This is a genomic window from Paenibacillus pinistramenti, assembly GCF_005869875.1.
Lineage (GTDB): Bacteria > Bacillota > Bacilli > Paenibacillales > Paenibacillaceae > Fontibacillus > Fontibacillus pinistramenti.
On sequence record NZ_VAWG01000024.1, the window covers coordinates 1 to 44494 of the forward strand.

The 44494-nt window shown below is 50.6% G+C and carries 43 protein-coding genes, 5 tRNA genes, 2 rRNA genes, 1 pseudogene and 1 riboswitch; of the genes and pseudogenes, 15 read left to right on the top strand and 36 right to left on the bottom strand.

Features of this window, described 5'->3' with window-relative positions; genetic code table 11:
• Positions 1 to 646 precede the first annotated feature (646 nt).
• Entirely contained in the window at positions 647 to 1396 is a 750-nt protein-coding gene (gene gpmA, locus FCN15_RS17720; protein WP_138496309.1) for a 2,3-diphosphoglycerate-dependent phosphoglycerate mutase, read from the bottom strand.
• A gap of 210 nt (positions 1397 to 1606) precedes the next feature.
• On the opposite strand from gpmA, the gene FCN15_RS17725 reads away from it, so the two are divergent.
• Positions 1607 to 2281, top strand: a complete 675-nt coding sequence (locus tag FCN15_RS17725; protein WP_138496310.1) for a tetratricopeptide repeat protein — start codon at positions 1607 to 1609, stop codon at positions 2279 to 2281.
• Positions 2282 to 2353: 72 nt separating this feature from the next.
• On the opposite strand, the gene FCN15_RS17730 is transcribed toward FCN15_RS17725, so the two are convergent.
• A complete protein-coding gene (locus FCN15_RS17730; protein ID WP_238996739.1) occupies positions 2354 to 2803 on the bottom strand; it encodes a GNAT family N-acetyltransferase in 450 nt (149 codons plus the stop codon).
• Positions 2804 to 2876: 73 nt separating this feature from the next.
• Complete coding sequence (gene rpiA, locus FCN15_RS17735) at positions 2877 to 3551, bottom strand: ribose 5-phosphate isomerase A (protein ID WP_138496311.1); 675 nt, start codon at positions 3549 to 3551, stop codon at positions 2877 to 2879.
• Positions 3552 to 3645: 94 nt separating this feature from the next.
• Between rpiA and FCN15_RS17740 the strand changes: the two genes are divergently transcribed.
• On the top strand, positions 3646 to 3846 hold the full coding sequence (locus FCN15_RS17740; RefSeq protein WP_138496312.1) for a hypothetical protein: 201 nt from the start codon (positions 3646 to 3648) through the stop codon (positions 3844 to 3846).
• A 121-nt stretch (positions 3847 to 3967) separates the two neighbouring features.
• On the opposite strand, the gene FCN15_RS17745 is transcribed toward FCN15_RS17740, so the two are convergent.
• The 3 genes from FCN15_RS17745 to FCN15_RS17755 all read right to left on the bottom strand — a co-directional run bounded on the left by FCN15_RS17745 (position 3968) and on the right by FCN15_RS17755 (position 8893).
• The gene (locus tag FCN15_RS17745; RefSeq protein ID WP_138496313.1) at positions 3968 to 5215 is read right to left on the bottom strand and encodes a bacillibactin exporter BcbE; all 1248 of its coding nucleotides are present in this window, start codon (positions 5213 to 5215) and stop codon (positions 3968 to 3970) included.
• Between the two features lie 84 nt (positions 5216 to 5299).
• Complete coding sequence (gene helD / locus FCN15_RS17750) at positions 5300 to 7660, bottom strand: RNA polymerase recycling motor HelD (protein WP_238996740.1); 2361 nt, start codon at positions 7658 to 7660, stop codon at positions 5300 to 5302.
• Positions 7661 to 7870: 210 nt separating this feature from the next.
• Positions 7871 to 8893, bottom strand: coding sequence for an FUSC family protein (locus FCN15_RS17755; RefSeq protein WP_138496315.1), 1023 nt, complete (start codon positions 8891 to 8893; stop codon positions 7871 to 7873).
• Positions 8894 to 9056: 163 nt separating this feature from the next.
• On the opposite strand from FCN15_RS17755, the gene FCN15_RS17760 reads away from it, so the two are divergent.
• Positions 9057 to 9653: a hypothetical protein gene (locus FCN15_RS17760; protein ID WP_138496316.1), complete on the top strand. Its 597-nt coding sequence runs from the start codon at positions 9057 to 9059 to the stop codon at positions 9651 to 9653.
• 70 nt (positions 9654 to 9723) lie between these two features.
• Here the strand turns inward: FCN15_RS17760 and FCN15_RS17765 are convergent, their stop codons facing one another.
• Positions 9724 to 11277, bottom strand: a complete 1554-nt coding sequence (locus tag FCN15_RS17765; protein WP_138496317.1) for a gluconokinase — start codon at positions 11275 to 11277, stop codon at positions 9724 to 9726.
• Positions 11278 to 11436: 159 nt separating this feature from the next.
• The gene (locus FCN15_RS17770) at positions 11437 to 12528 is read right to left on the bottom strand and encodes an AI-2E family transporter (RefSeq protein WP_138496318.1); all 1092 of its coding nucleotides are present in this window, start codon (positions 12526 to 12528) and stop codon (positions 11437 to 11439) included.
• A 458-nt stretch (positions 12529 to 12986) separates the two neighbouring features.
• Here FCN15_RS17770 and FCN15_RS17775 point away from each other — a divergent pair, with 458 nt between their 5' ends.
• A complete protein-coding gene (locus FCN15_RS17775; RefSeq protein ID WP_138496319.1) occupies positions 12987 to 14066 on the top strand; it encodes a bifunctional 3-deoxy-7-phosphoheptulonate synthase/chorismate mutase in 1080 nt (359 codons plus the stop codon).
• Between the two features lie 129 nt (positions 14067 to 14195).
• Here the strand turns inward: FCN15_RS17775 and FCN15_RS17780 are convergent, their stop codons facing one another.
• The 6 genes from FCN15_RS17780 to FCN15_RS17805 form a co-directional block, all read right to left on the bottom strand.
• A complete protein-coding gene (locus FCN15_RS17780) occupies positions 14196 to 15065 on the bottom strand; it encodes an aminoglycoside 6-adenylyltransferase (RefSeq protein ID WP_138496320.1) in 870 nt (289 codons plus the stop codon).
• 71 nt (positions 15066 to 15136) lie between these two features.
• Positions 15137 to 16216 carry a lactonase family protein gene (locus FCN15_RS17785; protein WP_138496321.1) on the bottom strand — a complete coding sequence of 360 codons (1080 nt, stop codon included), beginning with the start codon at positions 16214 to 16216 and terminating at the stop codon, positions 15137 to 15139.
• Positions 16217 to 16316: 100 nt separating this feature from the next.
• A complete protein-coding gene (locus tag FCN15_RS17790) occupies positions 16317 to 17321 on the bottom strand; it encodes a Gfo/Idh/MocA family protein (protein WP_338044386.1) in 1005 nt (334 codons plus the stop codon).
• Positions 17322 to 17418: 97 nt separating this feature from the next.
• On the bottom strand, positions 17419 to 18282 hold the full coding sequence (locus FCN15_RS17795) for a DUF817 domain-containing protein (protein WP_138496323.1): 864 nt from the start codon (positions 18280 to 18282) through the stop codon (positions 17419 to 17421).
• A gap of 27 nt (positions 18283 to 18309) precedes the next feature.
• Positions 18310 to 18525, bottom strand: a complete 216-nt coding sequence (locus FCN15_RS17800; protein ID WP_138496324.1) for a helix-turn-helix domain-containing protein — start codon at positions 18523 to 18525, stop codon at positions 18310 to 18312.
• A 10-nt stretch (positions 18526 to 18535) separates the two neighbouring features.
• Positions 18536 to 19015, bottom strand: a complete 480-nt coding sequence (locus FCN15_RS17805; protein ID WP_138496325.1) for a DUF2975 domain-containing protein — start codon at positions 19013 to 19015, stop codon at positions 18536 to 18538.
• 230 nt (positions 19016 to 19245) lie between these two features.
• On the opposite strand from FCN15_RS17805, the gene FCN15_RS17810 reads away from it, so the two are divergent.
• Together FCN15_RS17810 and FCN15_RS17815 are read left to right on the top strand one after the other, a co-directional pair.
• A complete protein-coding gene (locus FCN15_RS17810) occupies positions 19246 to 19809 on the top strand; it encodes a PadR family transcriptional regulator (RefSeq protein WP_138496326.1) in 564 nt (187 codons plus the stop codon).
• Positions 19802 to 20794 (top strand): BtrH N-terminal domain-containing protein, encoded by a 993-nt coding sequence (locus FCN15_RS17815; RefSeq protein WP_138496327.1) that lies wholly within the window; start codon positions 19802 to 19804, stop codon positions 20792 to 20794. Before FCN15_RS17810 ends, FCN15_RS17815 begins: the two co-directional genes overlap by 8 nt.
• Before the next feature lie 77 nt (positions 20795 to 20871).
• On the opposite strand, the gene xylB is transcribed toward FCN15_RS17815, so the two are convergent.
• Together xylB and xylA are read right to left on the bottom strand one after the other, a co-directional pair.
• Complete coding sequence (xylB, locus tag FCN15_RS17820; RefSeq protein WP_138496328.1) at positions 20872 to 22368, bottom strand: xylulokinase; 1497 nt, start codon at positions 22366 to 22368, stop codon at positions 20872 to 20874.
• Positions 22369 to 22415: 47 nt separating this feature from the next.
• Positions 22416 to 23732 carry a xylose isomerase gene (gene xylA, locus FCN15_RS17825; protein WP_138496329.1) on the bottom strand — a complete coding sequence of 439 codons (1317 nt, stop codon included), beginning with the start codon at positions 23730 to 23732 and terminating at the stop codon, positions 22416 to 22418.
• A gap of 236 nt (positions 23733 to 23968) precedes the next feature.
• On the opposite strand from xylA, the gene FCN15_RS17830 reads away from it, so the two are divergent.
• A complete protein-coding gene (locus FCN15_RS17830; RefSeq protein WP_238996741.1) occupies positions 23969 to 25156 on the top strand; it encodes an ROK family protein in 1188 nt (395 codons plus the stop codon).
• An 88-nt stretch (positions 25157 to 25244) separates the two neighbouring features.
• Positions 25245 to 25571 (top strand): LytTR family transcriptional regulator, encoded by a 327-nt coding sequence (locus FCN15_RS17835; RefSeq protein ID WP_138496331.1) that lies wholly within the window; start codon positions 25245 to 25247, stop codon positions 25569 to 25571.
• A gap of 134 nt (positions 25572 to 25705) precedes the next feature.
• Here FCN15_RS17835 and FCN15_RS17840 read toward each other — a convergent pair whose 3' ends face one another.
• Entirely contained in the window at positions 25706 to 26701 is a 996-nt protein-coding gene (locus tag FCN15_RS17840) for an aldose 1-epimerase (RefSeq protein ID WP_138496332.1), read from the bottom strand.
• Positions 26702 to 26814: 113 nt separating this feature from the next.
• On the opposite strand from FCN15_RS17840, the gene FCN15_RS17845 reads away from it, so the two are divergent.
• Complete coding sequence (locus FCN15_RS17845; protein ID WP_162515398.1) at positions 26815 to 27723, top strand: C40 family peptidase; 909 nt, start codon at positions 26815 to 26817, stop codon at positions 27721 to 27723.
• A gap of 24 nt (positions 27724 to 27747) precedes the next feature.
• On the opposite strand, the gene FCN15_RS17850 is transcribed toward FCN15_RS17845, so the two are convergent.
• Together FCN15_RS17850 and FCN15_RS17855 are read right to left on the bottom strand one after the other, a co-directional pair.
• The gene (locus FCN15_RS17850; protein WP_138496350.1) at positions 27748 to 29001 is read right to left on the bottom strand and encodes an MFS transporter; all 1254 of its coding nucleotides are present in this window, start codon (positions 28999 to 29001) and stop codon (positions 27748 to 27750) included.
• A gap of 72 nt (positions 29002 to 29073) precedes the next feature.
• Positions 29074 to 29703: an SGNH/GDSL hydrolase family protein gene (locus FCN15_RS17855; RefSeq protein ID WP_138496334.1), complete on the bottom strand. Its 630-nt coding sequence runs from the start codon at positions 29701 to 29703 to the stop codon at positions 29074 to 29076.
• 154 nt (positions 29704 to 29857) lie between these two features.
• Here FCN15_RS17855 and FCN15_RS17860 point away from each other — a divergent pair, with 154 nt between their 5' ends.
• A complete protein-coding gene (locus FCN15_RS17860; protein WP_138496335.1) occupies positions 29858 to 30769 on the top strand; it encodes a J domain-containing protein in 912 nt (303 codons plus the stop codon).
• Between the two features lie 149 nt (positions 30770 to 30918).
• Here FCN15_RS17860 and FCN15_RS17865 read toward each other — a convergent pair whose 3' ends face one another.
• Together FCN15_RS17865 and FCN15_RS17870 are read right to left on the bottom strand one after the other, a co-directional pair.
• A complete protein-coding gene (locus FCN15_RS17865) occupies positions 30919 to 32439 on the bottom strand; it encodes a DHA2 family efflux MFS transporter permease subunit (RefSeq protein WP_138496336.1) in 1521 nt (506 codons plus the stop codon).
• A 6-nt stretch (positions 32440 to 32445) separates the two neighbouring features.
• Positions 32446 to 32895 carry a MarR family winged helix-turn-helix transcriptional regulator gene (locus FCN15_RS17870; protein WP_138496337.1) on the bottom strand — a complete coding sequence of 150 codons (450 nt, stop codon included), beginning with the start codon at positions 32893 to 32895 and terminating at the stop codon, positions 32446 to 32448.
• Between the two features lie 189 nt (positions 32896 to 33084).
• Between FCN15_RS17870 and FCN15_RS17875 the strand changes: the two genes are divergently transcribed.
• Both FCN15_RS17875 and FCN15_RS17880 read left to right on the top strand, forming a co-directional pair.
• Entirely contained in the window at positions 33085 to 33396 is a 312-nt protein-coding gene (locus tag FCN15_RS17875) for an ArsR/SmtB family transcription factor (protein WP_138496338.1), read from the top strand.
• A 94-nt stretch (positions 33397 to 33490) separates the two neighbouring features.
• Positions 33491 to 33637, top strand: a riboswitch (FMN riboswitch).
• 114 nt (positions 33638 to 33751) lie between these two features.
• Positions 33752 to 34696, top strand: a complete 945-nt coding sequence (locus tag FCN15_RS17880; protein ID WP_138496339.1) for a DMT family transporter — start codon at positions 33752 to 33754, stop codon at positions 34694 to 34696.
• Positions 34697 to 36025: 1329 nt separating this feature from the next.
• Here the strand turns inward: FCN15_RS17880 and FCN15_RS17885 are convergent.
• The 8 genes and pseudogenes from FCN15_RS17885 to FCN15_RS19550 all read right to left on the bottom strand — a co-directional run bounded on the left by FCN15_RS17885 (position 36026) and on the right by FCN15_RS19550 (position 42022).
• The gene (locus tag FCN15_RS17885) at positions 36026 to 36289 is read right to left on the bottom strand and encodes a hypothetical protein (protein ID WP_138496340.1); all 264 of its coding nucleotides are present in this window, start codon (positions 36287 to 36289) and stop codon (positions 36026 to 36028) included.
• A 13-nt stretch (positions 36290 to 36302) separates the two neighbouring features.
• Positions 36303 to 37325 carry a major capsid protein gene (locus tag FCN15_RS17890; RefSeq protein WP_138496341.1) on the bottom strand — a complete coding sequence of 341 codons (1023 nt, stop codon included), beginning with the start codon at positions 37323 to 37325 and terminating at the stop codon, positions 36303 to 36305.
• 25 nt (positions 37326 to 37350) lie between these two features.
• Positions 37351 to 37674: a hypothetical protein gene (locus FCN15_RS17895; protein WP_138496342.1), complete on the bottom strand. Its 324-nt coding sequence runs from the start codon at positions 37672 to 37674 to the stop codon at positions 37351 to 37353.
• Between the two features lie 16 nt (positions 37675 to 37690).
• Entirely contained in the window at positions 37691 to 38305 is a 615-nt protein-coding gene (locus FCN15_RS17900; RefSeq protein ID WP_138496343.1) for a phage scaffolding protein, read from the bottom strand.
• Between the two features lie 124 nt (positions 38306 to 38429).
• A complete protein-coding gene (locus FCN15_RS19230; RefSeq protein ID WP_162515399.1) occupies positions 38430 to 38591 on the bottom strand; it encodes a hypothetical protein in 162 nt (53 codons plus the stop codon).
• On the bottom strand, positions 38588 to 40408 hold the full coding sequence (locus FCN15_RS17905) for a minor capsid protein (protein ID WP_138496344.1): 1821 nt from the start codon (positions 40406 to 40408) through the stop codon (positions 38588 to 38590). The genes FCN15_RS19230 and FCN15_RS17905 overlap by 4 nt, the downstream gene beginning before the upstream one ends.
• Positions 40405 to 40596, bottom strand: coding sequence for a hypothetical protein (locus FCN15_RS17910; RefSeq protein WP_162515400.1), 192 nt, complete (start codon positions 40594 to 40596; stop codon positions 40405 to 40407). The genes FCN15_RS17905 and FCN15_RS17910 overlap by 4 nt, the downstream gene beginning before the upstream one ends.
• A pseudogene (locus tag FCN15_RS19550) lies at positions 40580 to 42022 on the bottom strand (phage portal protein). Before FCN15_RS19550 ends, FCN15_RS17910 begins: the two are co-directional and overlap by 17 nt.
• A 363-nt stretch (positions 42023 to 42385) precedes the next feature.
• Here FCN15_RS19550 and FCN15_RS17920 point away from each other — a divergent pair.
• From FCN15_RS17920 to FCN15_RS17930, 3 genes are read left to right on the top strand one after another with little or no spacing between them, the layout of a single operon-like run.
• The gene (locus tag FCN15_RS17920) at positions 42386 to 42673 is read left to right on the top strand and encodes a tyrosine-type recombinase/integrase (protein WP_238996742.1); all 288 of its coding nucleotides are present in this window, start codon (positions 42386 to 42388) and stop codon (positions 42671 to 42673) included.
• A 12-nt stretch (positions 42674 to 42685) separates the two neighbouring features.
• Positions 42686 to 43156, top strand: a complete 471-nt coding sequence (locus FCN15_RS17925) for a site-specific integrase (protein WP_138496347.1) — start codon at positions 42686 to 42688, stop codon at positions 43154 to 43156.
• On the top strand, positions 43143 to 43412 hold the full coding sequence (locus tag FCN15_RS17930; RefSeq protein WP_162515402.1) for a tyrosine-type recombinase/integrase: 270 nt from the start codon (positions 43143 to 43145) through the stop codon (positions 43410 to 43412). Before FCN15_RS17925 ends, FCN15_RS17930 begins: the two co-directional genes overlap by 14 nt.
• 93 nt (positions 43413 to 43505) lie before the next feature.
• Here FCN15_RS17930 and FCN15_RS17935 read toward each other — a convergent pair.
• From FCN15_RS17935 to FCN15_RS17965, 7 genes are all read right to left on the bottom strand, one after another.
• A tRNA-Gly gene (locus FCN15_RS17935) sits at positions 43506 to 43579 on the bottom strand.
• A gap of 10 nt (positions 43580 to 43589) precedes the next feature.
• Positions 43590 to 43666: transfer RNA gene (locus FCN15_RS17940), tRNA-Pro, on the bottom strand.
• A 10-nt stretch (positions 43667 to 43676) separates the two neighbouring features.
• Positions 43677 to 43760 (bottom strand) — tRNA-Leu (locus FCN15_RS17945).
• Positions 43761 to 43792: 32 nt separating this feature from the next.
• Positions 43793 to 43869 (bottom strand) — tRNA-Asp (locus FCN15_RS17950).
• Positions 43870 to 43880: 11 nt separating this feature from the next.
• Positions 43881 to 43955: transfer RNA gene (locus tag FCN15_RS17955), tRNA-Glu, on the bottom strand.
• Between the two features lie 30 nt (positions 43956 to 43985).
• Positions 43986 to 44102 (bottom strand): 5S ribosomal RNA (gene rrf / locus FCN15_RS17960).
• Positions 44103 to 44390: 288 nt separating this feature from the next.
• Positions 44391 to 44494 (bottom strand): 23S ribosomal RNA (locus tag FCN15_RS17965); the annotation flags it as partial.

Genomic DNA, 44494 nt, shown 5'->3' on the forward strand with positions numbered 1-44494 from the left:
CCAGCGTTCGTCCTGAGCCAGGATCAAACTCTCCATAAAAGTAAAGTTTGTAGCTCATTTTGAATCTGACGAGTTGTTACTCGTTGTTTATTTCTCACTCGTTGTTCAGTTTTCAAAGATCAAACTTAATTTTGCTCTTCTGCTTTTGTTCTTCACCGCGTTTCAGCGGCGACTTAATTAATATAACATGAATCGTTCATCAGAAGCAAGTTGTAAGTTTTTCCAGCCAGCTTTCTTGACGCTTTACAATATGGTTTCACCCAATATCGCTTCATTCAATATAGCGTTAATCAACTTTTTTTAATGGCCGGACTATTAATTTACTCTCTATATAACTTTTCTGCAAGCTGTAATATTTTCCATTTGGCTCGGTTTTGATGCTCCATGAAGCGATGACTCCAAGCAACCGCAGCACCTCCACAGCCGCCGGCTGAGCAGCACTTCTGTCTCCATCGGCAATTGTGAGGGCAATCCCGATTCCCCGCGCAGGAAGGAAAGCTTCATATAGAAGACGATAAAAGCGGGGAGCTGTGGACGATTGAAGACGTTAGAAGGATGACGGCTGCATGGCAATGTGTCTTTTTCGAAAAAAAAAGCCCTTAAGCGAATAGACCTGTCGGATACATTCACGTAAGAGCCGGGAAGCTTATTCCATAATTTTGCCGGGATCGGCCACCTTGCGTATTTTCTGAACGGTGCGTTCCTTGCTGCCGAGGTAATATTTTTCGATTGGCGAAAGGTCTTCGTCCAGCTTGTAGACAAGCGGCGTTCCCGTCGGAATATTCAAATCCAGAATTTCTTTGTTGCCGATGTTCTCCAGATATTTAATCAGTGCCCGGAGACTGTTGCCGTGGGCAGTAATAATGACTTTCTTGCCGTTCTTGATCTGCGGGGCAATCTCGCGGTGCCAGTAATCCTCAACCCGGACAACGGTTTCCTTCAGACTCTCGGTAAGAGGAATGTATTTATCGTCCACATCTTTGTACCGGATGTCATTGCGCGAATACCGTTCATCGTCTTTGGTTAAGGAAGGCGGGAGCACATCATAGCTTCTGCGCCACAGCATGACCTGATCCTCCCCGTATTTGACAGCCGTATCCGCTTTGCTGAGTCCCTGCAGTGCGCCGTAGTGGCGTTCGTTGAGCTGCCAGGTTTTTTGAACTGGAATCCAGAGCAAATCCATTTCCTCCAGCGCAAAAAATAAGGTTTTGATCGCTCTCTTCAAGTAGGAGGTATAAGCAACATCAAAGGTCAGCTGCTCACGCTGCATCAGCTTGCCAGCTTCATGCGCTTCATGAATTCCTTTGTCCGAAAGATCTACATCCGTCCAGCCTGTAAACAAATTCTTCTGGTTATACACGCTCTCACCATGTCTAAGCAGTACCAACGTATACATGTGTTTAGGGAGCACTCCTTTCCTGTTTTATCTTCCGCTATGCGGGTGTCCGGTATTCAGTCAAACGGCAAATCAACTCATTTTTCTGCTGGATCACCTCTACCTATTACCCGTTTCCGTCACTGCTGCTTCCCCCCGAGGAAAAACCGGCAGGGTGAAGAACTATGGTATAATAACGGTAAATGTCCCCATTTGGAGGAACGGTGCCGTATGACTAAATTTTTTATTTTTCTGATCCTGCTTCGGCTGGTTGGCAATCCCATTCTTGCGATATTGATCTTTCTAATCCTTGTATATGTGCTGGACCGCCGCTACGTCGGAATGCTCCCGAGCCTTACCAAGCCGTTCAAGCGGCGGCGGAGTATTGCTAAGCTCCGTCTGCAAATCGCTGCCAGTCCCTATGATGTGTCCTCCAAACGCGAGCTGGCCCGGCTCCTGATTGAGCGCAGGCAGTATGGCGAGGCCAGTCGTCTGTTGGAAGAGAGCTTGTCATTCTCGGAGGAATCGGCGGAATTTTGGGCGGATTACGGGCAGGCTGCAATCGGACTTGGACGGCTTGAGGAGGGCGAGCAGCGGATACTTAAAGCCTTTGAGCTGAATGAACGTGTCCAGTACGGTCAGCCTTATTTGAAGCTGGCGGAGGCCTACAGAAGCGTTAGTCCGGCTAAAGCGCTCCAATATGCCGAGCATTTCCGGCAGATTCAGTCCTCCTCCATCGAAGCTTATTATCTGCTTGGCAGGCTGTATCAGTCGTTAGGCAGAAAGGACGAGGCCCGCGCCGCTTATGAGGAAGCACTGCTCATTTACAGGCAGCTTCCGAAGTACAAGAAACGGCAGGAGCGCGGAGATGCGCTGCGCAGCTACTTGAAGAAAATGTTTCTTTAATCAGGATTATATTTAAAAGAAAAAAGGCAGTACCATAAGTCTTAAAGACTTGGTACTGCCTTTCTAATCTGCTTAAAATTCATCTTCGCTCTCCACTGCGTGATAGACGCAGAGGAAACGTTCCCCGCCGGCTTGATCGACGCCCTTACTGGTCACCGTGAAACCGATATTCCGGTAGAAATCAGCTGCCTCTTCATCCACTTCTGCAGAAATGGTATCCGGCGACTGTTCCATCAAAGCTTCCAGAATAAGGCCGCGGCCAAAGCCTTGATTGCGCAATTCCGGATAAACACAAATATGATGAATGGTCATCGTGCCTGCTGACATATCCATCTGAAACCCGATCAGCCCAATCGTTTCTCCTTCTTCCTGATACAAGTGGAGCAGATACTGGGCTTGTTCAGGGCCGTACAGTTCTTTGGCGGCCGCCAAAGCCTCCTCGTCCTCATGTACAGCCAAAGCGAGCAGCTCGTTTACCTCGGAACCCTCAAGTTGAAGTCCTTGCTTGGCATCAATCAGCAAAAACAATCCCTCCTGTTTTTAACTGTAAAGGCATGCTGCAAAACGGCTGTTTCAGCAGCCTTCGCCCCTGCGGTTACTTTGTGCGTACAGACACCGTTCCATCTTCGTTGCCCAGAACAACCGTCTTGGCAATTCCCACAAACAAACCGTGGTCTACAACACCGGTAGTGGCTTTAAGTTCATCAGCCAGCTTCCCGGTCTCTTCTATTCTACCAAAAGCGGCGTCAATTATATAATTGCCGTTATCCGTAATGTAGATACTTCCTTCATTCTGGCGGAAATCCATCGGAACTTCATAACGTCTGCGCAGGAGATCCAGCGTCCATTCGCTCGCAAACGGCACGACCTCGATAGGCAGCTTGAAGGTTCCTAGCACGTTCACATCCTTGCTGGAATCGGCAACGACAATCAGTTTATCACTTTTGAGTGCAACCATCTTCTCGCGCAGCAGAGCACCGCCGCCGCCTTTGATCAGATCCATTTGCGGATTCACCTCATCGGCTCCATCAATGGTTAAATCAATATGAGGAATGTCTGCAGCTTCGTACAAAGGAATGTTTAATTCCTTCGCCAGCTTCTCCGAAGCCTTTGAGGTCGCAATCGCCCGAATCTCAAGCCCCTCCTGCTTCACTCGCTCTCCGATCCGCTGGATCGCCCAGTAAGCGGTAGAGCCTGTTCCGAGTCCAACCGTCATCCCCGGTTCCACCCATTCAACTGCGCGGTAACCCGCCGCTTGTTTTCCATTCATAACTAAACCCTCCGCTTGCACTGCAGGACAAATGTTGATTTTTCCCGCTGCTTGTTATAATAATTTCATGACATTAAATTACTTGAGGTGAACGATGAGAACTGAACAGCAGATCAAATCCAAAATGAATGAACTTACGGTGCAGAAGAAACGCCTTGCAGACCGGATTGCCGGCCTTCAGCCCGGCCAGGAGCACCAGCGTGCCGCCCTGTCCCAGCAGCTCGAACGGCTGGACGATATGATCCTGATGCTGGAATGGGTTCTGAACGCACCGACCGGAAGTTACCATATGTAGCTTGGTCCTCTATAAACTTGCCTGTATTATCATACCAAATGCCGGGCAGGCGCAAAACTCTTTTTTTGCCTGGACAAGAAAAACAGCTGCCTGATTCCAGTGACAGCTGTTTCGCTTGAAGTTAACCGGAAGGAGCGGGCCGCGGAACGGTCCTTCCGTCCTCTTTTTGCTCAGGATTGGGTCTTACAGCAAACAAAATAAGCACAACAGCAATGAGGGATATGCCTGCTATCACAAAAAACATCACCCGGTGGCTGGTGTTGATGAGCAGCGAAACAGCCGGAGGACCAAGCGACACCCCGATAAACCGCATGCTGTTATACAGCGAAGTCACTGTACCTCTGATCTCCTGCTTGATGCCTTCCGTAATCAGCGAATCCGCGCACGGGAGCACGACTCCAATTCCCGAACCGCAGATAACCAGACACCCAATGACAAAATATATATTGTTAAACAGGCCGATTCCGAACAAAGAACCTGTGGACAAGACCATGCCGATGACCCCTGTCCATTTCATGGCCGTTTTGTTCCTGCCGATTTTTTTCCCGGTGATATAGGAAGATAAGCAAAGCACCGCCAGCGGTATAGCAAGCACAAGCCCTTTAATAACGCCGTGCAGGCCATGCTTCACCTCAAGCTGCTCGGACAAATAAGACAAGACGCCGAACAGCAGAAACATGCAAATCCCGCCAATGGCAAATATGGAGTAGAGCCACCGCCCTTCCTGTTTCAGGACATCTTTGACAGCATGAAGCGTCTCCGCCAGCTTCTCCGGCTTCTCCTCCTTATCCGGTGATTTAACTAGGAATAGAACTAAAAGCAGGGCAGCAAGGCACAGTACCGGAATGGATACAAACGGCAGATACCAGATAACCATGCCCAGCGCGGCGCCAAGAATCGGACTGAGAACCTTACCGAAGGTATTCGACGTTTCAATAAGCCCGAGCCCTTTGCTGACCTGCTTCTCATCATCAAACAAATCCCCCACAAAAGGGATGACAATCGGAAAAGCCCCTGCCGCACCGATTCCCTGAATAAAACGTCCCGCCAAAATAATCCAGTAGACCAGATTGCCGCCGCCCTCGCCAAACCAGGCCGCAGCGCCGCAGACGGCGCCTCCGGCTCCAGTCACGATGAGACTGGGCACGATCACCTTTTTCCGTCCTATACGGTCCGAAAGATACCCTGCAATCGGGATCAGCACAATCGCGACGACCCCATATACAGTAATCAGCATACTGGACTGCAGGGAGCTGATGCCGAGCTCCTGGGATATTTCCGGAAGAATCGGGATCAGCATGGAATTACCGAGCGTCATAATGAGCGGGATCGAAGCCAGCGCGAACAAAGCCCCTTTTTTGTTGCCCATTAGATTGACCACCTTTCACTGTATGACGAACACAACGGTGATAGTGTGGGTTGCTCCGGTTCCTTTTATCCCATCCAAAAAAGGCTAAATCAGGCTGCTGTCCAGCTCGATTCTTCGGTAATCCGCAGGGCTGGCTTCTTCAACAAAAGCCGAAGGCTGCCCTAAACAGTAAAGATGCAGCAAATGCATCGCTCTGGTGCACGCTGTGTAAAACAGCTTGCGCTCCGACTCCCGCCCGTAGCGATTCGCGGACGCATCGTAAATGAGCACCGCGTCGAACTCTACGCCTTTTGCCAAATAAGCCGGAATGACGTGAATCCCCTTCTCAAAAGAAAGCGTCGTTTTCTTGATCAGCTTAAGCTCATGAAGGTCCTTTAGCTGCTCGTAAGCTTCCCGGCTCTCTTCCGCCGTTTTGCAGATGACCGCAATCGTTTCGTACTTCTGCGCTTTCAGCTCGCCAAGATCCGCCGACAGCGCTGCAATCAGCTGGTCTCTGCTGTCCGTAAGCCGGACCTCCGGCAGCTCACCCTCCCGGTTAAACGGAACGATCTGATCTCCCCCGGAAATCATCTGGCGGGTGAACTCCACAATTTGGCGCGTTGAACGGTAGCTTTGGGTCAGTGTAATCTGTTCGGTTTCTTCACTTCCATACAGCTGCGTAAGCGCTGAGGTCTGCTGCAGAATAGAGGCATGGGCGTAAATCGCCTGATTCAGATCCCCCAGCGCTGTCATGCGCGCACGCGGGAATAATCTCTTCAGGAAGAAGAGCTGAAACGGTGAATAATCCTGGGCCTCGTCAATAAAGACATGCCGGATATTGCCATTCGAGCGAAAACCGAGCAGCTGCTCCCGCAGGAATAAATAAGGAGTAGCGTCCTCGTAGGCAAGCTCGCCCCTGGATAGTCCGTCAAGGGTAAAGGAGCAAATATCTTCCCACGCAAGCGGAAGATCCCCGCCGCTCGCCTCCATCATCACATCCTTGTCCGCAAACAGCTGTCCGTACAGCCCTCTCACATCCACAAACCGGAGCGCCTTCACCCATTTGCGCAGCGGCTTTAACCGCTCGCTGACCACCATGCGTGCCAGAATCCGCTTCTCATCTTCAAAATCGCTGAAGGAACGGTTATTCTTCCGGTTCTGCCGCCGCATGCGCTGATAGGCAATCTGATAATCCTCGCTGTCCAGCAGCTGCATTTGCTCCTCGACCCAAGGGGCGTCAATTTCGCGCTTACTGAAATCGGCCAGCTCCTTCAGGAGCCATTCGCGCAGCAGATCACAGCGGTTGGCCAGCGTAATGGATGGATCAAATGCGTAGAACCGCTGGTGGATCTCCTCTTTGCCAATAATCTCCCTGCCCTGAAAGCGAAGCGGCCTAAACAGCATGCCGCCCTTCTCCAGCATTCTGCGGTATTCATTCATTGCCTGCAGATAGAGAGAAGAGGACTTGTAACGGATGCCTTCAATCCGGGCGTCATACCCGGGTTTGCTGCTGTCGCCTGACAGCACGTATTCCATCTGTCCAAACGGGTCCTCCAGCTGGAACTCGCGGCCTATCCGGCGCTCGAGATACTCCTGGAAGGTCGTTTGGAGCATATTTTCCTCGCCAAGCTCGGGCAGAACGGTTGATACATAGCTGTTAAACATCGGGTTGGGGGAGAACAGAATCACCTGATCCGCCTGGAGATGCTCACGGTATTTGTACAGCAGATAAGCAACTCTCTGCAGAGCTGCCGACGTCTTCCCGCTGCCTGCCGCCCCCTGCACAATCAGCATCCGGCTCCGGTCATTGCGGATAATGCGGTTCTGCTCTTTCTGGATCGTCGCGACAATACTCTTCATTTGGGCATCCGAGCTTCGTCCCAGCACCTCCTGCAGCAGCTCGTCGCCGATGGTGACCCCGGTGTCAAACATCAGTCTGATCCGGGCGTCCCGGATTACGTACTGGCGTTTCAGCAGCATTTCTCCATCTATCTTTCCTACCGGCGTTTTATAGGAGGCCGGGCCAGGCATGCTGTCATAATAAAGGTTGGAGATCGGTGCGCGCCAATCATAAACTAGAAAGGACTGGTCATCTTTATCCAGCAGAGAGGCAATCCCCAAATAAATCTGTTCAGCCTGCTCGCCCTCTTCGGCAAAATCAATTCTTCCAAAGTAAGGAGTCTGACGCAGCCGTTTCATCTTGGAAAGCGCCGCGAAGGAGTGCTTGTGGCTTCTTTCCCGCTCGGACAGCACTTCGGACTGCTGCCGCAGACTGGTCGAAGTTTCCCCTACATCATCCGCTTCACTAAAGTTGATGGTGACGTCCTCCCAGAAATCCCGGCGCATCTCCACTACGTCAGTACGAACGCTGCCCACTTCTCTTTCCAGAGTTTTTATGCGTTTATCGACAACCTCTACTACATAATCAACCCTGTCTTGTTCTTCCTTCCAAGATTGTTCGTTCATACTCAAGCAACTCATCTCCTCTTATCACAAAGCTACCTGTTGACAAATCACAATTTATATGCTAAAATTCTAGTAGAACGATTTTGTGATTAATCTCATTTTTGGTCTATTCTTTATTTTATCAGTTTACGGCATCATTATCAATTCCATTCTTTATTTCTAAATTTTAAAGTCCCGCCATTGGCGGGACTTTTTTGCTTCTCATTCGACCTATGCATCCGCATGTTCCGGAGAATGTCCGGCAAGCCGGTTCAACCGGTCCAGCTGATGTCCGTAGTCGTAAATGGCGGAGGATACAATGGACAGCCGCAGGGAGCTTTTTTCCCCTTCCTTGTACTGATGGAGAATCCCCCTTAGGAACTCATCATTGTCCTGCTGGAGCGCTTCTGAATCTATGGAGCCCGGTTTGAGCTTATGATCGAATTTAAGCATGATCTGTTCATGAAATTTAATCAGCTTCTCGATCTGCTGGTCAAAGGTGCGGTCTATTTCCTCTGTCCGGCCGGCCTGAAAATAATGCTCCTCAATCGCCTCAATGACTTCATAGCCCTTTCTGAGCGTATTCAGCATCTGCTTGTACACGACGAGCTGCCGGCTTACGCCGAACTTCGGCGTCTTCAGCTTCTTCTGGTCCTCCTCCATCAGCTTGTATTTGTCGCTAATTGAGCTGATATCGTTCTCCAGTGCACGCTGCTCCTCTTTAAAAATCGTTTCCTTCATCTCATCCGACACAGCGGTCCGCATCAGAAGCGACAAACGCTCAAAGGTCCGTCTAACCTGCTCCACAAACTGAACCTTCGGTTTCGGAGGGAAGATCAAAATATTGATTAAGAATGCGGAGATGATGCCGATCAAGCTCATCACAAACCGTGTTACTGCAAAATTCCATTGTCCGGACGCCTCCATCACCGCCACCACCGTCACAAGCGTCAGACCGATGGTATCTCCCATTTTCAGCTTAAGACAGATCATGATGACAAGGATGCAGACAATCCCGATCGCAAACGGCTCCGAGGAGAATACCATCCCCGCCAGCATAGCCAGCACCGCCCCGAGCGTATTGGTCTGCAGCTGGTCCATCAAATACCTCCATGAACGGTAAATGGAAGGCTGCATCGCAAAGATCGCTGCTACGGCTGCTATGACCGGCGAACCCATCTTCAGCCATATGGCCGCATATAAGGCAAGCGTAACCGCCAACCCTGTTTTGAACATTCTGGCGCCAAAATTCAAGCGTTAACCCTCCTGAGCAGCTTATTATTCTAAGATTCCCATTATCCCGCATCAGCGGTAAAGCAAATTTTATTAAAAATTAAGGTTATTTCAGGTAAATAAACCGATTTTTTGTAAACAATAAGAAAGAAGCAGTACAACATCAACTAGAAGGTGAGACAAAATGACGAAAATGAAATCAAGTACCATCACTGCCGGAGTGTTGGGCGCGGCGCTCCTAAGCTGCCTCCTGCCCGCTTCTCAAGCCGCATATGGCAAAGAAGTCGACTCCAACTCCACTGCCCTGCTGAGCACAAGCGCCGGCGAAAGCAGCAGCACAAGCACTGCAGCCGTTCCGGATGCAGGTTCCAACCCATCTGGCCAGACGCCGGAGCGTAACCACCATCCTAGAAGACATTTCTTCGGCGGCTACGCCATAAAGACAACGGCGGATATGCTTGGCATGGACAAGACCCAGCTGATTCAGGAGCTGAAAGCCGGACGTACGCTGATGCAAATCGTGAAAGAGAAAAAAGGCTGGTCGGAAAGCGAATATATCAGCAAACTGACCGACGCCTCTTCCAAGAAAATAGATCAGGCCGTTAAAGACGGCAAGCTTGATGCCGACCGGGCAGCGAAGCTGAAGGCGGCTTTTCCGGCAAAATTCAAAGAGGTCGTTAACCGCAACTGGACCCAGGAGCTGGACAAGCATGATTCCAAAACCGGCGGGCAGGACGGGATCTTCCGCCAGCACGAAGCAAAGCTTCAGGAATCAAATTAGAAATCAGGGAGCTGCTGTTCAGGCAGCTCCTTATTCTTTTTAATGCAGCCGCATTTCCGGGTATGTTCCGCTACTGCTTTGGCAGAAAGCTGCCGCTGCGCTGAAACTCCGCCATAATGGAGAACTCTGATTTTAATTTGCTGTAAAGCCGTTCGTACATGTCAAACAGCTGCAAGTAAACCTCGCTGTTCTGCAGATTCGGCTCGTGCTTTTCCGAAATCCGCACCCATTCTTTAACCTCTTCCAGGCTGTCAATGTCCTTAATCGCATATAAAGCAACGGCCGCCGCACCAAGCGCAGAGGCTTCCTCTACTTCCGGCACCAGCAGCTCCTTCCCCATCACGTCGGACAGGATTTGGCGCCAAAGCGCCGATCTGGCGAAGCCGCCGGATGCAATGATGGTTGTCGCCGGGCCCGCCAAGTCCCGCAGCGCCACTCCGATCGAGAAGATGCTGAAGATGACCCCTTCTAGCACTGCCCTGATAAAATGCTCACGCTGATGTCGGAGGCTGATTCCAAAGAACAGCCCTCTTGCGTCCGGATCCCAGATGGGAGCTCTCTCACCGGTCAGAAAAGGAATAAACAGCAGTCCTTCGGCCCCTGCCGGCACCTTCTCGGCGTATTTGATCATCAGGTCATACGGGTCCATTTCCAGCCTTTTGGCCACTTCCACCTCCGGCGAACCGAACTGGTCTCTGAGCCATCTCAGCATGATCCCGCCATTGTTGGTCGGCCCGCCCACTACCCAATGCTTGTCTGTAAGAGCGTAGCAGAACGTCCGCTGCTGCGGGTCTGTCAGCGGTTTACCGCTCATCATCCGCACAGCACCGCTCGTACCGATGGTAACAGCAACCTCACCGCTGCCCATTGCCCCTACCCCCAGATTTGCCAGAACGCCGTCGCTTGCTCCAACCACAACCGGAATATCCGTGCCAAGTCCCATATGGCTCGCGAGCGTCTTGTTCATGCCTTTCATCACATAGGTGGTGGGCACCAGTTTGGGCAGGCGGGAAGGCTCCAGCTCAAGCAGCTTCAGAGCCCCCTCATCCCAATCCAGCTTCTCCAGCTCAAATAGTCCTGTAGCCGATGCCACGGAGTAATCCATGACGTATGTATCAAACAGCCGGTATATGATATATTCTTTAATCCCTGCAAACATTGCTGCTTGATTGTAGATGTCCGGGGCTTTCTCTTTCATCCAGAGCAGCTTGCACAGCGGCGACATCGGATGAATGGGAGTTCCCGTGCGCATATAGATGTCATGGCCTCCACCCTGCTTGAGCTTCTCGGCTTGTTCCGCACTCCGGTTGTCCGTCCAGACAATGGAACGGGTGAGCGGCTGGCCTTCGCCATCCAGGGCAATAAGGGAATGCATGGCCGAGCTGAATCCAATCGCTTTGATCCGGCTCACATCCGCTTTGCATTTAAAGGTTACATGTCTTACGGCATCGACCAGCCCCTGCAGGATTTCTTCCGGATCCTGTTCCGCCCAGTCGGGATGCGGCTGATAGAGCGGGTATTCGGAGCTGTGTTTGGCAATCATCCTTCCACCAGGACCAAACAGAACCGCTTTAAGGCTTGTAGTACCGATATCCAGTCCAAGCACCATATCCTGCTCTTTCATTATCTTCAGCTCCTGTATGCGTAATAAAAATTAACGTTGCTCTTATATTAACCATTCCCTTATAAAAAGAACAAAGCCGCCTATCCCGGGAAAGGCGGCCTTCATCATCGTTCATCGTTCAGCTTCATATCTAGTTCTCAGCATAGATCTCAGCTTCAATTATTCCGGAATGCCCTTGCTGCTGTCCTCATCCTTAGAGTTGACCTTCGCTGTCTTCAGACGCTTCCCCGGATCAGAGATCGGCACCTCCAGAATGTCCAGCAGGAACATGAATACAGGCACCCCGACGATAAGCCCCCACACCCCATAGAAGTGTTCGCCTACAATCAGAACCATGAAGGTATAGAAGATCGGCAGATGCGTCTTGTTGGACATGAATTTAGGGTTCAGCACATAGGACTCCAATGCATGCAGGACAACGATCATGGCCAGCACGTAAATGATTTTTACGAAACCGCCGATTTTAAAAGCAATCGCACACAGCGGAATCAATGAGACGATAACGCCCATAACCGGAATAAACCCTAGCAGCAGAATCATAATTCCCAGTGCGAGCAGGTTCGGGAAACCAAGAATCCACAGAAACAAAGTAGATAACGTAGCATTTACCAGCGCGATCAGGAACTGTACCTCGATAACCTTCCCGAAGGAGTGTACGAATTTGCTGCCGAAATACTCGAGTTCTTCAAACAGATAAGCCGCTTTGCTCTTCCGGAAATTGGCTGTAAAATGGGTAACTTTCTCTTTCTCCAGCATAAAGAACAGGCTCAGAATAAGTGCAATGAACAGATTCAGGCTCAGCTTCCCGATGTCAGACAGCGTGTGAAGCAGAAAGTTGAACCCGCCGGAAATATAACTGGCCAAATCAATATCCTTCAAGGATTCCATTACATAGTTAACGACAACGTTGTCGGGCAGATCGATGGGCGGCTTGTTGTAAAAGGATATCACCTGGCCTACCAGATCGCTTAATTCGTTACTAAATAAAGGCAAATAATTATACAAACCGCCGGCCAGCAGGGCGACCAGGACGACATAGATGATAATAACCGCCAGTCTTCGGCTCAGCCTGAACCTTTCTCCCCCCACCTTCATCACAAATCCGTGCAGGCGGTTAATCAAGTAGGTAAGAATAAACGTCAGCAGCACCATATTCAGCATGCTTTTGAATACGTATAGGGCGAGCAGCACGAAGAGCAGCGCGATGATCCGCCTAACACCCGGTATGTAGAAAAATTGTTTAAATGTCATGCCTTCGTTTACTCCTTTTAACTTCAAAATACTGTCTCTGCCTATTTTACGCATAAAAGAGGAAATGGTCTCATTTTTTTGGCAAATCCGTTCTCCCCTAATCGTTCAGGAAAAACTTGACATCACCGCGTTAACGTCCTATAATCCGAGTTAATTACCAAATACGTTGACGGAGACAAGTACCGCAAACGGCTTTCTGTACAGGGAATGAGGTGCCATAGACTGGGAGCCCTCTGGGAGAGCATTGCCGGGAATTCACTCCCGAGTAGACCTTTGAACGGGATCTCATGCTATCGAGCTCCTCATTAGAACGGTCCGGCATCACACCGTTATTCGTGGCTTGAGCGGGAAACTTCACAAGTTGTCCAACAAGGGTGGTACCACGGCACAGCCGTCCCTTGATGGGCGGCTTTTTTTATTTTCCGTAGCACAAAATTCTATTATAGAGGAGAATCAAGATGAACGAAACGCTGGAAATGCTGCGCACCCGTCTGGACGAATTGAACATGGAATTGCTGCGTCTGCTCAATGCACGAGCTGAAGTCGCCCGCTCGATCGGCGAAATCAAAGAGAAACAGGGAGTTCCTAAATTTGATCCTGTCCGCGAACGTGAAATGCTTGAAGAACTCGTTGAGCATAATCCCGGACCTTTCACCAACACCGAAATCAAACAGCTGTTTAAGGAAATTTTCAAAGCTTCTCTAAACCTCCAGGAAGAAGATCATAAGCGCCAGCTTCTGGTCAGCCGGAAGAATAAACCGGAAGATACCGTGCTGGACATCAAGGGCACTATCATCGGCGGCCCAACCCAGGTAATGGTGGCAGGACCTTGCTCCGTCGAGTCCTATGAACAGCTCCGTACAGTGGCGGCTGCCCTGAAAGAAGCAGGCATTAAAGTAATGCGCGGCGGTGCCTTCAAGCCGAGAACCTCCCCTTATGACTTTCAGGGTCTTGGAATCGAAGGCCTCAAAATGCTGAAGGAAGTCGCGGATGAATTCGGACTTTCCACCATTAGCGAAATCGTCCATCCCGCCCATATCGACATTGCGGCCGAATATATTGATGTCATCCAGATCGGCGCCCGCAACATGCAGAATTTCGAGCTGCTTAAAGAAGCCGGCCAGGCCAAAATCCCTGTTCTGCTGAAGCGCGGGATCGCCGCGACGCTTGAAGAATTTGTGCATGCTGCGGAATACATTGCCGTGAGCGGCAACTCCAACCTGATGCTGATTGAACGCGGAATCCGTACCTATGAAAAATGGACTCGCAACACGCTCGACATCTCGGCAGTTCCGATCCTGAAACAGGAAACCCATCTGCCGGTCCTGGTTGACGTTACGCATTCCACCGGGCGCAAAGACATTCTGCTTCCATGCGCCAAGGCTGCATTGGCTGCAGGTGCGGACGGCGTAATGCTGGAGGTTCACCCTGATCCGCAGACTGCACTGTCCGATGCCGCCCAGCAGCTGGAGATTCCGCAGTTTATGTCCTTCATGAACGGCGTGCGGGAATCCGGCCTGCTGAACGAACAGAAATAATTATTATAAATAACTATTATTGAAGCCGCATTAAAGCTCCAGACCGGTGTCCCCGAGAACGTCCAAGATGACGCGGGGGCGCCTTTTTTTTGAACGCTGATTTAAGACTTCTGATAATAAGACCTCTGATTAATAACGCTGCGCGTCTGGAGGCATTGCTGCTGCATGCCGCAGATAAGCGGTAACCCGGCGGTCCTCTTCTTCCTGATACGCAAACCCCATGTGCCCCGCCACCTGCCTCGCCGTCTTCCGAAAGAGCTCTGTCATGGCAAACAAGGCCCTCCAAACCTCTTCATACTGCCCGGAAGCATAGGTCGCCATCAGCTGTTCCCAGTCCGCTTCCGTTAAATAAGCCTGCAGATATTTGCTGTTCTTCCCCGTAACTGCTTTAAACTCCGTCTGAGTTCCCGCGAGCCATTCCAGCATTCTGGTCAGCATCGGCCGGACGTAAAGATTCAAATGATCCTGAGCGTAGAGCATCTCCCGCCGCCAAAGTCCTTTGGCCACATAAGCCGATACCCACCAAAATTCGTTGCAGCAGTCAGCAAACAGCTCCGCAGTTGGAGGCTGGACACGAAAGCCTTCATCCGTAGGCGGAGGAAGCGCCGGCAGAGCATTGTCTTTATCCAGCAGGATCACGGTAAGCTTATCTTCCCGTAAATACGCATCGGTCTGATTAACGGGGATCAGCGTCAAATCCAGGCGGTTTCCGTCTGCAAACAGCATCAAATACGGAAACCGTCCGCTGCGTTCACGAGAGGTAAGGTGCATGAGCTCCGGGCATTGCAGAATAATCCGCTCGCCAAAGACGTCAACCCAGGCAGGCTCCTGAATAAAAGGCTCCACCTCGGTTACCAGATAAACGACATCATAGTCCTGAAAAAGATCCCTCCGCACGTTCGGGTTTGCCCGGGACCCGTTCAGCGCCACTGCGCGGATTCTTTCGTCCTTCCGGGCTGTGCCAAGGATCAGGTCCAGCATTTCCTTCTCATCCCTCATAAGCTTCTCCTCTCCATAACAAGAAACCCGCCTTCTTCCGAAGACGGGCGGTATACTTCTTGCTGCACTTATTACAGATAGACGGGCTGCACGCAAACCGGCTTCGACAGCGAAGTCGTAACTCCAGTTGCCGCAATCTTGCCAGTTTCTTTATCAACGCGGAATACAACCAGATTGTTGCCGTCACGATTTGCCGCAATCAAGTAATCACCGCTTGGCGTCAGAGCAAAATGACGCGGATGCCCGCCTTCAGTCGAGACATAATCGACAACACTCAGTTTGCCTGTCGCAGCATCAACTGCCATAATGACAATGCTGTCATGGCCGCGGTTCGAGCCGTAAACAAACCGTCCGTCCTTCGAAACCGCGATTTCCGCCGTACCGTTTTGTCCTTCATAGCCGGCCGGTAGCGTGGATACCGCCTGGATCTCCGTCAAGCTGCCGCTGCCGGCGTCATAACGATAAGATACAATCGTGGAGTTCAATTCGTGAATGACAAATACATAAGGCTCGCTCGGATGGAAAGCAAGGTGACGCGGTCCTGCTCCCTCGGCCGTCTTGGTATCGCCGTGGAAGGTAAGTCTGCCGGTCTCCGGATCGAATTTATAAGCGCGGACCAGGTCAAGGCCGAGATCGTTCACAAACAAATATTGTCTGTCCGGGCTGAAAAATGCCGAATGCACATGGGACACCTTATCCGGAGCTTGTCCGGCCAGCGGCTCATGCTGCTTCTCGTCCGTCAGACTGCCCAGGGTACCGTCTTCGTTCAGCTTAACGGCTCCGACCTTCCCGCCGTGATAGCTGGATACAAATGCGTAATTGAACTCATCCACGCGCTGAATGTGGCAGAGGGTGTTGTCCAGGTTGATCTCCCGGTTGAGCTCAGTCAGCCTGCCTGTAGCGCCGTCGATGGAATAGGCAGCGGCTGCGCCGGCTTTTTTCCCTTCAGGAGTAACTGTTTCTGCAATGCTGTAAAGCCTTTTGTTCTTGGCATCTACGTTAAGAAAGGTCGGATTCTTAAGTCCGGCAATTTCCTGTACCGCTGTAAGCTCGCCTGAGGCTTCGTTAAATTCGTATACGTATACGCCCGGTCCTTCCGCTTCCGCATAGGAACCGATGAATAGATATAACTTCTCGCTGGATTGTGTCACAAGATGTCCTCCTCAAAATGATATGTATATGACTTTATATATATCATATCACTTCGCTTTCCTGTTAAACAAACCGAATTAAGTTTGCCTGTGTCCCATGTCAATCAAGCTCGTCCAGAGTTACTCTTCGTCTCTCGTCGGCGGACAGCCGGCAGGCATCCAGCAGAAGGAGATTGGCCAGCGCATCGGAAGCAGCAAAGTCCGGTTCGGCGCCTTCCAGCACGCACCTTCCAAAATGGTCAATTTCCAGTACATAAGCATTCAGCGGCTCCTCCCGGCTTTCGGTCTGTTCCCCTTCCCTGTACAGAGAATAGCCCGACTGCTCTTTCCCTGAAAAAGCATGGGGAACCTCGATCCGCCCCCGGCTCCCCACAATTTCCAGGCAGCGCCTTTCCTCAGACCACAGCCCGCAGTCAAACAACAAAGAAACGCCTCCCGGAAACTCCACCAGGCCGGAAGCCGCCATGTCCACCTCTCCATAGCCTTCCGAATGCACAGCATGAACGGTAACGGCTTCAGGCTCCAAACCGGTCATCCATCTCGCCGCACTGAGGGGATATTCGGCCAGGTCATATAAAGCTCCTCCGCCAAACTCACGCTGGAACCGGATATTGCTGCTTGTATGCGAGCTGCAGCAGGTGAAGCAGGCTCTGATCAGCCGAAGCTCGCCGATTTCACCCCCGCGGATCCGGTTTCTGACCTCCTTAAGCTGAGGGTGGTAACGGTACATCAGCCCCTCCGAAAAATGCATTCCCGTTGACCGGGCCGTCTCCAGTATCCGGCGCGCCTGACCGGCATTCAGGGCAGCCGGCTTCTCGCACAGCACATGCTTGCCTGCTTGCATGGCGGCTATGCTCCATTCTGCATGCAGGTGGTTGGGCAGCGGAATATAGACCGCATCCACCTCGGGATCCTGCAGCAGCTCGTTGTAGCTTCCATAGGCTTTCTCGGCGCCTGATTGCTCTGCCAGCCGTCTGCTTTTGTCCAAATTCCTGCTTGCAACAGCCGCAACAATGCCTGTCTCGGATTCTCTGACAGCCGGAATCACCGAGTCCCGGGCGACGCTTGCCGTCCCCATGATTCCCCATTTCAGCTTTGGCCTCATCATAACCCCTCTTTCTTGAGATGGATTCGGGAGCCGATAACACTTTGAATTTTCATTTATTAGGTGTTCATTTTAATAAGTGTTCATTTATTAAGCTTTAACCTTCTTGTGCTTCTTGAAACTCCTGCTGCGGATGCGGCTGCTCCTGCTCCTGCCATCTGCCCTTGACCAGCTTCAGGGATGCAACAATTAGAAAGCTGACAATTACAAGCAGCAGCCAGGAGCTTACTTTGCCAAGATGGACAAGCCGCCAGGAGACTGACTGATCCGGATATTCCCAGGCACCGAAGAAAGTAGCGACGTTCTCCGCCACCCAGATAAAGAAGCCGATTAGGACAAAAGACAGCGCAAGCGGCATCCGGTATCGTTCCCTGCCAACCTCAAACGTCACCCATGTCCGCCAGAATACGAGCAGAACAAGCCCTGACAGCCACCAGCGGATATCGATCCAGTAGTGATGAGTGAAGAAGTTCAAGTAGATCATGCTTGCAAGCGGCACTACGACCAGGAACGGCGGCCAGCAGACCAGTTCAACCTTCAGCCTCCGCCATGCCTGGCACAGGTAACTTGCGACACTCGCATACATAAATCCGCTGTACAGCGGAACGCCAAACACCTTCGAGTATCCTTCCCCGGGATATGACCATGACCCCATATGAACCTTGAATAGTTCAAGGGCAAGGCCGATTAAGTGGAACAAGGTAATGACCTTCACTTCATCCCGCGTTTCCAGGCCGGAATACAGCATCCATCCTTGCATGGCAAGGCAGATGAGCAGCAGCCAGTCATATCTGGGCAGCCAGGGCAGGCGGACAAGCTGCGTTACGGCCAGCGAAGCAAAGATAACGACCGGAAACAGGCAGGACAAGGCCTGCTGCCAGCCAAACCGGACAAGCTGCCGGAATGCGTTCTTCCTTCCTGCGCTGCCGGTTCTGCCCGGTGATAAAGCGGCTCTCTTCATCCGGCCACATCCTCCTGCTTTATCCATCTAGGAACCTTCCTCAGCTTTATACTCCAAAATATCTCCAGGCTGACAGTCCAAAGCTTTGCAAATCGCCTCCAGCGTTGAGAAGCGGATGGCTTTGGCCTTGCCATTTTTCAAGATAGACAGGTTGGCCATCGTAATCCCTACCCGCTCCGAGAGCTCCGTTACGCTCATTTTTCGTTTAGCCAGCATTACATCCACGTTCACTATGATCGCCATGTTCTTCACCTCAGACCGTCAAGTCATTTTCTGCTTTGATATCAATCGCATTCTGGAGCAGCTGTTGAAGCACAGCAGCAAAGACGGCAATAACAATGGGCGCGAATGTGAGCACCATGCCGATTACGATCACACCTGGTGCATCATCTTTGTCGCCAATAAGGTAGAAAAATGGCATGCTGGCCAGATACAAAATACTGATCGCAACCGCACAGAACTTAATCAGCCTCAAGGCTTTAACGGATAATTCCGAGAACGCTTTGTCCTTGTCAATGAAACCGAGCAGCCGAAACGCCTGATACAGGGCAATGAAGAACGGAATTACGGATACATACATGACCACCAGTATGGGATACAGCAGGTAGGCGTATTCCCAATCGCCTGCTGATATGTCCTTGGCGATCCAAGGCAGCAGGAAGATACAGCCTGCAAGAACCGGGATGGCAAGCAGAAGAACAACAGTCTTTAGAAAAAGGGTTTCTCGCTTCATAAATATCGCACCTCACTTTTATTGTGAAATTCACTATAAGTAGTGTGGAATTCATTTTAAGCTTTAATTTATCGTTTATCAATAAAAAGTTAATGATTTATAGATCATATTTTTCGCATTAAGTCCAGATAATTGAGCAGCCAGCGAGAGTCTTGATTGTCTTTATATTACACCACTGTTATAATACATAAGTGAAATATTAACCAAAATTAACTATAAGGGGTTTCTGCATGAACGAACTTTCGAATGTTGAATTTATGCTGCTGCAAATGATTGCGGAATGCAGTCAAGCGTCAGGTTACGACATTAATAAGTTAATCGATCAACGAGGTTACCGGGAATGGGCGAATATTGGCACCACTTCGATTTACGCAGGACTGAAGAAATTGAACACAAAAGGATTAATCATGTCCGAGGATTCAGGTGAGAAGTCCGGCAAGGGGCCTATGCCGACCCGATTTGTCCTATCGGAAGCCGGTATGACAGCACTGAGGAATGAAATCATCGTCAGCCTGTCTTCTTCCCGGGAACGCGATACCCGGTTCGACCTCGGGCTTGCCGCTTTATCTTTTATCGATAAAGGGACAGCAATTGATGCTTTGCGGAGAAGGCTCGATTTTCTTGAGGAGGCTTCAAAAAATATAAAGCAAAAGTACGAATCACAAGGCCACATCCGATTGCCGCTGCATGTAAGGTCACTTTTCCTTCATCCGATGAGTCTTATCGAGAGTGAGCAAGCGTTCGTTGCAAAATTAATCAGTGAATTGTTGGAGGAGACGAATAGTCATGTCTAAAATCGTTGAAGGTTTCATTCCTTATCAAGGGGAACACTGCGAGACGACAACCATGGGCAATTTACTTCAATTTGCGGGAGTTCATCTATCGGAGCCGATGCTGTTCGGTCTGGGGCAAGGGTTGGGATTTATTTATTGGGACTCGAAGGGGATGGACTTTCCTTTTATTGGCGGGAGGGTGAAGCCGGATGAACTCGCTGCCTGCCTGGCATCCCGGCTTAACTTCATCATCAAGGCGCAGGAAACCTCTTCCGTTGAAAAAGCGCGGCAGAACGTACAGAGGTTCATCGAAAACGGAACGCCCGTAGGGCTTAAGCTGGACTCCTATTACTTGGACTATTTTACGAACAAAGTACACTTTGCCGCCCACTATGCGGTACTATACGGCATGGATGACGAATACGCCTACATGGCGGATACCAGACAGCAGGGAATTCTTGCGAAGACGAGTTTGGCCCATTTGGCTATGGCCAGAAACGCAAAAGGACCGATGAGCTCCAGGAATCGTTCCTTTACGATCGAGCCGGCCGGTTCCCTTCCCCCGCTGATCCCCGCTATACAATTATCTCTAACGAAAAATGCACATGACTATTTGAATCCGCCCATTCGCAATATTGGGAATAAAGGTATTTTAAAAATGAGCAAAGAAATGCTGAACTGGCCTTCCCGCAGCAAAAATCTGGAGCATGATCTATGCCTGACTGCGCTATTAATGGAAAGAGCCGGGACCGGCGGCGCTTTGTTTCGAAATCTGTATCGGGATTTTCTAAAGGAATGCCTGGAGCTGTTTGGAGACACAAGAATGGAACAGGCCTATTTGCTGTTTACTGAGATCGCTCCAATGTGGGTTAACGTTTCTTCTTTGATCGACCTTGCGGGAAAGACGGGAAACAAGCAGGCGTTAAACGAGGCATCCAAGCTTTTGCTCGAGATTGCGGATAAAGAACGTATAGCTATGGAATTTTTATGTAATGAATCGCCCTAAAAGACGAAATAACCCATCCGCACTATTCAGCGCGAATGGGTTTCTTTAGTTATCGGTAATTCCTGATTTTCAGGAAACTACGAACGAAACGCTTCCAGCTTCCGGTTCAGCAGCTTTGTGCTTCCATAAACCTCTTGGTACAGCGGATACAGCTCATTGTACAGCTTCACCTTGTCCTCGGAAGGCTGGTAGCTCGCTGCTTTGGCAATAAACTTGCCTGCGCATTCCTTGAGAGAGCCGTACCATTCGAGTCCGGCTGCAGCAAGCATCGCCGCGCCCATAGCCGGGCCCTGCTCACTCTCGAGACGCACCACTTCAGCTCCGAAAATATCCGCCTGCATTTGCAGCCACAGCTCGCTGCGTGCTCCGCCGCCGATGGAGACAATCGTATCGATCTGTTTACCGGCAGCCCGCAGAATTTCAATCGATTCACGCAGGGAGAACGTAATCCCTTCGATGACTGCTCGCGTAAAATGCTCCTTCTTATGGCGAAGATCCATGCCGATAAAGCTGCCGCGGATGGTGGAATCCGCGTGAGGCGTACGTTCGCCGGACAAATACGGCGTAAACAGCAGGCCGTCCGCACCGGCAGGTACACCTGCCGCTCCGACCAGCAGCTCGTCAAATGAAGTGCCCGGGGCAAAGGTGTCCCGGTACCAGCTGAGGCTGCTGCCAGCCGCCAGCGTTACACCCATGGCGTAAAAAGCATCCGGTTCGGCATGGTTAAAGAAATGCACCTTGCCTTCGTAATCGGCTTCCGCGTTCTCCTCATAGGAGAGGATAACCCCGGAGGTGCCGATACTGCACAGCGTTTCGCCCGGCCCCAAAATGCCGGCCCCGGTAGCGCCGCAGGCGTTGTCAGCTCCGCCGCCAAACACCTTGACGTCCGTGGTCAGGCCGCTCTGCTCTGCCATTTCTGGCAGCAGCGTGCCCACGCACTCCGTCGAAGCGATCAGCTTCGGACAGAAGCTCTCGTCCAAGCCAAATGCCGCAAGCACCTCCGGACTCCAGCGTCGTCCGGCTACATCCAGCAGCAGCGTGCCGGCGGCATCGGAATAATCCATGCCGAGCTCGCCTGTCAGCCGGTAGCGCAGATAGTCCTTTGGCAGCAGGAAGATGGAGGCTTTGGCGAACAGCTCCGGTTCATTTTGCTGAACCCACAGAATCTTAGGCAGTGTAAAGCCTTCGAGTGCAGGATTCCGGGTGACCGCCAAGAGCTGCTCCCCAAGCTTCTCTTCAATTTCACGGCACTGCTTGGTCGTGCGGGTATCATTCCACAGAATCGCGTTGCGCAGCACTTGATGGTTCTGATCGAGCAGCACCAATCCGTGCATTTGCCCCGAGAAGCTGATGCCTTTGACCGCTGCAGCATCAATGCCGTTCTCCTTCACAAGCGTGCGAAGCGCGGAAAGGCTTTTTCCTACCCATTCCTCGGGATCCTGTTCACTGTAACCGGATTTTGGCTGAATAAGCGGGTAAGCCTCCGATGCTTCCCCGCACACCTTCCCATCACGGTTAACCAGCAGCGCCTTGACGGAACTGGTTCCCAAATCGATGCCAATTACATACTCCATTGTTGTTCTCCTTTGCATTGCAAGCCTTAGAGCGACCTCTTAACGGCTTACAGATCTCCAAGGATGTATTGGTTGATGGTAGCGCGAATCAATTCCAGACGGCCGGATTTGTTATTTTCAGGGTTGTTCTGAAGAGCGTACTCTTCCAGCGATTTCAATGTAGCCTTACCAGAAACGATAGATTCGCCCAGTTCACTCTTGAAGCTGGAGTACCGGTCTTCAACGATATTTTCGAAGTAACGGTCTTCGATCATCTTAGCAGCAACCTTCAGACCTTTAGCGTAAGCATCCATACCAGCAATATGAGCATAGAACAGGTCAACCGGCTCGAAAGAACCCCGGCGTACTTTCGCGTCGAAGTTTACGCCGCCTTTGCCCAAACCGCCGTTTTGCAATACTTCGTACATAGTCAATGTAGTTGTGTACAGGTCATAAGGGAATTCATCTGTATCCCAGCCGAGCAGTACGTCGCCTTGGTTCGCATCAAGGGAACCCAGTACACCGTTATCACGGGCTACACGAATTTCATGTTCAAACGTATGTCCAGCGAGTGTAGCATGGTTAGCTTCAAGATTCAGTTTGAAATGATCTTTCAGTCCATAAGTCTGCAGGAAGGACAGTGTAGTAGCCGCATCAAAATCGTATTGGTGCTTTGTTGGCTCTTTTGGTTTTGGTTCGATCAGGAATTGAGCATCAAAGCCGATTTCTTTAGCATAGTCGATAGCCATACGATACAGACGAGCCAGATTATCCAGTTCAAACTTCATATCTGTGTTAAGCAGAGTTTCGTATCCTTCGCGGCCGCCCCAGAATACATAGTTTTGTGCACCAAGCTCTTTGCCGACTTCCAGACCTTTTTTCACTTGTGCAGCAGCGCGCGCATAAACGACAGCATTGCTGGATGTACCGGCACCGTGAGTGTAACGCGGGTTGCTGAACATGTTAGCTGTATTCCAAAGCAGTTTGGTTTTGCTTGTCTTCATGTAATCCTTCATCATCGCAACGATGACATCCAGATTTTTATTTGTTTCCTGAAGCGTTTCAGCTTCTGGTGCAATGTCTACGTCGTGGAAGCAGAAGAATGGAACGCCCAATTTTTCATAAAATTCGAAGGAAGCTTCTACACGGAATTTGGCTTGATCAAGTCCGCTGTAGCTTTCCCAAGGACGAAGCGCGGTGCCGCGGCCAAACATATCAGTACCGTCAGCAACAAAAGTATGCCAATAAGCGGTTGCGAAGCGCAGATGCTCTTCCATCGTTTTGCCTGCTACTACTTCTTTAGGGTTATAATGTTTGAACGCAAGCGGATTCTTGGAGGATGCTCCTTCGTAAGCGATTTCATTAATATCAGAAAAATGACTCATTTCAAAAAACCTCCTAGATATGATGAACTGTTTTCGTCTATTATCATAATACAGCTTTCTTAGTTTGTCTATTGGATAAACAAAGTAATTGAAAAAAATTTACTCCCGCTTTACACTTACTATAGCTTTATTGCTTACTATGAAAACTTTCTATTATAAACTTGGTTGCCCGCTTGGCCCCCTCTTTGGGTTAACCGGCCTCAATGTTATCTATCATTCTATTCGGGGGGATTGTTGTGAAGCAAACCGGAGACCTGTTCCTGGTCAAGAAAATAAATAAATCCATCGTGCTGGACACCATCCGCGCCCGCTCGCCTATTTCCAGAGCTAAGGTTTCGGAATCCACCGGCCTGAATAAAACTACCGTCTCCAGTCTCGTCAACGAGCTGATCGACGAACATCTGGTTCATGAAATGGGACCAGGTGAATCCAGCGGAGGCCGCAAGCCTCTCATGCTGCTGTTTAACGATCAGGCCGGCTACGCGATTGGAATTGACGTTCGGATTGATTCGGTTTCGGCTGTTCTGACCGACCTCAAAGGCGCTATCAAGGACCGCTGCTTCTTTAAGCTGAGCTCAGCCGAACCTCAGCATGTCAGCAGCATAATTGCCCGATCCGTCAGAGAGCTTTCAGCGCGCGCGCCGGAGAGCCCATACGGTGTGGTCGGCGTCGGCGTCGGCGTTCCGGGTATCGTGGATGAGCAGGGCAGTGTCCTGTTTGCCCCCAACCTGCACTGGTCGAACGTTCCGCTGCAGCAGATGCTGATGGACGAGCTTCAATTACCTGTCGTGATTGATAATGAAGCCAATGCCGGAGCCGTCGGAGAACATAAATTCGGTGCTGTCCAGGATACACAGAACCTTCTCTATATCAGCGTCAGCCACGGGATCGGCACAGGCATTATTATGGGCGGCCACTTATATAGAGGGTCGTCGGGCTTTGCGGGCGAGGCCGGACATTTCTCTATCAAGCTCGACGGCGCGGACTGCTCCTGCGGCAACAAAGGGTGCTGGGAGCTGTATGCTTCCGAGAATGCCCTGCTGTCAGCTGCCTCCAGCCTTGAGAGCGTACAAGCCTTAACCGGACACGGACCCGTAACGCTTGAAGAGTTGATCGGACTTGCCGAGCAGGGAGATCCGGACATTTTGGAGATAATGAACAGCGCCGGCCATCATCTTGGCATCGGGATCTCTAACCTGATCAATCTGTTTAATCCCGAGCGCGTAATCATCGGCAACAGGATCGCCCTTACGGAGCCCTGGATCGCAAAAAGCCTGTACGATACGGTGAAGGAAAGATCCCTTTCGTTTCACTATGCCAGAGTAAGCCTTGAAATTTCCAGGCTGCATCTGGATTCAGGCGTGCTTGGCGCAGCCTCGTTTGCACTGCAGAACTTTTTCGCCAAAACACAGATTTCCTTATAAAAATTTTCAAAACACCTTATCTCCGCCTATGGAATATGCTATAATTGTAAGCGCTAACAACACATCTTTCTGAAGGGGGATTCTAAAGATGAATGTAGCATATCCGGAAAAGGATGTTTTCGAGAATTTCTCGCCGGCAGAAGACGCCTATTTCTTTAAGATCGGCAGCAAGGGACTCGTCAGCTTTCACGGCCGTAACTATACCATAAAGAGAAAGTTAACTGCCGAAGAACAATTGAGTCTGATGAACCATCCAAGCTTTGTCCGGGTCGCTCACCAGTGTTATGCCAACAAAGACAAGATCAGCGGGCTGGAGAACCAGATGCTCTTCTTTGGAGATAAGGAATCTTATCCCCGGACGTTAACTGTCGCCCCATGGCTCCAGCGGCACGTCAAGAAGCAGCTCTCTCATTAACGAGCTTTCTTCAGCTCTCATTCTCCTCGGTCCCATACCACTCTCAGCTGCTTCCATCACTTCACTCCATTATCATGAGAAAGAAAGACGTCCTCTATGCAGAGAACGTCTTTTTGCTTATTTCACTCTTTTGCTTATTTCACATAGAAGCGGGCGGTTTCTTCCCAAATCTCTCCAGGCTCAAGCCCGATCAAGCCTATTTCGTCAGCAGGCAGGTTCGTGATATTTGGAGCGTTAACCAGGTTCATCTGCGGTTCCGGACAGAAGAAGCCGGGAGTCGCGCCATTGTTCCAGATCATCCACTGCTTATAGGAGGTTCCGACATCATAGACGAGCGTCAGGTTCAGCTTGTGATCCGTCAGCTCCATCCGGCTGCGTCCCTGCTGCGGTACTGCCGTATAGTGATTGTCCATCGACTCGGCAAACGGATAAACGCCTTCTCCTTTCAAAGCCTGGTCGAAGCCGGATAATTCCTGATACTTGCCGGTTGGAAGCATGCGCTCCGACATTTCCCAGCGCTCGCCGATCGTCAGCTTCACTTTGCAGTCCGTGCTTTCACTTTCCCGGGAGAAAGGAGCATTAACGGCTGTGTGGAAAGCAATCAGACACGGCATAGCGGCTTCCCCTTCATTTTTCACGATTACATGCTGGGACAGTCCATCACTGCTGAGTGCGTAACGAAGCTTGACCGTAAATTTAAAAGGAAAATAGCTGTATACGCTGCTGCTCTCGTCCACTTTGATTTTTACCGTTACATAGCTTTCCTGGCTGGTAGTCCCGAATTCTTCCACTTCCCACGGAACCGTGTGCAGAAACCCGTGCAGGTGGTTGCCTGTCGCTTCTTCATTGACGGGAAGCTGAATGACCTCTCCATTCCATGGGAATTTTCCATCTTCATAACGGTTTGGCGGGAACAGCACCGGAATGCCATACACACCAGGAGCAGCTTTAAAATCCTCAATTGCCCCTTCTTCCGGCTCTCTGAGAAATTTATACCCGTTCTCATTGTCTCTAAAGGCAATCAGATTGCCGCCCGTTTCCGGGAGCATCACAGCTTCATATTTGCCCGCCTTAAGCCAGACTGCCTTCTCCCCCTGAAAATTACCTTCATAGGCCTGATATTGGCTCATGTTTTATTCTCCTTTTCAGCTCATTTTTTGTATTCTGCTCTTACATAAAATCCGGCGAACCATCACACACTTCTGGTGTAGTTATTTACATGCAGAAACCGGAGGACCGCTTAATGAAATTACCCTTATGGGCCAATTCCTTACCTGCCGCTGGATTAGCAGTGGTTCTGGCCGTCTCCCTGACAGGCTGCAACCACTCGAATCCCCAAAACAAGACGCAAGCCAATCAAACCGGCACTCCCCGTGTGCTCAGCTTTGATAACAAGCAGGGGTATCACGACAGTGAGACAACACTGAAACAGATTCCGCTGTCCCTGGCCGCGAAGCAGCTTGGGCTGAACATGGTCCGCCGCGGTGATGAATACCTGATCGGGCTCAGCGATGTGCTGTACAGGGTCAAACCCGGACAGGCTCACGCCCTTTCCATGAACCACCCTGTTATTTTAAGCCATGCGCCGGAGGAAAGAAATGGGGATCTCTACTTTACCCGCAATGCGATGAGTGATCTGCTCGGCACCCAGGTTGGCTGGAATAACGCCAAGCACGAGATTATTTTTGCTCCTTTTCCTGGCCGGCTTGCCCATGATTCAGTCGTCCCAGGCCAAACGCCGCGGATTCATATTCAAAGCAATGTTGATGTTAACAGGCTGATCAGCTATGCGAAGACGTTCATGGGAACCAAATATGATTTTGGTGCCGGCAACTATAAAGACACAGGAACCTTTGATTGTTCTTCCTTCACTCAATATGTTTTTGGCCGGTATAATGTAAACCTTCCGAGATTGGCCAAAGATCAGGCCCATACCGGGACCCCAGTAAGAAAGTCCGAGCTCGAAAAGGGCGACCTTGTCTTTTTCACCGTGCCTGGCCGCTTTAAGAACGATAACATAGCCGGACACGTCGGTATTTACATCGGCAACGGGCAGTTTATTCACACTTGGGGCGCACCTGGCGTGCAGATCACCAATCTTGACAAAGAACATTGGAAAGACATGTATTTGGGGGCCAGAAGAGTCCTTTAGACCCTTCCCCCTTTTTTTCTTTCTTCATCTGAGCAATATCCGTTTTCCTAAAGTTATAACAAGCACCAGCATTCCTGCTCCAACTGCCAGTTGCATCCCGTATACCTGGACCCAGTCCGGTGCATCGCCAAGCCATTCCTGCAGCTTCCCTCCAAGCAGCGGGCCAAAGAAACTCGCCATCCCCGTAATAGCTGAATAGGTGGCCATGTACATCGGGCGGTCCTTCTTAGGCGTATCCCCGATCATAAAGTTAAAAGCAAGCTGGTTAAAGCCGCCGATCCCGATTCCCAGGAAAGCATGGGCCGCCAGCAGGACCAGCAGAGTTGGAAATACCGAAAGCGCTCCCCACAATAAACAGGAAGCCGCAACAAGAGGCAGTGTCCAGTACAGTAGCTTCTTGTTGCTGAATTTGGCGTTCAAATTCCCCCATACGTAGAAGCTGCCCATCATAGACAAGGTCTGCATAATGTTCATCAGAGATACCGTTTGATAGCTCAGATTCAGCCTTTGAAGCATGATGTACGAGTATAGGGGAACAACCAGGTTCTGGAGAAACAGAAACCCTGCCAGAAATGCCGTAGACTGAATAAAGGAGGCATCCTTCAGCGGTCTTTGCAGCATGGGCCAGAACTTCGTTTCATCCGAACGCTCAAAAGGAATATCGGGATAAAAGAAAAAGATGGCAATATTAGCGGCTATACATATCCACACCACAATGTACAGGATCAAGAACCCTTGACGTTGCGGATAATGATCCAATAAGACTCCGCCGGCAAAAAGAATCACTGTCCCTGCCGCATTCAGCAAAGTATTGCGGATGCCAAAGTACCGCCCTCTTACCCGCTGGGGCACCAAATCACTGATAACGGAGCTCCACAGCATCCCGCTGATTGTACCAAATACACATGTCACCATGTAGAGAACGATAAATGCCGGTACCCAATACTCTTTGGGAAACAGAAAGGGAACAAGCCCGGTCGTCCCCCACAAGGTCCGGTGAAGGATGATAAAAATAATCAGCGGCCGTCTCCGGCTTCTCAAACGCTGAATAAGAAACGCCACCGCGATTTGTGCGATGTTCACAAAGGTCGTGATCGCCAGAACAAAGCCCAGTTCACCTGAGGTAGCTCCCAAATAAAGCAGAAAGCCCGTCAGAAATTGTCCACCCAGCAGAGTCTGGAAAATAACCGAAGGAAGTCCTTCCCAGCTGGCAATAGACAGATTATTTCGGTGAATGGATGGTTTGCTTCTCCTGTGAGGCTTAACAGCTGCTTTCATTAACATGGGGAATCGCCTCCGGCAAACAGTTCGAACCCGTTCAAATTGATTTCTGCCGCTCTTTGCGCTTTCTTATTTTGCGCCTGCTGCTTTGAGCCAGGCATCTGCAATCAGACCATGGCCTGCAGCAGTTGGATGAACGCCGTCAGCGGCCCAGTAAGCGGCTCCCGTCCGGGTGCTCGCCGCATTAAATAAGCCATCGAGCGGTATGTACAAGGAGTTAAATTCTTTGGCCAGCTCCCGGACGGCTTGGATTTTGGGATTCAAATCCTCATACCAGCCTTTTTGCTCCTCCGTCACAGGAACTACAAACGGCTCAAGCAGAATAAATCCCTTTACGCCTTGCGTAAGCGCTTGCTGAATTAAACTGCGGTAACCCTCATAATATCTTTCGGCAGAGGTAGGTTCATTATTGTCATAACGGCGCCAGGTGTCATTAATGCCGATCAGAATAGAGACATAGTCCGGCCGTACGTCAAGGCAGTCCCTCTTCCATCTTTCTTCCAGATCGGCAACCCGGTTCCCGTTAATGCCTTTGTTCATAAAAGATATTTGTTTCTCGGGATAAGCCCTCCCCAATTCTGAAGCAGCCGCAAAAGCATAGCCGGAGCCCAAGCTGTCCGGGTCCTCATAATTCCTTCCGCAATCCGTAACACTGTCCCCGATAAAGAGGACCTTTGAGTTATTTTCAAACACGCACATTCAATAAAACCTCCTCTGCAATCTGCAAGTTTGTAAACGTATTCCTAATTGTTTATCATAATACTAGCGGGGGAAATGGTAAAGCCGTCAGCTTATCCAAAACGGCAACTTCATATTTTTATAACAATCAAACAGAGGAGAGAGCGTATTAGTTATGGATGAGTTGAGAAATGCCTACGAAACCCTTGGACTGGAAGAAGGAGCCCCAAGGGAAGAAGTGAATAAGAAATACGATCTGTATGTGCGGAAATTTCGCTCGCGCGGCCGTACAGCCGATCCGGATGCAGAAGACCCGTTTGAGAAGATTAACCAGGCTTACCGCTATATCATCAATTATGAAGATTCACAAGTCATTGATCAGAAGCGCCAGGAGCGTTTTGGAAAATGGGGAAGATTTGCCGGCCAGGCCGAACAACTCGATGATTTTCTCCGTCTCCACCGCACTAAAATTCTAGTCTCCCTGATTGCCGCAGTTGTGCTCATTATCGGAATCTCCATGTATGTCAGTCACCGTCAGGAACAGGAGCGGCTTGCCAAACTGCCGCCGGCCGATCTCTCCGTCATGTTTGTCGGAAATTTCGTACTTCCTGAAGGAGATGATTCGAACGAAGCCCTGGAACAGTCACTGCTGGCGCCATTTTCGGATTGGAAGCGGATTACAGCGAAAGTATCCTATTTTCCCGGAGATGGAGTAAGTTCGGGCCAAATGGGAATGGCTCTTCAGCAGAAAGCACAAATTGACGTTATGACCGAGAAGCCTGATTTGTATATCATGGATAAGTCCTCCTTCGCTTGGCTTGCCCAAGGGGGAGCTCTCCAGAACCTCGACAGCTATGCTGACGGAGAACTTAAGTCCCTGCTGAGCAGTGATGAAGTGGTTAAGGAGTCAACCGAAGAAGACACCTCTTCTCATATTTATGGAATCGATCTATCGAACAGCTCCCTCGCTTCAAGCTTGGCAATCGGCAAGACGGATATGATCGTCGGAATCCGGGGCGGTACCGAATTGTCGGGTAATACCCTGAAATTTATCAAAAGTTATCTTGAAGCTGAACAAGCTAAGTAACGTCCTAAGTATCCGGTCTACTTCAATCCCATAAAATAATAGTCTGAATAACAGTCTAAATAACAGTTAAGAATACAAAAAACAGCCGGCACAGGTAATTACCTGAACCGGCTGTTTGCTTTTACTATTCTTTTGCTTATTAGAGCAGCTTAGCCTTTTGAAGCCACAGACACGGTTTTGCTGTCCAAAGGAGCAGATTCCTTGTTCACCTGCACTTTTCTAATGAAGAACGCAAGCACCAAAGCTACAACGGTAATCCAGGTTGCTACAATGAACGCCTGGTCGATACCATACACCGTTGCATCCTGGGTCAGCTTGCCAATCGCTTGTGCATTCGCAGGATCCTGCGGGTTCAGACCGCTGGCTTTAACCAGTTCAGTTCCACGGTCAGTAGCTCTGTTGTTCATAATTGTAACCAGGAAGGCAGTTCCCAGCGCACCGGCGATCGTCCGCAGTGTATTGGACATTGCCGCACCATGCGCATTCATCTTGGCAGGCAGCTGGTTAAGACCAGCCGTTTGCACCGGCATCATGACCATGGACATACCGAACATGCGGGCGGTATATACAAAGATCAGGTGACCGTAAGTAGTGTTTACAGTCAAGTCACTAAATTCGTAAGTAGTAAGAGTAGTAATAATCAAGCCGATTACAACCAGCCATCTAGCGCCGATTTTATCAAAAATAATACCGGTAACCGGAGACATGATCCCCATCAAAATTGAACCTGGCAGAAGCAGCAGACCGGATTCGAGCGGCGAGAAACCGCGGATATTTTGAAGGTAGATCGGCAAGAGAATCATACCTGCATACATTGCCATGGTAACGACAACGTTAATTACTGTAGTCAGGGAATACATATTGTATTTAAACACACGCATTTCCAGAAGCGGTGTCTCTGCCATAAACTGGCGCCATACAAACAAGACCAGTGCTACCGCACCAACAACGATGCTGACAATAACCTCTGTGGAATCCCATCCTTTGCTTCCGGCTTCACTAAAGCCGTACAAAATTCCGCCGAAGCCCAGAGTAGAAAGAATTACGGATAAGTACTCAAGTTTAGGTTTCGAGTTCGGCAAAACATTTTTCATGAACAAGAAGCCCAGAAGAACCGAAATCAATCCCAGCGGAAGGATAATCCAGAACAGGACATGCCAGGAGTTATGTTCAATCACCCAGCCGGATAAAGTAGGGCCGATTGCCGGGGCAAAGATCATTGCGATCCCCATCATACCCATTGCTTGACCGCGTTTCTCAATTGGGAAGATCGTCAGGAAAATGACGTTCATCAGCGGAAGCAGGATGCCGGCGCCTAAAGCCTGAACAATACGGCCGACCATAATAACTGAGAAGTCAGTTCCTATCGCACATATAAACGTACCAATTGAAAATAAAATGGTAGCTGTCAAGAACAACGCTCTGGTCGTAAACTTCTGAACCAAGTAGGCGCTCAATGGCACCAGCACACCGTTGACCAGCATAAAGCCGGTAGTCAGCCACTGGATTGTCGTAGCCCCTACACCAAGATCGTTCATCATTTTTGGCAAAGCTACGTTCATCAGGGTTTGGTTCAACAAGGCTACAAATGCTGCAATCAGAATCGCAGCGACGATCGGGCCCTTTTTCAGAACCGGAGCAGAAGCTCCACTTGTTTGTGTTGCACTCATCGTGTTCTATTCTCCTTCTTTCTCTGTTTCTAATAAATTTATAATAGAACGAAACGTTCTTATTAAATGGGTCATATCTTCGGACGGAATTTCGTTCAACCTGCTCATTGCTTTCCGGTATAACAGGTTTGTTGCCTTTTCGATCTCCCTTCCTTCATCAGTCAGATGCAAAGTAACAGACCTCCGGTCCACATCCGAACGTTTCCGCTCGACATGTCCGGCTTTCTCCATCCTGTCAATGATTCCGCTGAGAGTACTGTTTCCTAAATGAAGATGTACGGCTAAGTCAGACATGCTGATTTCGGGCTGCTTTCGAAGTTCGACTAGGACATAGAACTGGATGTCCGTTATCCCCATCTTCTCAGCTTGTTTGGATACGACCTGGTGAAAGGTTCTCTTTAATTCACGAAAGCCGTGAACCAGTTCGTGAAGTTGGTTCCCTTGTTCCAAAGACATATTTCCTTCCTTCCCGAATATTTATCTTCTTTAAAATTTCGTACACGAAATATTAAAACTCTTTTCAACCTAAAAGTCAATCCATTTTTTCTGAAAAAAACACATTTTTTCATCCGCTTACAGTGCTTTCATATGTATTAGCCGATGATTTTGAATTGACATATCGAAAAAGACCGATATAATAATTTTATGGACTATACATTGATATTTAAAGCATTGTCAAATGAAACAAGATTGCAAATGCTGCAATGGCTCAAAAATCCCGAGCAATATTTTCCGGCTCAAACGGAACATTCAGCAGATCAGGATTCCTGGGGCGGCATTTGTGTGGGCTCGCTTCAAGACAAAGCCGGCCTATCTCAGTCAACCACGTCGCAATATTTATCTCTGCTGCAAAGAGCAGGACTGCTGGAAGCCAAACGCTGCGGTCAATGGACCTATTACCGCCGCAATGAAGCAGCTTTAAAGCTGCTCGCCGAATGGATTGGCAAGGAATTGTAAAAAAAGCTTGCATTAAGTCGTGTCAATGATATAGTTGACATATTCATTTCTTATTTTTGTGTATTCTTGAATTAAACAATATAACAAAATTTATTAGGATCTTCGGGGTAAGGTGAAATTCCTAACCGGCGGTGATGCTCTCTGAGCTCAGCCCGCGACTCGCTGCTTGCTTTTGGCCTGCAGCGACTGACTTGGTGTAATTCCAAGGCCGACGGTAAAGTCCGGATGGAAGAAGATCATCAATAAGCATGTTTTGCTCGGCTTCTTTGCCATGACCATCATGTTTATTTGATCACCCCCGATTGTCGATACTGACGGTCGGGGGTTTCCTTTTTAAGATCCGCAGGAGGCTATCATGAACAGTATTAATCAAGCTTTACCAATGCCCAAGCAACGGGTAAAAAGCGGGTTTTGGCTCGTAGTCATCGGCGCGGCGCTGTGGGGTGTCGACCCTATTTTCCGGATCATGCTCTCAAAATATTTGAGCTCCTCACAAATCGTGCTGCTGGAACATATCATTTTATTCCTGTTCTCGGCTCCTATCCTTTGGAAGCACCGGACCGAGCTGCGCGGATTAAAAGCCCGGCATGTCGGCGCCCTGCTGTTCCTTTCTTGGGGCGGTTCTGCGATTGCTACTATTTTGTTCACTCAGGCACTAGCTTCAGCTACCAATTATAACTCGGTTCTCCTGCTCCAAAAGCTGCAGCCGATTTTCGCTATTCTGTTGGCCCGCTTACTGCTGAAAGAATCTTTCCCCAAAAAATTCGGCGGCCTTTTAGTATTAGCACTGCTTGGCACCTATTTCTTAACTTTTGGCTTCAGTGTTCCTTTTGGGCACATGAACGAATTTGCTCAGACGGCCAGCTTGCTTTCTCTGGGTGCCGCAGTATTGTGGGGCGGCTCAACCGTCATGGGCCGAATTATGGTTGGAAAGATGGAATACGAAGCCGTTACGTCACTTCGTTTTATTCTAGCTTTGCCGCTGTTGATTGTAATCTCAATGACCTCACACGCTAGCTGGAACATCCCTTCGGACGCAGGCGTAATCGGCGGAATTACCATCAACATTGTTCTGCAGGCTGTGCTGCCGGGTTTGTTCAGCCTTCTCCTTTACTATAAGGGACTGATCACTACCAAAGCTTCAGTAGCAACACTCGCCGAGCTGAGTTTTCCTATGGTAAGCGTACTGATGAACTGGGCACTCTATCATGAAGTTATTAAGCTTCCGCAGCTGATTGGCTTTATGCTTATCTGGATCGTACTGTTCCTAATCTCTCGTCAGCAATCTGCTAAGGCCTAAGCTCTTATAAGAAGAAGCTAACTTAAACTAGCCCGTCATTGTTAAGCGTGATTAACAATGGCGGGCAGTTTTTTTGTAGCAGATTACTATATAAAGTGCGAATTCTCTCCAGTTCGGCAAGTCTTTCTTCCAAATAGCGGGGCATCGGATAATTGAGACGTATCATACCCGTCATTTTTACAAAGAATAACCAGCATTCAGCGCCTAAAGAAGGGCTTAGAAAAAGACTTAGAGAAGACATAGAGAAATCATTGCCTTTACGAGCTCGAATGATATTCGGTCATTGGTCATTGAATTTGGAGCTAGACACTGCTAATAACGAGCAAAGGGCATAAACAAAGCTGTAGCGCAGCCTTTGCTGAACGTTGATCTCAATTTACGCTGATCTCAATTTACGCTGCTATTGCATACTTCTCTCAAAATACAGAATCGTTTCGTCCCTCCACTACGGAGGGCCTCATATTCTAACGAGTCAATAACTGTTTCATTCAGAGTACAGTATCTCCAAATACTCCAAATAGCAACGGGCAGGCGTCAATCCTTAGCCCTTCTTTAGCCTTTCTGACTATGCTCCAGAACGAAACATGAAATTCCGCCTGCTATACAAAACTGGAACCTTTCCATGACTTGCAGGTTTACTTTACAGTTTCATATACATCTTGACAGCGAGCTTTAACAAAACACTATCTACAACAATACACTATAGTCCTCTTTACGAAGACCTTACCAAAGGACACATTTGGGCTGCCGTACTTGATTTAATAAACCACCAAAGAAATATTTAAAAAAACAAAAAAACTCTTGATAAACAAGAGTTTAAGTTTACTAATTTGGAGCGGGTGATGGGAATCGAACCCACGCTACCAGCTTGGAAAGCTGGCATCCGTACATGTCGTCGTTAACCCATGATAATAAAAACCCAGTAAACTAGGCAACTTTAAATTTTCAAGATGGCCTATAGATACCTATGCTACCCATCCGCAGTAAATAGAAGCTATATAGAACAAAGAATGACCACCAAGGATTATTCCTCGGTGGTCTTTTTAGCGTCTCGCTCAATCTTCTCTTCTATAGCCGTCAGGATGAAGTCATTGAGACTCAGGCCTGCTTCTTTGGCAGCCGCCTAAATTATTCATTCAAAGAGAAACCCCGTCAGCCAAAGCTAACAGAGCTTCTCTATTACTGTTTCCAGGTTTGCATTCAATACTTCCGCTGCCTGATCTCATCCATATAGGAGCGAATAAGACCATCAAGCGCTGTGCTCGACAACCCCATCCGCTGCCGGATCAGCTCCAGTACCTCGTCTTCAAGCGTCACGACGATCCCTCCTTACTGGACCGCCTTAATCTTGGCCAGAATGTCTTCTTTCTTCGCGGCGTCGCCCAGGTCGATCTGATGCTCGGCAGCGTAAGCCTTGAGCTCAGCCACCGTCATGTCTTCAACCGACTTGTCCGCCAGCTCGTCGTTCTCTTCCAGCACAGTGACATAGTCCTTTAAGCGTTCATGCTGATCAGCAGGCAGCGAAAAGGACGCCCCTTTTTCATAGAGCGTCCCGTCGTGTTCGATTGGAATATTGTTGACTTCAACTATCACAGGTCATCCCTCCTTAAATTACGGTCGCCTGGAAGACGTTATCGGCTTCCGGAAAGCTCGGCAGAGCCGTAGCAACAGCCTTCGTCCAGGTGCTGACCGGATCAGTTCCTTCCTCGTACACCATAGCCAGCACATTGCCAACGGACTGCGTCTGAATGGATGGGTCACGAGTCAGGCGGATTTCCTCAGCTGTCGGGCCGTAGATCGTTTCGCCGAGCGTGCCGTCGCCGAAGAGCGCGATTTTGTTCTCCGGAAAATAATGGGCAGTTGTAAAGGTGCCGTTGGCCAGCTGCTTCTTGTATTTGCCGTCGTAGACCGCAATCTGCGGCAGATCCAGCTGCTGCAAGTAGGCATTCAGCTCCGCACGGGATGCCATTCGGCTGCTGCCGTTGACGCCGTACAGGGCGCCGACCACTTTCGGATGCTTGACCAGTGTCCCCAGCACTTTAGAGGACGTCAGGGCACGCGTCGGACGAACGTCCAAAGCATTGACCCAGGTCATCAGCGCAGCAATTGGATCGGCAGAAGCATCCGACCACAGGCTTGTGCCGCTCAGCACGACCTTATGATCCGCCGGTACACCGTAATCAATTGTCGCGGAAAGGTTGTTTTCAGCCAGCGTAACGGTACCGCTCGCCAGCACCTCCATCCGCATGGCTTCGACGCGGGCGCGCACGCCGGCGACCAACACGTCGATATCGTTGTAGACTTGGCCCATCAGGTACTGCTGCTCCGCATCGGTCCGCGGGCTCTCCAGTGCGATGATCTCACGCTCACCCATACGCAGCTTCCGCTTGATCAGCGCCAGCTCCAGGGCCATCTTGCTGGCTTCGCGCGTGCCGATTTCGGATTCCGTGTCAAAACCATGGACCGATGCAATGACCGGGATCCGGCTGGCACCGACGATGGCGTCAAATTCCAGGGATTGCTTTTTCACTTCCGGGAAAAGCGTCTCGCCAAGCAGCGCCGGGTACTCATGGTTCTGCAGATAATTCAAAATTTCTTTCTGAGTAAACAATTCCAATACAGTAGCCATATGATTTTATCCTCCCTCTTCGGCCTTAAACGACCGTCTTGAATTTGATCTTGCCGGCCAGTGCCGTAATAGCCGCAGCCACAGGTACTACTGGCAGACGAGCTTGCAGGACCCAGCCCTCAACCATGACTGCGCCAGGCTGCGGACCGCTCGTCACGTCAATGTCATTCAGCAGGATCCCGACGGCCGTAGCGTCGTTGGCTGGCCATACCGTGCCCGCGGGAACAATCTTGCGGCCCTTAGAGTCCGCCGTCACGCCGCTGTCGCTGATTTGGTAGGTAAAGCTCACATATTTCTGGCTGGCCAAAAAATTCGGCTGCGAGACGCTTGTTCTTTTCACGTAAACCATGTGTTATGCTCCTTTCTTAGCCCCAGGGATTCGGTGCGGCTGCGGGGGCTTTACCGCCTTCATTTGCCGCTTTTGCAAAGCTTGCGCCAACACTGGCTTCTCCGCCGCTTCCTCCGGCACCGCCGCCCTCCGGCGGCTTGGCACCCTTGAACGTCGGCTTGGCCTCTTCTTTCTGCGCAAACAAAAAGCCCTTGCTCTCACGCAGGGCCTTCACTTGGTCGTCCAGCCCGCCCTTCACGGCGCCGCTGTCGTCCAGCTCAATCTTCGATTTGTCCAAGAGCCCCGCCACAATGTCCGGGTCATGCGCCTGACCGGCCAGCGCCAGCTTGATGGCTGTCGTCAGCTGCAGGTCCTTGACCTTGGCTTCATACTGCTCTTTAGTGGCCTTGTTCTCGCCCTGCAGCGTCTCGATCTGCTTCTTCAGCGTCTCGTTGTCGCCGGCGGACTTCTTCAGGTCCTCCAGCTGCTTGTCACGGTCCTTCAGGGTATCCTCCGCGCTTTTCTTGGCCGTGTTGATCTCGTCGAAGCGCGCCTTTGGCACAAAGCTCTTCAGCTCGTCGGCCGATGCAGCGGCGGCCTTCGTGGCCAGGTCTTCAGACAGCCCCAGTGCGATAAACTGCTCTTTATTCATAACAGATTCCTCCGTTTCATCTTCGCTTGGTATCCCGGTCGCGTCCGGTGATGTCTTGTTCTTTAACGTCTGCAATACCAAAAAGACGGCATGAAAAAGGCACCCTCGCGGTTTGCTTGAGTGCCTATAGCTTCAGTTCCTGATCCTGTATTAATTTATCGAATCTTGACTTGAACTTGTCGAATGCTGGCTGCACATCATCCGGAGCCTCTGCCTTAAGACGTACGGTGTTCTCACCAAATTCAATCCACGGCAATAATACTAGTGGCACAATGGGCTGGGTCATAACTCGACCTCCTTCAGTTTTTGTTTTAGGATTTTGAGAATCTCCGAAGCCAGGCGCCGGGGACTATCGCTTCCTACGGCCTCCGCAACCGCTTCGGCCAATACTTCTTTCGTATTCGTGTTTGCGTAATTGCTCAATTCCCGCTTAATCACTTCTGGCGTATGGTCCAGACCAAGATTCCTCAAGGCCTCCTGCAGGATACCTGCTGAAAATATTCCGCGATTGATTCGCATGAAAGCGATCTGGATGTCGTCCTCACTCATCGGGATTCCGGTCCAGCCTTCAAACAGTTTTAGTGCATGCGCGTACTCCAATAAATGCCCGAACTCATGGATGAAGATGGACTGCTTATTGGAACCTGCCGGCCAGTGCTGGGCGTCTACCGATGCCCTGATTATATCATCAATGTCCGTTGAATTGTAATAGTGAGAAGAGACCTTAAGTTCGGCTTGAAGTATACCCTCAGCGTATCCCAAAGATGCCTGTGCTACGAATTCATCTGTATCAACCGCCTGAATGGTCTTCGCAAAGCCCTTTATGGCTGGGAACTCTGTTAGCGCCTTGCTGATCGCCTCGTTGATGCTGTTCGCGCTGTCCAAGTCCATGCCGGTGTAATCGACGCGATCAAAGCCGTAATCATTCAGGGCCGCTTCTTCAGCCTTCTTGATTGACTCTGCAGGAGCGAAAGGTGGTGGCTCCGAGTCGGCGGCTTCGGGCGGTTCAAGCGGAGAAGGCAGTGGCGGATCCACAACCTCCGGCACCTCCGGTTCAACCGGCTTGACGGCTTCCGGCGCCCGCTTGGCTGCCCAGTCCGCGTAGGTCGTATCCTCCGGAACAGTGTAATAGTTGCCGTCATCATCCTGCGCGGCCCGCTCTCCGGTCGGCTCGGCATCCTCTACCACCGGAACCGTCGTTGACCGGCAGCGGACATGCAGCGGCGGGTAGTTGACGCCGGTCTGCGCATCGCCGAGCTTGATTCGATTGCCGTCCATGCTCCGGCAGATCTCGCTGGTCCGCTTGTCCAGTGTGGCCAGGAACTCAAATTCCTTCACGCCGGTCTCCTTGTAGGCGTCCAGGCGAGACTGCCCCGCAAAATGAGCTGCCTCCGTGAGAATCAGCCGCTCGGCGTTGCTCTTGGCCACGCCCATCCGCTTCGCAAAGTCGGAAATGAGCTTGTTCGACGTGGAGCCGTTGATCAGGCTCTGCGTCAGCGTCGTCTGCAGCTCATTCACCAGCTTCGTCCGGTCCGCCCAGATCCGGCTGCTGAAGTTGCTGCCGTCCGGCGCCCAGGGCTTGGCCAGCGTCTTGTCGATCTGGCCGGCATCGAGCTTCGCGAAGCCGGTGCCAAAACCCTTACCCTTTTCCAGCTCGTAAATGGAATGGTAATAGCCATCCTTGTACGTTTCGCCGAGTACCTTGGTGGCGCCCTTCTGCTGACGACCGGACAGCTGCTCGACCTCGTTCCGGATCTGTGTCTGAATCTGCTCCAGCCGGTTGATGTGCGTTTTGGCGCTGGCGTTCTCCAGCTCTTTCGCCCAGCGCTGGTCAATAGCGTTCTCCCGGCCACGCTCAATGTACTCCTCGACGGTCCACTTGAATTCCTTCAGCTCGGACTTGCTGAGCAGCTTCTTGGCATCGGCCAGACTGACCTCGTTATTGGCTGCCAGGCGGCCGTACCAGCGCTCCACGTCGGCAGTGATGCGGGCCAGCGCCTTATCGTATTCTTTGCGCATATCGGCCGCGTAGGCGTCACCTTTGGATAGCAGCGACTCCTGCAACTCCTCCATGCGTTTTGCCCAATATTCTGCGGACTTCATTCTTCATCCTCCGGTGGACTCGGCACAATGAATCCGATACACGGGCTGCCATCCACAGGCGGCTCCCCGTGAGCCGCGTTGATCAAGCTGGCCAGGGCCTCGATAGTAGCAGGATCGCTCTTCCCTCCCTCGTAGGCTCTAAGCGCTGAGTCTGCAACGGTTTGAATCAGCTTATCCACTTGCTGCATTGTTTCCTTGCTGAGCATCGCCACTGCCTCCTTCCGGCGGTAAACCGCCGTAATCTGCTGCCTCGTCCCGCTCCTGATCCATCTGCTTGAGCTCCGCGTTTGTGTCGCTTACCCATGGGTGATTGGCTACGATAGTTCGGGTGGAGATCACGCCGACACTGTTCTTGGCGTTGGTTACAGCCTCTGTCTCGTTGATCAGAATGTCACGATTGAAAATGGACTCGACGTCCTGGTCGCTGTAATCTGTGCCCGCCGTATTGGCGATATGGGTATCGACGAACCATAGAAGCTGCTCGAGCGCCGCCTGGAACTCGGACTCCATGTCGGACATGTCCATGTCCAGATCGGCGTACAGGAATTTCAGCGCGATGCCGGAGGCGTTCCCGACCTCCTGCCGCTACGTGTCGACCCCGCGGCCGAACTCGTAGATGTTTTTGCGGGTCTCCTCCATATGGTTCTGGTAGGCAGCCGTGTCGATCGTGATGCTGATCGTATCGACGCCCCCCTCGCCGTCCACAAAGGCCACCCGGTACATTGCGATATTCTTCCGAAACTCGCCGCCGCTCGTGCCGTTGTAATTCTTGACCACGTAAATGCTGTTCGGCAAGTCCTCCAGGTTGTTGGCATTGTCCGATTTCCGGCGGTCGTAGTCGTCGACCTGCTGCTTGATCAGGTCAATCAACGGCTGCTCCTCATCGTTATACTTGAAGCAAATGAACGGCAGACGCTCCCAATTCATAGGCTTCGTCATCTCACCCTCCACATACGAGAAGTGACTGGTCTCTTCGATCAGCTTCAGCATACCGTCGTCCTCGAACAGCTTCATTCCGGATTCGTCCCAGAACTGGATCCGCCGAACGACCCGCTTGCTCTTGGCCACATAGGTCTCAAAGTCGTAGATCCGAACGAACGCAGCCAGCTCCGTGTGCGCCGAATCGCGCCACAGCGGCAGGCACTCCTCCGGCTGCAGCCGCATGAAGGACAGCTCGCCTGCCTCGTTGTAGTAGACCTGTAGCCAGGCCTTGCCGCAATTGATGGCGTCCTTGCCCAGGTTCTTTAACATCCGGCGGAATCCCTTGTCGAAATAGCCGTCCAGTAGCTTCTGATAGGCGTCGTCTTCCGTCTTGGCCACGAATGGCCGAGAGAGCAGATAGCCGGTCTTCTGATCGACCAGCTTTCGGACAAAGCCGTGCGGGATCCGGTTATCAGCCAAGTTATGCGCTTCAACCAGCCGGCCATCGTCGCCAATGGTCAGCCGGCGGCGATCCACGATGTCATTCTTTACGCGGTAGTACCGCTTGCCGGTCAGCATCAGTCGCCTATCTTCGGATGCCAGCCAGGCGCTGGTCTCGATCCGGATGATCTCCGGCTGGCTGAGCGGAGCGTTGGCGTCCAGGTTGTCCAGTATTTCCTGCAGAGTGCTCATAGGCCCCCTCCTCTCGTTATTTCTTGAAGCTAACACCGCCGCGCGGCATGTCGTCCTCGAGCGCGTACCGGCATTGGTCGAGATTATTTATCTCAGGCAGTCAAGTATTAGGGGAACAAGAGGAAACCGGGGTACTTTTCTTAATCCGAGATTTAGCAAAGAAGAAGTAAATCATGTCTTACACAGAACATTTAGGCGGCAACAAATACCGGCTATGCGCCACAAACCCAACCAAGGCAACCAGAAAGCTCGTGAGCAAGTCTGTAACCGTGCCGGAGGACATTTGCACGTTCGGTCCGTAAAACACAAGCCTGGCTGAGACTGGAGCTTGCGAAGTGGGAAGAAGAAGTCGAATTGGGAACTGTGCAGGGCCGAATCGAGAAGATAAGCTTTAAGGATTTCGTTCCGCAATGGAAAAAAGGCTATGCCAATCAGCACATGGGTGATAATACTCGCCGTAATGTCATGGGGTATGTTGATTCCTATCTCATGCCTGAGTTCGGGGTTGTCCGCCTGGATCAGATCCGCCCTCTTCACCTGGTCACCTTCTTCGCCGGCTTGATCCGGAAGGATGAGAAGCTGATGGCCACCAATACCAAGCTGAACATTTATAAGGCAGCCAAGAGCATTTTTGATGCTGCAGCTGTTTGATGCTGCAGCTGATTGGAAGGTCATCAAAGAGAACCCCATGGACGGAGTGCAGCGGCCGACGATCGGCAAGAAAGAGAAAAAAGCCATGAAGACAATCAAGAAGAACTACACCACTCACAAGAGGTTGAGACGCTCTTGGCGGCGTTCTACGCCCTCCCTACCCATTGGAGGCTGTATTTCACCGGGGTGATGCTTGGCGGCTTTAGACGGGGCGAGTTATTGGCCGTTGAGTGGCCAAACGTGGATTATGAGCAAGGAGCGATCTACATTGAGAACCAAATCACCTTTGACGAAGACGGAAATAAGATTGAAGCTGAAGTAAAGACAGAGGAATCAGAAGGCTGGGTCGCCATGCCAAAATGGTACATGGAGGAGCTGCGGCGTTATGAACGGGAGTGGGGAGAAGCTCAGCTGCAAGAACTGGGAAGGCGGAGACAAGCAGTATATCTTCCACGGCGGTCGTGGCGTGATGTACTATCCTAATACTCCCTCTCTAACCTGGAGACGCTTCATGGCTACGCATAACCTTCCTCCTGTCAAACTACACGACTTACGGCATACAGCAGGCATGCTATTGCGCGAGAGCGGCGCAGACCTTAAGACGATCCAGGAGCGGCTGCGGCACACCAAGATCGGTATGACCGCAGATATTTACACGCATGAATCTGAGATCATCAGCCGCGAAGCTGCGGACCGGTTAGAGGGGCTGCAGCCAAAACAGCAGAAATTTGCCCCATGAATTGCCCCATAAAACAAAAGAAGTCATGGCTGTGACGAATTTTTCGCAAGAAAAAAACCCTTGCGGCACAAGGGTTTCAGCTACTTTTTAATTTGGAGCGGGTGATGGGAATCGAACCCACGCTACCAGCTTGGAAGGCTGGAGTTCTACCATTGAACTACACCCGCAAATTATAAATGGTCGGGATGACACGATTCGAACATGCGACCCCCTGGTCCCAAACCAGGTGCTCTACCAAGCTGAGCTACATCCCGAGATTAGATATGCGGTCGAGAGGACTCGAACCTCCACGGGGGTTAGCCCACACGGACCTGAACCGTGCGCGTCTGCCAATTCCGCCACGACCGCATATTTAATTTAAATGCCACTTATAAGATAAATGGCGGAACCGACGGGATTCGAACCCGCGATCTCCTGCGTGACAGGCAGGCATGTTAGGCCTCTACACCACGGTTCCAAGAGTTATTATGGTGACCCGTAGGGGATTCGAACCCCTGTTACCTCCGTGAAAGGGAGGTGTCTTAACCCCTTGACCAACGGGCCTTATTAAAAATATGTATTCCTAGAAGGAATGCTTGGCGGCGTCCTACTCTCCCAGGACCCTGCGGTCCAAGTACCATCGGCGCTGGAGGGCTTAACGGTCGTGTTCGGGATGGGTACGTGTGGAACCCCTCCGCCATCGCCACCAAACGCGCATTTACAACGTAAATGCTTCATTCAGGTTACAGCATCGCCAAATGCTGAAAGCTCGTCTTACTAAGTGTAATTGCTTGAATTACACAAGCTAAACTTTGCTCCCTGAAAACTGGATACGAAACAATCATCTACGAATTAGCCCTTACTCCGTTCCGGGGTCCCCGAAAAGTAATCGGAATTACCTTCGAAGCCTCACGTCACTTTTTGGGGTATCTTTCTGGGCCCCGCCAAAGTACTCGGAATCCGCTTCGTCAGCTTTTTCTTCACTTTGGTGGGTACTTTTTGGATAAGCCCTCGACCGATTAGTACTGGTCAGCTCCATGCATTGCTGCACTTCCACCCCCAGCCTATCTACCTCGTCGTCTTCAAGGGGTCTTACTAATTGG

What these genes read in the sequence shown, in the direction of transcription:
- FCN15_RS17745 (WP_138496313.1), bottom strand. Translation starts at nt 5,215, where the DNA reads ATGGGCAACAAAAAAGGGGCTTTGTTCGCGCTGGCTTCGATCCCGCTC.
- FCN15_RS17895 (WP_138496342.1), bottom strand. Translation starts at nt 37,674, where the DNA reads ATGGTTTACGTGAAAAGAACAAGCGTCTCGCAGCCGAATTTTTTGGCC.
- FCN15_RS17860 (WP_138496335.1), top strand. Translation starts at nt 29,858, where the DNA reads ATGGATGAGTTGAGAAATGCCTACGAAACCCTTGGACTGGAAGAAGGA.
- FCN15_RS17725 (WP_138496310.1), top strand. Translation starts at nt 1,607, where the DNA reads ATGACTAAATTTTTTATTTTTCTGATCCTGCTTCGGCTGGTTGGCAAT.
- FCN15_RS17770 (WP_138496318.1), bottom strand. Translation starts at nt 12,528, where the DNA reads ATGACATTTAAACAATTTTTCTACATACCGGGTGTTAGGCGGATCATC.
- FCN15_RS17810 (WP_138496326.1), top strand. Translation starts at nt 19,246, where the DNA reads ATGAACGAACTTTCGAATGTTGAATTTATGCTGCTGCAAATGATTGCG.
- rpiA (WP_138496311.1), bottom strand. Translation starts at nt 3,551, where the DNA reads ATGAATGGAAAACAAGCGGCGGGTTACCGCGCAGTTGAATGGGTGGAA.
- FCN15_RS17760 (WP_138496316.1), top strand. Translation starts at nt 9,057, where the DNA reads ATGACGAAAATGAAATCAAGTACCATCACTGCCGGAGTGTTGGGCGCG.
- FCN15_RS17835 (WP_138496331.1), top strand. Translation starts at nt 25,245, where the DNA reads ATGAATGTAGCATATCCGGAAAAGGATGTTTTCGAGAATTTCTCGCCG.
- FCN15_RS17930 (WP_162515402.1), top strand. Translation starts at nt 43,143, where the DNA reads ATGTACTATCCTAATACTCCCTCTCTAACCTGGAGACGCTTCATGGCT.
- FCN15_RS17840 (WP_138496332.1), bottom strand. Translation starts at nt 26,701, where the DNA reads ATGAGCCAATATCAGGCCTATGAAGGTAATTTTCAGGGGGAGAAGGCA.
- FCN15_RS17775 (WP_138496319.1), top strand. Translation starts at nt 12,987, where the DNA reads ATGAACGAAACGCTGGAAATGCTGCGCACCCGTCTGGACGAATTGAAC.
- FCN15_RS17865 (WP_138496336.1), bottom strand. Translation starts at nt 32,439, where the DNA reads ATGAGTGCAACACAAACAAGTGGAGCTTCTGCTCCGGTTCTGAAAAAG.
- FCN15_RS17765 (WP_138496317.1), bottom strand. Translation starts at nt 11,277, where the DNA reads ATGAAAGAGCAGGATATGGTGCTTGGACTGGATATCGGTACTACAAGC.
- FCN15_RS17850 (WP_138496350.1), bottom strand. Translation starts at nt 29,001, where the DNA reads ATGAAAGCAGCTGTTAAGCCTCACAGGAGAAGCAAACCATCCATTCAC.
- FCN15_RS17800 (WP_138496324.1), bottom strand. Translation starts at nt 18,525, where the DNA reads ATGGCGATCATAGTGAACGTGGATGTAATGCTGGCTAAACGAAAAATG.
- xylB (WP_138496328.1), bottom strand. Translation starts at nt 22,368, where the DNA reads ATGGAGTATGTAATTGGCATCGATTTGGGAACCAGTTCCGTCAAGGCG.
- FCN15_RS17870 (WP_138496337.1), bottom strand. Translation starts at nt 32,895, where the DNA reads ATGTCTTTGGAACAAGGGAACCAACTTCACGAACTGGTTCACGGCTTT.
- helD (WP_238996740.1), bottom strand. Translation starts at nt 7,660, where the DNA reads ATGAACGAACAATCTTGGAAGGAAGAACAAGACAGGGTTGATTATGTA.
- FCN15_RS17790 (WP_338044386.1), bottom strand. Translation starts at nt 17,321, where the DNA reads ATGAGGCCAAAGCTGAAATGGGGAATCATGGGGACGGCAAGCGTCGCC.
- FCN15_RS17795 (WP_138496323.1), bottom strand. Translation starts at nt 18,282, where the DNA reads ATGAAGAGAGCCGCTTTATCACCGGGCAGAACCGGCAGCGCAGGAAGG.
- FCN15_RS19230 (WP_162515399.1), bottom strand. Translation starts at nt 38,591, where the DNA reads ATGACCCAGCCCATTGTGCCACTAGTATTATTGCCGTGGATTGAATTT.
- FCN15_RS17905 (WP_138496344.1), bottom strand. Translation starts at nt 40,408, where the DNA reads ATGAAGTCCGCAGAATATTGGGCAAAACGCATGGAGGAGTTGCAGGAG.
- FCN15_RS17845 (WP_162515398.1), top strand. Translation starts at nt 26,815, where the DNA reads ATGAAATTACCCTTATGGGCCAATTCCTTACCTGCCGCTGGATTAGCA.
- FCN15_RS17805 (WP_138496325.1), bottom strand. Translation starts at nt 19,015, where the DNA reads ATGAAGCGAGAAACCCTTTTTCTAAAGACTGTTGTTCTTCTGCTTGCC.
- FCN15_RS17880 (WP_138496339.1), top strand. Translation starts at nt 33,752, where the DNA reads ATGAACAGTATTAATCAAGCTTTACCAATGCCCAAGCAACGGGTAAAA.
- FCN15_RS17855 (WP_138496334.1), bottom strand. Translation starts at nt 29,703, where the DNA reads ATGTGCGTGTTTGAAAATAACTCAAAGGTCCTCTTTATCGGGGACAGT.
- gpmA (WP_138496309.1), bottom strand. Translation starts at nt 1,396, where the DNA reads ATGTATACGTTGGTACTGCTTAGACATGGTGAGAGCGTGTATAACCAG.
- FCN15_RS17815 (WP_138496327.1), top strand. Translation starts at nt 19,802, where the DNA reads ATGTCTAAAATCGTTGAAGGTTTCATTCCTTATCAAGGGGAACACTGC.
- FCN15_RS17740 (WP_138496312.1), top strand. Translation starts at nt 3,646, where the DNA reads ATGAGAACTGAACAGCAGATCAAATCCAAAATGAATGAACTTACGGTG.
- FCN15_RS17875 (WP_138496338.1), top strand. Translation starts at nt 33,085, where the DNA reads ATGGACTATACATTGATATTTAAAGCATTGTCAAATGAAACAAGATTG.
- FCN15_RS17890 (WP_138496341.1), bottom strand. Translation starts at nt 37,325, where the DNA reads ATGGCTACTGTATTGGAATTGTTTACTCAGAAAGAAATTTTGAATTAT.
- xylA (WP_138496329.1), bottom strand. Translation starts at nt 23,732, where the DNA reads ATGAGTCATTTTTCTGATATTAATGAAATCGCTTACGAAGGAGCATCC.
- FCN15_RS17900 (WP_138496343.1), bottom strand. Translation starts at nt 38,305, where the DNA reads ATGAATAAAGAGCAGTTTATCGCACTGGGGCTGTCTGAAGACCTGGCC.
- FCN15_RS17780 (WP_138496320.1), bottom strand. Translation starts at nt 15,065, where the DNA reads ATGAGGGATGAGAAGGAAATGCTGGACCTGATCCTTGGCACAGCCCGG.
- FCN15_RS17910 (WP_162515400.1), bottom strand. Translation starts at nt 40,596, where the DNA reads ATGCAGCAAGTGGATAAGCTGATTCAAACCGTTGCAGACTCAGCGCTT.